Annotated in this window: 53 protein-coding genes and 7 pseudogenes (1 of these 60 only partly in view); 32 read left to right on the top strand and 28 right to left on the bottom strand. The window is 66.3% G+C overall.

Annotation, left to right across the window (positions count from 1 at the left end; translation table 11 throughout):
- Positions 1-774, top strand: partial view of a Na+/H+ antiporter NhaA gene (gene nhaA, locus JM664_RS08345; protein ID WP_227419942.1) — the 3' portion only. It extends 1,047 nt beyond the left edge of the window; the window shows 774 of its 1,821 coding nt (coding positions 1,048-1,821); its start codon lies off the left edge, out of view; its stop codon occupies positions 772-774.
- A 137-nt stretch (positions 775-911) separates the two neighbouring features.
- Here nhaA and JM664_RS08340 read toward each other — a convergent pair.
- Together JM664_RS08340 and JM664_RS08335 are read right to left on the bottom strand one after the other, a co-directional pair.
- Positions 912-1,732 (bottom strand): annotated as a pseudogene (locus JM664_RS08340) (alpha/beta hydrolase).
- 37 nt (positions 1,733-1,769) lie between these two features.
- On the bottom strand, positions 1,770-2,660 hold the full coding sequence (locus JM664_RS08335) for an alpha/beta fold hydrolase (protein WP_227419462.1): 891 nt from the start codon (positions 2,658-2,660) through the stop codon (positions 1,770-1,772).
- 88 nt (positions 2,661-2,748) lie between these two features.
- On the opposite strand from JM664_RS08335, the gene JM664_RS08330 reads away from it, so the two are divergent.
- Both JM664_RS08330 and JM664_RS08325 read left to right on the top strand, forming a co-directional pair.
- Positions 2,749-3,852: a GlxA family transcriptional regulator gene (locus JM664_RS08330; RefSeq protein WP_227419461.1), complete on the top strand. Its 1,104-nt coding sequence runs from the start codon at positions 2,749-2,751 to the stop codon at positions 3,850-3,852.
- A gap of 9 nt (positions 3,853-3,861) precedes the next feature.
- Positions 3,862-4,137 carry a UBP-type zinc finger domain-containing protein gene (locus tag JM664_RS08325; protein WP_227419460.1) on the top strand — a complete coding sequence of 92 codons (276 nt, stop codon included), beginning with the start codon at positions 3,862-3,864 and terminating at the stop codon, positions 4,135-4,137.
- A gap of 205 nt (positions 4,138-4,342) precedes the next feature.
- Here JM664_RS08325 and JM664_RS08320 read toward each other — a convergent pair whose 3' ends face one another.
- The 4 genes and pseudogenes from JM664_RS08320 to JM664_RS08305 form a co-directional block, all read right to left on the bottom strand.
- Positions 4,343-4,867, bottom strand: a complete 525-nt coding sequence (locus JM664_RS08320; RefSeq protein WP_227419459.1) for a sulfite oxidase-like oxidoreductase — start codon at positions 4,865-4,867, stop codon at positions 4,343-4,345.
- Positions 4,868-5,009: 142 nt separating this feature from the next.
- Positions 5,010-6,377, bottom strand: a complete 1,368-nt coding sequence (locus JM664_RS08315; RefSeq protein WP_227419458.1) for an FAD-containing oxidoreductase — start codon at positions 6,375-6,377, stop codon at positions 5,010-5,012.
- Positions 6,374-6,832: a DUF4126 family protein gene (locus JM664_RS08310; protein ID WP_227419457.1), complete on the bottom strand. Its 459-nt coding sequence runs from the start codon at positions 6,830-6,832 to the stop codon at positions 6,374-6,376. The genes JM664_RS08315 and JM664_RS08310 overlap by 4 nt, the downstream gene beginning before the upstream one ends.
- Before the next feature lie 167 nt (positions 6,833-6,999).
- Positions 7,000-7,230, bottom strand: a pseudogene (locus tag JM664_RS08305) (hypothetical protein); the annotation flags it as partial.
- A gap of 14 nt (positions 7,231-7,244) precedes the next feature.
- Between JM664_RS08305 and JM664_RS08300 the strand changes: the two are divergent.
- From JM664_RS08300 to JM664_RS08285, 4 genes and pseudogenes are all read left to right on the top strand, one after another.
- A pseudogene (locus JM664_RS08300) lies at positions 7,245-7,367 on the top strand (substrate-binding domain-containing protein); the annotation flags it as partial.
- A gap of 437 nt (positions 7,368-7,804) precedes the next feature.
- Positions 7,805-8,335, top strand: a complete 531-nt coding sequence (locus JM664_RS08295; RefSeq protein ID WP_227419976.1) for a hypothetical protein — start codon at positions 7,805-7,807, stop codon at positions 8,333-8,335.
- 501 nt (positions 8,336-8,836) lie between these two features.
- The gene (locus tag JM664_RS08290) at positions 8,837-9,208 is read left to right on the top strand and encodes a hypothetical protein (RefSeq protein ID WP_227419456.1); all 372 of its coding nucleotides are present in this window, start codon (positions 8,837-8,839) and stop codon (positions 9,206-9,208) included.
- Positions 9,209-9,284: 76 nt separating this feature from the next.
- A complete protein-coding gene (locus tag JM664_RS08285; protein ID WP_227419455.1) occupies positions 9,285-9,530 on the top strand; it encodes a hypothetical protein in 246 nt (81 codons plus the stop codon).
- Between the two features lie 394 nt (positions 9,531-9,924).
- Here the strand turns inward: JM664_RS08285 and JM664_RS08280 are convergent.
- A pseudogene (locus JM664_RS08280) lies at positions 9,925-11,181 on the bottom strand (IS3 family transposase).
- Positions 11,182-11,969: 788 nt separating this feature from the next.
- Between JM664_RS08280 and JM664_RS08275 the strand changes: the two are divergent.
- Both JM664_RS08275 and JM664_RS08270 read left to right on the top strand, forming a co-directional pair.
- Positions 11,970-12,380 (top strand): CopG family transcriptional regulator, encoded by a 411-nt coding sequence (locus tag JM664_RS08275; RefSeq protein WP_227419454.1) that lies wholly within the window; start codon positions 11,970-11,972, stop codon positions 12,378-12,380.
- Between the two features lie 55 nt (positions 12,381-12,435).
- Positions 12,436-13,668, top strand: coding sequence for an extracellular catalytic domain type 1 short-chain-length polyhydroxyalkanoate depolymerase (locus tag JM664_RS08270; protein ID WP_227419453.1), 1,233 nt, complete (start codon positions 12,436-12,438; stop codon positions 13,666-13,668).
- Positions 13,669-13,713: 45 nt separating this feature from the next.
- Here JM664_RS08270 and JM664_RS08265 read toward each other — a convergent pair whose 3' ends face one another.
- Complete coding sequence (locus tag JM664_RS08265) at positions 13,714-14,604, bottom strand: transglutaminase-like domain-containing protein (RefSeq protein WP_227419452.1); 891 nt, start codon at positions 14,602-14,604, stop codon at positions 13,714-13,716.
- Between the two features lie 91 nt (positions 14,605-14,695).
- Here JM664_RS08265 and JM664_RS18990 point away from each other — a divergent pair, with 91 nt between their 5' ends.
- The 13 genes and pseudogenes from JM664_RS18990 to JM664_RS08200 all read left to right on the top strand — a co-directional run bounded on the left by JM664_RS18990 (position 14,696) and on the right by JM664_RS08200 (position 22,571).
- Positions 14,696-14,863, top strand: a complete 168-nt coding sequence (locus JM664_RS18990; protein WP_227419451.1) for a transglutaminase N-terminal domain-containing protein — start codon at positions 14,696-14,698, stop codon at positions 14,861-14,863.
- Between the two features lie 195 nt (positions 14,864-15,058).
- Positions 15,059-15,619 carry a transglutaminase-like domain-containing protein gene (locus tag JM664_RS08255; protein ID WP_227419450.1) on the top strand — a complete coding sequence of 187 codons (561 nt, stop codon included), beginning with the start codon at positions 15,059-15,061 and terminating at the stop codon, positions 15,617-15,619.
- Positions 15,620-15,805: 186 nt separating this feature from the next.
- Positions 15,806-17,041, top strand: coding sequence for a sensor domain-containing phosphodiesterase (locus JM664_RS08250; RefSeq protein ID WP_227419449.1), 1,236 nt, complete (start codon positions 15,806-15,808; stop codon positions 17,039-17,041).
- Between the two features lie 65 nt (positions 17,042-17,106).
- Positions 17,107-17,487: a chromate resistance protein ChrB domain-containing protein gene (locus JM664_RS08245; RefSeq protein ID WP_406675778.1), complete on the top strand. Its 381-nt coding sequence runs from the start codon at positions 17,107-17,109 to the stop codon at positions 17,485-17,487.
- Entirely contained in the window at positions 17,487-18,398 is a 912-nt protein-coding gene (locus JM664_RS08240; RefSeq protein ID WP_227419448.1) for a chromate transporter, read from the top strand. Before JM664_RS08245 ends, JM664_RS08240 begins: the two co-directional genes overlap by 1 nt.
- Positions 18,371-18,853 carry a chromate transporter gene (locus JM664_RS19090; protein ID WP_264465587.1) on the top strand — a complete coding sequence of 161 codons (483 nt, stop codon included), beginning with the start codon at positions 18,371-18,373 and terminating at the stop codon, positions 18,851-18,853. The genes JM664_RS08240 and JM664_RS19090 overlap by 28 nt, the downstream gene beginning before the upstream one ends.
- A gap of 455 nt (positions 18,854-19,308) precedes the next feature.
- Positions 19,309-19,461 (top strand): annotated as a pseudogene (locus JM664_RS08230) (nucleotide-binding protein); the annotation flags it as partial.
- Positions 19,462-20,348: 887 nt separating this feature from the next.
- Positions 20,349-20,702 carry a hypothetical protein gene (locus JM664_RS08225; protein ID WP_227419446.1) on the top strand — a complete coding sequence of 118 codons (354 nt, stop codon included), beginning with the start codon at positions 20,349-20,351 and terminating at the stop codon, positions 20,700-20,702.
- A gap of 125 nt (positions 20,703-20,827) precedes the next feature.
- Positions 20,828-21,013, top strand: coding sequence for a hypothetical protein (locus JM664_RS08220; RefSeq protein WP_227419445.1), 186 nt, complete (start codon positions 20,828-20,830; stop codon positions 21,011-21,013).
- Between the two features lie 133 nt (positions 21,014-21,146).
- Positions 21,147-21,449: a hypothetical protein gene (locus JM664_RS08215; RefSeq protein WP_227419444.1), complete on the top strand. Its 303-nt coding sequence runs from the start codon at positions 21,147-21,149 to the stop codon at positions 21,447-21,449.
- Complete coding sequence (locus JM664_RS08210; protein WP_227419443.1) at positions 21,450-21,692, top strand: SDR family NAD(P)-dependent oxidoreductase; 243 nt, start codon at positions 21,450-21,452, stop codon at positions 21,690-21,692. It abuts the gene before it with no gap.
- 44 nt (positions 21,693-21,736) lie between these two features.
- A pseudogene (locus tag JM664_RS08205) lies at positions 21,737-21,928 on the top strand (IS5/IS1182 family transposase); the annotation flags it as partial.
- Between the two features lie 256 nt (positions 21,929-22,184).
- Complete coding sequence (locus JM664_RS08200) at positions 22,185-22,571, top strand: TRAP transporter large permease subunit (RefSeq protein ID WP_227419941.1); 387 nt, start codon at positions 22,185-22,187, stop codon at positions 22,569-22,571.
- 47 nt (positions 22,572-22,618) lie between these two features.
- On the opposite strand, the gene JM664_RS08195 is transcribed toward JM664_RS08200, so the two are convergent.
- The 7 genes from JM664_RS08195 to JM664_RS08165 form a co-directional block, all read right to left on the bottom strand.
- A complete protein-coding gene (locus JM664_RS08195) occupies positions 22,619-23,389 on the bottom strand; it encodes a DUF58 domain-containing protein (protein ID WP_227419442.1) in 771 nt (256 codons plus the stop codon).
- Positions 23,390-23,484: 95 nt separating this feature from the next.
- Positions 23,485-24,507, bottom strand: coding sequence for an AAA family ATPase (locus JM664_RS08190; protein WP_227419441.1), 1,023 nt, complete (start codon positions 24,505-24,507; stop codon positions 23,485-23,487).
- Positions 24,504-28,769 (bottom strand): VWA domain-containing protein, encoded by a 4,266-nt coding sequence (locus JM664_RS08185; RefSeq protein WP_227419439.1) that lies wholly within the window; start codon positions 28,767-28,769, stop codon positions 24,504-24,506. The genes JM664_RS08190 and JM664_RS08185 overlap by 4 nt, the downstream gene beginning before the upstream one ends.
- On the bottom strand, positions 28,766-30,292 hold the full coding sequence (locus JM664_RS08180) for a hypothetical protein (protein ID WP_227419438.1): 1,527 nt from the start codon (positions 30,290-30,292) through the stop codon (positions 28,766-28,768). The genes JM664_RS08185 and JM664_RS08180 overlap by 4 nt, the downstream gene beginning before the upstream one ends.
- A gap of 20 nt (positions 30,293-30,312) precedes the next feature.
- Positions 30,313-31,122 carry a type 2 periplasmic-binding domain-containing protein gene (locus JM664_RS08175; protein WP_227419437.1) on the bottom strand — a complete coding sequence of 270 codons (810 nt, stop codon included), beginning with the start codon at positions 31,120-31,122 and terminating at the stop codon, positions 30,313-30,315.
- Between the two features lie 212 nt (positions 31,123-31,334).
- Positions 31,335-33,044, bottom strand: coding sequence for a pyrroloquinoline quinone-dependent dehydrogenase (locus tag JM664_RS08170; RefSeq protein WP_227419436.1), 1,710 nt, complete (start codon positions 33,042-33,044; stop codon positions 31,335-31,337).
- A 408-nt stretch (positions 33,045-33,452) separates the two neighbouring features.
- Positions 33,453-33,866, bottom strand: coding sequence for a c-type cytochrome (locus JM664_RS08165; protein WP_227419940.1), 414 nt, complete (start codon positions 33,864-33,866; stop codon positions 33,453-33,455).
- A gap of 452 nt (positions 33,867-34,318) precedes the next feature.
- Here JM664_RS08165 and JM664_RS08160 point away from each other — a divergent pair, with 452 nt between their 5' ends.
- From JM664_RS08160 to JM664_RS08145, 4 genes are read left to right on the top strand one after another with little or no spacing between them, the layout of a single operon-like run.
- Entirely contained in the window at positions 34,319-35,257 is a 939-nt protein-coding gene (locus JM664_RS08160) for an ABC transporter ATP-binding protein (RefSeq protein ID WP_227419435.1), read from the top strand.
- Positions 35,254-36,075 carry an ABC transporter permease gene (locus tag JM664_RS08155; RefSeq protein ID WP_227419434.1) on the top strand — a complete coding sequence of 274 codons (822 nt, stop codon included), beginning with the start codon at positions 35,254-35,256 and terminating at the stop codon, positions 36,073-36,075. Before JM664_RS08160 ends, JM664_RS08155 begins: the two co-directional genes overlap by 4 nt.
- Before the next feature lie 4 nt (positions 36,076-36,079).
- A complete protein-coding gene (locus tag JM664_RS08150; RefSeq protein WP_227419433.1) occupies positions 36,080-36,901 on the top strand; it encodes a substrate-binding periplasmic protein in 822 nt (273 codons plus the stop codon).
- Between the two features lie 19 nt (positions 36,902-36,920).
- On the top strand, positions 36,921-37,550 hold the full coding sequence (locus JM664_RS08145) for a zinc metalloprotease (protein WP_227419975.1): 630 nt from the start codon (positions 36,921-36,923) through the stop codon (positions 37,548-37,550).
- A 166-nt stretch (positions 37,551-37,716) separates the two neighbouring features.
- On the opposite strand, the pseudogene JM664_RS18985 reads toward JM664_RS08145, so the two are convergent.
- A pseudogene (locus JM664_RS18985) lies at positions 37,717-38,103 on the bottom strand (IS66 family transposase); the annotation flags it as partial.
- Between JM664_RS18985 and JM664_RS08135 the strand changes: the two are divergent.
- Positions 38,084-38,383 carry a hypothetical protein gene (locus tag JM664_RS08135; protein WP_454824315.1) on the top strand — a complete coding sequence of 100 codons (300 nt, stop codon included), beginning with the start codon at positions 38,084-38,086 and terminating at the stop codon, positions 38,381-38,383. The pseudogene JM664_RS18985 and the gene JM664_RS08135 overlap by 20 nt on opposite strands.
- Before the next feature lie 194 nt (positions 38,384-38,577).
- On the opposite strand, the gene JM664_RS08130 is transcribed toward JM664_RS08135, so the two are convergent.
- From JM664_RS08130 to JM664_RS08115, 4 genes are read right to left on the bottom strand one after another with little or no spacing between them, the layout of a single operon-like run.
- Positions 38,578-40,026 carry a CoA transferase gene (locus tag JM664_RS08130; protein WP_227419431.1) on the bottom strand — a complete coding sequence of 483 codons (1,449 nt, stop codon included), beginning with the start codon at positions 40,024-40,026 and terminating at the stop codon, positions 38,578-38,580.
- Positions 40,023-41,627 (bottom strand): ABC transporter permease, encoded by a 1,605-nt coding sequence (locus tag JM664_RS08125; protein WP_227419430.1) that lies wholly within the window; start codon positions 41,625-41,627, stop codon positions 40,023-40,025. The genes JM664_RS08130 and JM664_RS08125 overlap by 4 nt, the downstream gene beginning before the upstream one ends.
- Complete coding sequence (locus JM664_RS08120; protein ID WP_227419429.1) at positions 41,611-42,414, bottom strand: ABC transporter ATP-binding protein; 804 nt, start codon at positions 42,412-42,414, stop codon at positions 41,611-41,613. Before JM664_RS08120 ends, JM664_RS08125 begins: the two co-directional genes overlap by 17 nt.
- A 23-nt stretch (positions 42,415-42,437) precedes the next feature.
- Entirely contained in the window at positions 42,438-43,454 is a 1,017-nt protein-coding gene (locus JM664_RS08115) for an ABC transporter substrate-binding protein (protein ID WP_227419428.1), read from the bottom strand.
- A gap of 505 nt (positions 43,455-43,959) precedes the next feature.
- Here JM664_RS08115 and JM664_RS08110 point away from each other — a divergent pair.
- A complete protein-coding gene (locus JM664_RS08110) occupies positions 43,960-46,071 on the top strand; it encodes a DEAD/DEAH box helicase (RefSeq protein WP_227419427.1) in 2,112 nt (703 codons plus the stop codon).
- A gap of 471 nt (positions 46,072-46,542) precedes the next feature.
- On the opposite strand, the gene JM664_RS08105 is transcribed toward JM664_RS08110, so the two are convergent.
- Positions 46,543-46,776, bottom strand: coding sequence for a hypothetical protein (locus tag JM664_RS08105; RefSeq protein WP_227419426.1), 234 nt, complete (start codon positions 46,774-46,776; stop codon positions 46,543-46,545).
- A 500-nt stretch (positions 46,777-47,276) separates the two neighbouring features.
- Between JM664_RS08105 and JM664_RS08100 the strand changes: the two genes are divergently transcribed.
- Complete coding sequence (locus JM664_RS08100; RefSeq protein WP_227419425.1) at positions 47,277-47,603, top strand: hypothetical protein; 327 nt, start codon at positions 47,277-47,279, stop codon at positions 47,601-47,603.
- A gap of 83 nt (positions 47,604-47,686) precedes the next feature.
- Here the strand turns inward: JM664_RS08100 and JM664_RS08095 are convergent, their stop codons facing one another.
- Positions 47,687-47,830 carry a hypothetical protein gene (locus JM664_RS08095; RefSeq protein WP_227419424.1) on the bottom strand — a complete coding sequence of 48 codons (144 nt, stop codon included), beginning with the start codon at positions 47,828-47,830 and terminating at the stop codon, positions 47,687-47,689.
- 14 nt (positions 47,831-47,844) lie between these two features.
- Here JM664_RS08095 and JM664_RS08090 point away from each other — a divergent pair, with 14 nt between their 5' ends.
- Positions 47,845-48,663, top strand: a complete 819-nt coding sequence (locus JM664_RS08090) for a DUF3800 domain-containing protein (RefSeq protein ID WP_227419423.1) — start codon at positions 47,845-47,847, stop codon at positions 48,661-48,663.
- A 120-nt stretch (positions 48,664-48,783) separates the two neighbouring features.
- On the opposite strand, the gene JM664_RS08085 is transcribed toward JM664_RS08090, so the two are convergent.
- From JM664_RS08085 to JM664_RS08065, 5 genes are all read right to left on the bottom strand, one after another.
- Positions 48,784-49,728 (bottom strand): IS1595 family transposase, encoded by a 945-nt coding sequence (locus JM664_RS08085; RefSeq protein WP_227419422.1) that lies wholly within the window; start codon positions 49,726-49,728, stop codon positions 48,784-48,786.
- Positions 49,729-49,909: 181 nt separating this feature from the next.
- Positions 49,910-50,092, bottom strand: coding sequence for a recombinase family protein (locus tag JM664_RS08080; RefSeq protein ID WP_227419421.1), 183 nt, complete (start codon positions 50,090-50,092; stop codon positions 49,910-49,912).
- A 109-nt stretch (positions 50,093-50,201) separates the two neighbouring features.
- Positions 50,202-50,678: a hypothetical protein gene (locus tag JM664_RS08075; protein WP_227419420.1), complete on the bottom strand. Its 477-nt coding sequence runs from the start codon at positions 50,676-50,678 to the stop codon at positions 50,202-50,204.
- Between the two features lie 49 nt (positions 50,679-50,727).
- Positions 50,728-51,645 (bottom strand): hypothetical protein, encoded by a 918-nt coding sequence (locus JM664_RS08070; protein WP_227419419.1) that lies wholly within the window; start codon positions 51,643-51,645, stop codon positions 50,728-50,730.
- Between the two features lie 12 nt (positions 51,646-51,657).
- Entirely contained in the window at positions 51,658-52,203 is a 546-nt protein-coding gene (locus JM664_RS08065) for a hypothetical protein (RefSeq protein ID WP_227419418.1), read from the bottom strand.
- Positions 52,204-52,640: 437 nt separating this feature from the next.
- Here JM664_RS08065 and JM664_RS08060 point away from each other — a divergent pair, with 437 nt between their 5' ends.
- Together JM664_RS08060 and JM664_RS08055 are read left to right on the top strand one after the other, a co-directional pair.
- A complete protein-coding gene (locus JM664_RS08060) occupies positions 52,641-54,020 on the top strand; it encodes a S8 family peptidase (protein WP_227419417.1) in 1,380 nt (459 codons plus the stop codon).
- A 19-nt stretch (positions 54,021-54,039) separates the two neighbouring features.
- Positions 54,040-55,326, top strand: coding sequence for a hypothetical protein (locus JM664_RS08055; RefSeq protein WP_227419416.1), 1,287 nt, complete (start codon positions 54,040-54,042; stop codon positions 55,324-55,326).
- Positions 55,327-55,803: 477 nt separating this feature from the next.
- Here the strand turns inward: JM664_RS08055 and JM664_RS08050 are convergent, their stop codons facing one another.
- A complete protein-coding gene (locus JM664_RS08050) occupies positions 55,804-56,160 on the bottom strand; it encodes an N-acetylmuramoyl-L-alanine amidase (RefSeq protein WP_227419939.1) in 357 nt (118 codons plus the stop codon).
- Positions 56,161-56,259: the final 99 nt, after the last annotated feature.

Below are 56,259 nucleotides of genomic sequence, written 5' to 3'. Positions count from 1 at the left end.
TCAGACGGGATCGTGATCGGGTATCTCGCCGCGGCGGCCGCGATTGTCGCGGCGCTGGGATGCCTCAGCCGCGCTCACGTCTACATTGTCCTCCCCTACGTGCTGGTCGGCGTCGCCCTCTGGGTGTGCGTCTTCGCCGGCGGGCTGCATGCCACGCTCGCCGGCGTCCTGCTGGCGCTCTTCATCCCGACGCGCCCGCCGCCGAACCTGCGCGCGCTCATGATGCAGGCCGACGCCATCCTGATCGAGGAGGCGAAGCACGGCGGCGAGGCGCTGCGCCACGGGCCGTCATTGCCGGCGCTGCACGCGCTCGATGCGATCCATGACCGCCTGGAGTCGCCGGCGGATCGCCTGCTCCGTCACGCCGGCGCGCGCTCGAGCTACGTTGTCCTGCCGATCTTCGCCCTGGCCAACGCGGGGGTGGTGCTGTCCGCAGACGTCCTCAGCGGCAACGGGGCGCTCGTCCTGGCGATCAGCGCAGGCCTGGTGCTCGGCAAGCCGCTGGGATTGCTTGCGGCATCGGCGCTCGCTGTGCGGATGGGCGTCGCTGAGAAGCCGGGCGCCTACAGCTGGCGTCAGCTCGCCGGCGCGGGGTCTCTCGCCGGCATCGGCTTCACCATGTCGCTCTTCATTGCGGGACAGGCGTTCCCGACCGAGACGGACTTCGCCGCCGCGAAGCTCGCGATCCTGTCGGCATCCGTGACGTCCGCGGTCATCGGCACGCTGCTTCTTTGGAGCGCGAAGGCGCCGGACGCGGACGAGAGCCCGGATTGACGCACGAGGCCGATGCCGCGGCGCCGCAAAGGCGAGCGCGCGGCTCGGGCAAGTCGAATGGTCTCACGTCGAAAGACTTTGCCCATGCGCGCGGGCCTGCTGCCGACGTAAGACCTTGCCGCTTTGCCGCCGGACCTTCAGGCGCCCAGTTTCGCGCCGTCGCTTTCGGAATGGGCGCTCGCCGGCAGGCGTGCCTCGATCCAGCCGACGATATCGGCCAGCACCTCCTCCTTGCCGATGTCGTTAAGGAGGTCGTGGTAGTGCCCCTCGTAGAGCTTGAGGGTCTTGTCCGCGGAGCCGGCGTGTTGGTGGAAGTACTCGCTGCCCCGGCAGACCGTGGCGCGGTCGTCGGTGCCGTGCAGGATCAGCACGGGCAGGGTGATCTGCCCGAAGCTGTCGTGCAGCCGCTCGTCGGCGCGGACCAGGGCGGCGACGGTCGCGGCCGGCTGCTTCTCGTCCTTCGTCAGGGCGTCGGCCTTCAGTGCCGCGACTGCCTCCGGGTCCCGGCTGAAGTCCTCCATCTTCAGCGCCAGCACGCCGAGCCTCGGCGCGACGTGGCTGAGCCCCTTGATCGCCGACAGGACGAAGCCCGGTGCCGGCACCTGGAAGGCGAAGCTCTCGCAGATCAGTCCGTCGATCTCCTCCCCGTGGTCGAGCGCGTAGGTGCAGGAGACGACGCCGCCGGCGCTGTGGCCGAGCAGGTAGACCGGCAGGCCCGGATGCCGCTCCTTCGCGATCCCGATCAGGCCGCGCACGTCGGCCACGTACTCGGCGATGTCCTCGACGTAGAACCGCTCGCCTCCGACTTGCCGCGCCCGCGCAGGTCGACAGCGAAGACCGCGAAGCCGCGCGAGACGAGCTGCTCGGCAGTCCAGGCATGCTGCCCGCCGTGCGAGTTCACGCCGTGGCAGATCACGACGACGGCCCGCGCCGCGCCCTGCGCCTCCCACGACCGCATGTGGATCCGGACGCCGCCGGCGCTGGCAAAATCTTCCTCACGCATGTTCCTCGCTCCTCTTTCCCTGTGCGCCGCTGACCGGCTCGCCCCGCACGAAGGCGAGGAGGTCGGCGTTGAACGCGTCCTGGTGGGTGGTGGGCAGGCCGTGGTCGCCGCCCTGATAGATCTTGAGGATCGCGCCCGGCACGATCCTCGAGCTCATCATCGCGGAGGCGCCGATCGGCACGATCTGGTCGTCGTCGCCGTGCACGATCAGGGTCGGCACGTCGATCCGCCTCAGGTCCTCGGTGTAGTCTACCTCCGAGAACTCGCGGATGCAGTCGAGCTGGCCCTTGAGCCCGCCCATCATGCCCTGCAGCCAGAACGACTCGCGCACGCCTTCGGAGATCTGCGCGCCGGCGCGGTTGTAGCCGTAGAAGGGCAGCGTCAGGTCGCGGAAGAACTGCGCCCGGTTGTCGTAGGTGCCCTTGCGGATGCCGTCGAAGACCTCGCGCGGCAGGCCGCCCGGATTGGCCTCCGTCTTGAGCATCAGCGGCGGGACGGCGCCGACCAGCACAATCTTGGCGACCCGTGCAGTGCCGTGGCCGCCAACGTAGTGCGTGACCTCGCCGCCGCCCGTCGAGTGGCCGACCAGCACAGCGTCGCGCAGATCGAGCGCGTCCATCAGCGCCGCAAGGTCGTCGGCGTAGGTATCCATGTCGTTGCCGTCCCAGGTCTGGTCGGAGCGGCCGTGGCTGCGCCGGTCATGGGCGATCACCCGGAAGCCCTGGCCGCCCATGAACACCATCTGCGCGTCCCAGGCGTCGGCGGTCAGCGGCCAGCCGTGGGAGAAGACGACCGGCTGCCCGGTGCCCCAGTCTTTGTAGAAAATTTGAGCTCCGTCCTTGGATTTCACCTTCGGCATGTGCGTGTTCTCCAGGAGGGACATCAGCGTCCCGCGGAAATGCTTGCCCCAACGGAAGCGCGATGCAGACTGCCGGAACCGACAAAGTCCGAGGCGAATCTGACAATGGCTGGTGGACCCGCCGGCCGAGATCGCCGTTCTGCACTATCCCGGCGCGCAGCTCTCGGCGCTGCACGGGCTGACCGACGTCTTCGGCATCGCCAGCGACCAGTCGCGCCTGACGAGCGGTACGACGGCCCCGATGCTGCGGGTGAGCCATTGGTGCCCCGAGACCGCAGCCGGACCTGTGGTCAAGACCTACGACACGCACCCCCAGCTCCCCAACCGCCCGACGGTGGCGATCGCCGGGCCAAGCCTTCGGGACCTGCCCGAAGACCCCGAGATGCTCGACACTCTCGCGGCATGGCTGAAGGAGCGCCACGTGGAGAGCTGCATCGTGTGCTCGGTCTGCTCGGGCGTCTACCTGCTCGCGCGCTCGGGCCTGCTCGACGGCCGCGCGGCAACGATGCATTGGTGCCATGCCGAGGATCTGGCCACGCGCTTCCCAGCCGTGCGGATCGAAGCCGAGAGCCTGGTCGTCGACGACGGCGACATCATCACCGCCGGTGCGGTGATGGCGTGGACCGACCTTGGCCTCAGGATCGTGAACCGGCTGCTCGGCCCGACGGTCACGGTAGCTACGGCGCGCTACATGCTGTTCGATCCTGCCGGTCGTGAGCAGCGCCACTACAGCGGCTTCGCGCCCCGCCTCGGCCACGGCGACGCCCCCGTACTCCGCGTGCAGCACTGGCTGCAGGCGATTGGTGCTCGCGACGTGACGGTCGCGGCGATGGCCGAGCGCGCGGGGCTCGAGCAGCGAACGTTCCTGCGGCGCTTCCATAGGGCGACGGGGCTCAGGCCGACGGAGTATTGCCAGCACCTCAGAATCGGCCGCGCCCGGGAGATGCTGGAGCTGTCGGGCCGCAGCGTGGCGCAGGTGGCGTGGGAGGTCGGTTACGGCGACGAAGCGGCCTTCCGCAGGGTCTTCCGAAAGGTCGTCGGATTGTCTCCAGGCGCCTACCGGCTCCGCTTCGGGCCGGAATGGGCGGACGCTTCGCTCGCTGTCGCATCAGCCGGCATCGTCGCGGCCGCCGCCGGTCCGGCCGGACCTGCCGTCTCGGACGGCGTAGAGCTTCGCGCGGACGAGGCACTCGCGGCGTCTCCAGCACCATCGTAGAGGGAGGCCATGGCCACACCGTGCTTCCACAAGGACATGATCCGCTTCGAAAGCCCGGCCGAGGCGGACAAGGCGGCAGGGTCCTGCGAGGACTGCGTGAAAATCGGAGCGCGCTGGGTCCACCTGCGCATGTGCCTGACCTGCGGTCATGTCGGCTGCTGCGATAGCAGCCCGAACCGCCACGCCCGCGCACACGCCATGTCGGAGCGCCACCCGCTCGTCACCTCCTACGAGCCGGGCGAGACCTGGCGCTACTGCTTCGTGGATGACGTCTACGTGAAGTAGGGTTCTCCCCGTTCCCGACCTGGCCGGGAGCCAGCCTCGCGTCCATGACGACCGCAGCGCGGCACGCCGGCGCATCCCCAGTGCCTCCGAGGGCCCCGACGGCGCGGTATCCGCTCCTGAAAAATCTTTCGCTTCGGCCAACGCGCGCGGATATACGCGCATCGTCAATGCGCTGCTCAACCTTGAGCATGCCCACGCGATGCTCTCAGCCGTACCGCTGCTCGGACCACGGATCGCCGTACATGTGGTAGCCGTTCCGCTCCCAGTATCCGGCGCGGTCGGTGCCGATGACCTCGATCCGCTTCAGCCACTTGGCGCTCTTCCAGAAGTAGAGGTGCGGCACCACGGCACGCAGCGGTCCGCCATGCTCCCGCTCCAGCGGCTCCCCCTGCCAGTGCGTAGCGAGGATCGAATCCGCGGTGACGAAATCGGCGATCGGCAGGTTCGTCGTGTAGCCGTCATGGCCGTGCAGGATGACATGGCCCGCCTCGGCCACCGGATCCGCCCGCGCCATGAGCTCGCGGGTCCGCACGCCCGTCCAGTCGTTGTCGTAGCGCGACCAGCTGGTGACGCAGTGGATGTCGCTGCGGAGCGTCGTCTGCCGCAGCGCCTGGAGCGCCTCCCAGTCGAGCGACAGCCGGTTCCGCACGAGGCCGTCGACATCGAGTCGGAAGCGCTCGAGAGGGACCGCCGGCACGATGCCGAGGTCCAGCACCGGCCAGTCCTTCACCAGATGCTGGCCAGGCGGCAGCCGCTCGTCCTCGGGCCGCGAGCGGCGGCCGACGAGGAACTTCCGCCTCGGCCCAAAGGCGCTTAGTGCGGGTGAGCTTGGTCTCCGGGGGCGTGTCGGGCTCGGACATCGGATGTCTACCTCAGTTCAGCTCGCGGATCAGGGTCGGCAGGAGTTCGGAGACGGTGGGATGGATCGGCACCGCCCGCGCCAGGCCCTCCGCCGGGACGCCGGCGGTCATCATGTCGAGGATGCCATGGACTGCCTCGTCGCCGCCGGGGCCGAGGATCGCCGCGCCGAGGATCGCGCCCGTCTCGGCATCGACCACGACCTTCATCAGCCCCTGTGTCTCGCCCTTCTCGACGGCGCGGCTCACGCGGGTCATCGGCCGGGAGGCGGTCCGCAACCGGTGCCCGCCGGCGCGCGCCTGCGTCTCGGTCAGGCCGGCGCGCCCGAGCGGCGGGTCGATGTAGAGCGCGTAGCCCGGCACCCGGTCGGAGACCTTGCGGTCGCCGCCGTCGAGGAGGTTCGCCGCGACGATCTCGTGGTCGTTCCAGCTGGTATGCGTGAACGCTCCACGACCGTTGCAGTCGCCGAGCGCCCAGATGCCTGGCACGGCGGTCTCCAGCCGCTCGTTCACTGGCACGAAGCCGCGCGTATCGGCGGCAAGACCCGCGGCGTCGAGGCCGAGGTCGTCGGTGTTCGGCGTCCGGCCGACTGCGAGCAGCACATCCGTCCCGTGCACCTCAGGCGCGCCCTCGGCGCAGTTGACGTGCACGCAGACGCCGTCAGGACCGGAGGAGAGCGCGATGCAATCGGCGCCGGTGCGGACGGCGATGCCCTCGGCTTCAAGGATGCCGCGAATCGCCACGGAGACCTCCGGTTCCTCGCGGGGGATGAGCGCGGGCGCCCGCTCGACCACCGTCACCTCGGCGCCGAAGCGGCGGTACATCTGCGCGAACTCGAGCCCGATGTAGCTGCCGCCGACGACCACCAGATGCCGCGGCACGCGGTCGAGCCCGAGAATCGTCGTGCTGGTGAGGTGCGGAACCTCGTCGATGCCGGGCATGTCCGGGCGCGAGGGACGGGCGCCGACATTGAGGAAGATGCGCGGCGCCGTCAGCGTCTCGCCCCCGACCTCGACCGCATCCGGCGCGGTGAACCGTGCCTGCCCGCGGACCAGCTTCAGGCCCTCCATCCCGCCGAGCGACGCCTCGAGTCCGGCTCGCGAGTCCTCGACGACGCGCCGCATCCGCGCCCGCACCCGACCCATGTCGACCTGCGGCGGCGCAGTGTCGATGCCGAACTCCGCCGCGCGCCGGACCACATGCGCCGCACGTGCCGATGCGACGAGGGTCTTCGTCGGCGTGCAGCCGGCGTTGACGCAGGTGCCGCCGACGAGCTTGCGCTCGATCAGGGCGACGGTCATCCCGGCCGCCGTCAGCCGACCGGCGAGGGGCGGACCCGCCTGACCGGCGCCGACGATGATGGCGTCGAAGGAGCGGCTCACAACGCCGCCGCCAAGGCGAGGCCGGCGACGATCGCCACGGCGTCCTCGATCAGCGCGGCCGGCCGAGGGCGACTGAGCGCCGCCGACATCCGAGCCCGCGCCGTCGCACCGCCGTAGGCGCCCGCGACCGCCCCGACGGCCCCCGCCACAAAACCCAGCAGAGGCGCGTCAACAGCGGCGCCGAGTGCCGCGCCGGAGAATGCGCCCGATGCCACTCGTCCGGCGAGCTGGACCGGCACCTTTCGGCTCGGCGTCGACGGCAGCTGGTCCGTGACGAACTCGCCGAGCGCCAGTGCCGACAGGATGCCGACGGCCCAGGGCGATGCGAGAAACGCCGCCCATGTGCCTGCGAGCTCCAGCCATCCAAGCCAGCCAGCCCACGCGATCGCGGCCGGCGCCGTCATCGTGCGGAGACCGGCGACCACACCGATCAGGAACGGGACAATGACCGCCATCGCTCAGCTCGTGATTCGGTGCGCGTCGCCTCGAAAGGATGCGTCGGAAAGAGCGTAGGGCCAATGGGCAGTCGCCTTTGCCTCCAGCCAGCGACATTCGCACCCCGGAGGCGCAAAGACTGTGCGGCGCGAGCGCGATCGAGTCGAAACGCCCGCCGCGGAGAGGGTCAGGCAGGCGCCGGCCGATGCGGGTCCGAGTGCGATGTGTCGCTCCACGGGCCGTGATGCATCCCATGTCTATCGAGCCGCACGAAGCCGTGCGCGCCGAAGAAGTCGCGCTGGCCCTGGATCAGGTTCGCCGTTGTCCGCGCGCTACGCATCGTGTCGAAGTAGGCGAGCGCCGAGGCCATGTCGTCGAGCATTGCTGAGCGGATGATGCAGCCGGACCGCCAGATCCTGCGGCAATGACCGCATGGCGATCGCCTTCTACGGACTGCTGCGTTCCCGTGGCCTGCGCATTCCTGACGACATCTCGGTCGCGGGCCATGACGATCACCGCCTGGTGTCGGAGACGCTTTACCCGGCGCTCACTACCGTCGAGCTGAACTATCGTGCCATCGGCCGGCGCGCCACCGAAATGCCGACCTCGCTTCTCGCCTGCACCGTCCGAGCCGACACGGCCAGCGCGCAAACGGAGATCAGCATGTGGTACCACGGTGCCAGGAACGAGATGGAAACCGCAGTCCTCCTACAACGACTCGATGGTCGCGGCGGCGCTGCCGAGCAACCTGCCCTGCCTCCTCGATGTCGACGGACCGATCATGCCGAACTGGGCCTGGTCAGGCCACATGCAGCCGCTCGCGATCGACGAGAGCGCGGACGGCCCACCCGGCACGCTCGGCTACTGGAAAGGCGAGCTCTATTCGTTGGATTTCGGCGACGCCGCGGTCGCGAGTTACGCGGCCAGTCGGACCTCGATGCTGGGGCCTGCGCACCCCGACGCTCGAGGAGCTGCGGACAGGCGAGGAGTTCATGGCGGCGCTCGACACGGCGAGGAAAAATGGGCAGTACGAGTACCCGCTCGACCTCGGAACGACCAAGGCGCGTGATATCCCTATGCTTTCCTGCCGTTCCTGCGGTCCCACGGCGGCAGCCTCGTCGACCGCGAAACCTACCGCCATCCCGTTCGGCAAGTGGGGGCATCGGCTCTTCGACGAGGGCTACGCCCCCGGAACCAGCGAGTTGCCCTCCGACCAGGAGCGCGGGTTCATAGACGGCCGCTTCGCGTTCCATTGGAGCGATAACTGGCGCGCCGTGGCCACCATGGAAGAAGGCGACGATCTGGTTTCTCTGCCTGCGCCAGACTTCGGCGAGGGCACCTATACCGGCGCCGGGACCGCTCCAGGCGTAAGGACATCCTACGGCCTCGAAACCCACGAAATCGAACTGGGCGGGGTGGGCCTCCGCAATTCCCGGCTCCGGGTTAGTAGCAGTCTTCATCGTGCTGCCGGGGCCCCGCGCCCACGTTTTCCCTACCAGGGTATCTTCATCATGCCGCACTGAACGGAGATAGCCGGGCGTTGCGTGCGTCCAGCTCGTCCGGTTCGGCCGGCGAGGACAATCTGCGCCTAGTTCAGGCGGGGTTCCGCAGGGTCAGTTCCGTACGGATCGGTCGCGGCATGATCTTCGCGCACTGATCCCGGCGAGGATTGTTTTCAACGTCAAGGTGAGGGGCGAGGCGTTGACTGCTGCCTTTGAGGCGCATCAACAAATGCAAAGTCGTGCCCTACACCAATCCTGCTGTTGATCCGAAAAATATCCGCAGTGCGCAGTCCTCTGCCTCCGACAGCGCGGCCCGGGAATGGCAACTTCGGCGCTTCGTCTCCACCTGAGGTGTTTCCGAACGCCTCAGCGAACGGCAGGCTCGGATGGCCACCTTGCAAGCGGAGACAAGCGCCGGAGCCAAGGCGGCGCCGAGGTGATGTTGCCCGGTTTACCCCATCGAATCGCTTGTGCAACCGGTGCAGGTTGATGCAAGCTCGGGTCATATATTTCGTTTGCGAGGTGAAAACCTTGTACAACATCCGCACGGTGCTCTCCGCAGTCATTGCCGGTATCGTGGGCGCTGTTGCCAACTCGCTCGTTGTATCCGTGGTGGCGGGAGCGCCGCTTCTGCCGCTGATCTTCAGCTTCGGGCGCGAAACAGTGGCGATACTCGTTGCGCTCCTGTTGCCGCTCGTGTTTCTCCGTCTCTCGGGCTGGCAGGCGTGGGTGACTGCTCTGATCCTCCTGACGCTGATACCCTCAATCCTCGCCAAGACCGTATTTGGCATTCCTGCGCCGGTGCCCCGAGTCCTGACCTTCAATTTCATTTATGCTCTCGCTGCGACGTTGGCCTACGTCACAATGGTCCGCAGCTCGGTCGCCCGCGCCTGATCCACCACCGGCGCCGGCTTGCCAACTGCGCCTGTGCTCCGGTCGCCCTCCGCGGCAACGGGGCACCGAGCCACGAGTGTGGAAGGTGCTGTCAGAGGTATCGGAACCAGTCTCTGTTCTCCGGATCGACGTTCACCTCAGGCAACACCAGATCCTAAGGGATGCGACCAGAACCGTCTTCGACTTTCTCCTGACCCTCGGCTCGATCCTCCGCATCTTCCTTCAAGCCTTGCTGTTGGACGGCGGCGCGCGGCTTCTATTGCAGCTCGGCAAGGACCGGGAAGTGATCGGGCCGATGCTCCGCACTGTTTCAGGCGCATGAATACGAACGAGGACTCGTGGAAAGAACGGTCGAGAGGCGAGCGCAGCATCGGGTAGCCGGCATGGAACGTGAAGTACATGCCTCGGCTGCGCTGTGGGTCGAGCATCCTGCCGATATGCTGGAACAACCGCTCGTGCGGGACCAGGCGAGGTCATGGAGGTCACCGGTGATAATCGACGGCATTCCATACGCGACGATAGGATCTCGGCGTCGCGCTCTTCTGTGCCCTGACGCGGATCAGGTGGCCTTGGATTAACGCCATAGAAGTTGATGACGTCACCTGAGCAAAGGCGCACGCCCGCCCTGACCGACGGTATCTCCTACTCGACGAGGAAACTCAGTTCCGGCGAAACGAGCTCAAGTCGGGACATCTTGCCCCCGTTTCGCCGGCCACTCAGGCGGTTGCAGTTTGAGCTGCGATGAACTCGCGCGGCGAGCGCATCTTCAGCCCTGAGTGCGGGTGGTTGTCGTTGTGATCCTCGATCCACCCGCCGACGAGATCGAGGACGGCCTGAGCGTCCGGCAGCGGCGTGACGCGCACGTAGTCGCGCTTGAGCGTGTTCACGAAGGGCTCCGAGATGCCATTGCGCTCCGGGCTCTTCACCGGCGTGAAGCAGGGCTTCAGGCCAAGCTGGTTGGCGAAGATGCGCGTGTCGCAGGCGGTGTAGGGCGAGCCGTTGTCGCTGAGCATCTCCACCGGATGCGGAGCACGATGTGCGCCGAACCGCTTCTCCACCGCCTCGAGCATCATGTCGCGCACGTCCGATCCGCTGATGCCGGCATTCGTCACGGCGCGCCAGGCGATGATCTCCCGGTCATGGGCGTCGATGATGAAGGCGCCCAGGACGACGTCGCCGTTCCAGCATGTGAACTCGAAGCCGTCGCTGCACCACCGGAGGTTCGAGCGCATGACGATGACCTTGCCGTCGTGGGTGCGCGCTGGCCGCTCGGTATGGCTCCGCGCGAGAAGCAGGTTGTTGACTTGCATGATCCGGTAGACGCGCTTGTGGTTCACCGGCGCCAGCCCCTGCGCCCGCAGCTGGCGGTTCAGGATCGCGTCGCCACCGGTTGCTCGAACCGGTGGCGCAACCGCTGGCAACTCCGCCGGTAGCCTTAGGTCGGCCGCGCCGCGACCAGCGTGGTGATCAACGGCAACACCGCCGCGTCTTGCGCCTTGTGATAGCGCCGCCGCGGCTTGGTCCTCCCGCTCAGCCGGTCATGCAGGTTCGAGCGCGACACCCCGAGCGTCTGGGCTACGGCCTTCATCGAGAACCGTCCTTTAGAGGGTGCGCAGCACGCGCGAGCAACTCCAGCGCCTCCTTGAGGATCTCCGCCTCGAGCGTCTTGCGCCCGAGCTGGCGCTCCAACTCCCGGATGCGGTCCTCCATCTGCCGAACGGCCCGTCTCGCAGGCTCGACCTGGTCACCTCGTCGTCGCCCGTCACCGCCACGCTCCCTCCTTCCAGCATCAGCCTGCGCCAACGATAGAGGAGGTTCGGAGCGACGCCATTGCGCCGCGCGACGACCGAGATGCTCTCCCGCTCGTCCAGGGTCTCTTCCACGATCCACAGCTTCTCGGCCGCGGACTAGCGGCGGCGACGGCCGCCATTCGTGATGATCTCAATCTCAGACATGAGCACGTGCTCAGGCATATGCCCAAGCCTCCATGGCTATGCCTGACTGTCCGGTCGAATCGGGGGCCAGTTCAGGCACACAGATGCATCCCGTAGTAGTCCTCGTGCGGCTGTGCCATGGAGCGTGGATAAGATTGGTCGAGGACCTCGAGTTTCGCGCCCCACCAACTGTTCGCCTCAATCACTAGCACGACATCTGGATTGGCCCTATCTATGAAGCGAAGCAAGTCGTGAACGCATCAGTTTTCCATCAGCAATGTTGAGATCAGGAGCTTGATGGCTCGAGGCAAAGCGACATGGGTTGTCATTAGCACCTGTTTTGGAGCACCGAGCATACACGGACTTATGCGGTCGAGCTGGTATCCCGGCGCAACTGCCATAGCGCCAAGGACAAGCGTCTCAAAATCCCAACGCACCCCGAAAAGCGGGATGTAAATGATCAGAGTCGCCGCGAGTCTCACAGCAATCTGCAGGCGAGAAAAGTCGGTGATCCTGGCCCACCACAGCGGACTTCGTATCCATGACATTAGTGTCGTGGCGACGAGCGCGACGCCGATTCTTGGATGACCTCGGGCGATGTCTTCAATTACCGAAAATAGCTTCTCGCCCTTCAGACGAGGATGGGCAACGCCCTGCCCTGCTACCAGCGCGGTTGCCCTGACAGGACCCGGTATCCAAGGCTGCCTGGCCGGCGCGCCGTTGGCCGCACCACAGGACGTGAAGAATCTTTGGCGATCTGAACCGCGTCTTGGCCTTGCGCGACAGCTATAACCATCCATATACCATCCATCGGGATGGAGGGCGCCGTGGCCGCAGACACTCAAAGCAGATCCAGCGACACCGAGAAGATCACGATCAACCTCGGCCATGTCGACCTGGGCCGGATCGACCTGCTGGTGCAGGAGGGCTTCTACTCGAACCGGACGGACTTCATCCGCACCGCGATCCGAAACCAGCTGACGTCGGAGGCCGAGGCAGTCGCAAAGTCGATCGAGCGCCACACGCTAGAACTCGGGCTTCGTGACATCACTCAGCATGAACTCGAGATGGCACGGCAGCGGAATGAGGTGCTCCACATTCGCGTCGTGGGCCTTGCCCGCATCGCCCGTGACGTCACCCCCGGTCTCGCGGATGCGACGATCGGTTCCATCAAAGTACTCGGCTCGCTGCAGGCGCCAGCCGAGGTGAAGGCGGTCCTCAAGGACCGTATCCGATAACACGACAATTCCGCATCAATAGGACAAGAGCATGAACAAGAACTTTGCGGCCGCCATGGGCCGGGCGCTCGATCGCGTGCGCGCAAGCGAGCCTCAAGAGGCGACCCGCCTCATCCAGGCCGCACTTGCGGCCGACCGTATGGGGAGCGGCGAGGATGCCCCAATCGCTACGTCGAACCGGGCGCGACCGGGCACGGAACTGATCGATCCCGAAGCCGAGGATGCAGTCATCGTGAATGCTCGAGACGAGGATGACGGCGTAACCAACGCCGAAGTCGGCCGTGTCCCGCAAGGCGTCAGAAGCGGGCGATCGCGTCGAAGCCTGCGCGACGTGATCGACGGGCTTTCTCGGGGTCGTCCGCAGGGAATCGCCTCGCAGTTGTCCGGTGGAATGCCATTCCCCGATAGGAGCTCCGCCGCGCCGACGGTGCCCGAGGGGGCGCTGTACGAATGGCGATCGCACGCAGGAGCCTGCGGCTCTCGCGACTACCGCCTTTACGTTCCTGCATCCCTTCCAGACGGTGCTCAGGGGCTCATCGTCATGCTGCATGGTTGCACGCAGAACCCGGACGACTTTGCGTCCGGCACATCGATGAACGGCTTGGCTGAGCAACACGGCCTGATCATCGCCTATCCCACGCAGACCCGGGCGCACAACGCGCAGGGTTGCTGGAACTGGTTCCGGGCGGGAGATCAGCGTCGCGGCGTCGGCGAGCCGGCGATCATCGCAGGGCTGGCCCGCAAGCTGATCAGCGAATTCGACATCGACAGTTCCCGGGTCTTCGTTGCCGGGCTGTCGGCCGGAGGTGCGATGGCCGCCATTCTGGGCGAGGCCTATCCCGACCTGTTCGTCGGGATCGGCGTCCACTCGGGACTTCCCGCGGGCTGTGCCAGCGACGTGGTCTCCGCCTTCGCCGCGATGCGTGGGGAAGCTGAGCGCGCATCGCGTGCCGTGGGAGGCGCCGCAGACAGCGTGCGAACGATCGTGTTCCACGGCGCGGCGGACGCGACGGTGCATCCCTCAAATGGAAACAGCATCATCACGAGAGCCCGACGCGGCGCAGCGAAGACGCAACAGGCGCGAGGCACTTCGCGAGGCGGCCGGAAGTATGCGACGACGGTTACGCATGGCCCTGCCGGGGTTCCCGCCACGGAGCACTGGCTGATAGAGGGCGCGGGGCACGCATGGTCGGGCGGGTCGGCGGCGGGTTCCTATACCGATCCGGCAGGTCCGGATGCCTCGGCTGAAATGGTCAGGTTCTTCCTCGCCGAGCCGGAGGCACGCTAGGCAAATTGACCGGCGATGTGCTCGGCAGCCATCGCCGCCTATCCTTCACGAGGTGCCGGCCATCGCCAGGGTCAGGGCGGGCGCGTGGGGGCGGCTCTCGAGGAGCGCTTCCAACTCACTTTCGGATGTTCCTCCGGCGACCTCTTCCGTCCAGACCCGGAAGTGCTTGAGGTGATAGCTGCCGAAAGAGGTGATCATCGCTCCGTCCGCGGCGTCTCGGCCGCGGACCATCAGCACCCGACCGATCCGGGGCGTGTTGAAGCGGGCGTCGAACGTGTACCAGCGACCCTCCAGAAACGCCTCGAACCAGGCGCAGAAGTCGCCTGGGCCAGATGGCGGGACACCGATGTCGCCCAGATAGCCGCTGGCGTAGCGCGCCGGGATGTTCATCGCCCGGCAGAACGCGATCGAGAGATGGGCGAAGTCGCGGCAGACGCCCGTGCCCTCCCGCAGTGCGTCCGCTGCCGTCTTGGTCGGACGACCGAACTTGTACCCGAAGGTGAGATGGCTGTGGACGAAGTTGCAGATCTCCTGCACGCGCGCCCATCCCGGCTGGGTCCCGCCGAACAGCTCCCAGGCGCGGTCGGAGAGCACGTCCGACTCGCAGTACCGGCTGGCCGTCAGGAACGGCAGCGTCTCCGGCGGAAGGTGCGACACCTCGTGCTGGCGCGCGTTCCAGTTGAAGACGTCCGGCTCGCCGTCGTCCTCCACCACGTTGTCCGACCAGATCCGAGACCCGCCCACCGGCGCCTCCAGGCGGACGCGGCGATTCTCGAACGGGTCGAGGAACTCCTCCATTTGCACTTCCGGATCGGTTCTGACCCGGTCGGCGCCGATGACGCGACCGCGAAACGACGAGTGCGGCGAAAGTGCCAAGAGCAACGGCAATTTCACCGTGTTTTCAATGGCAATTTCGAAGCCAAAGCGGATGAACATGGCGACTTCCTTGTTTGATCTGAACATGAAATAGTGTTCGACGGCGCAGATTGCGCGCCGCCCGATAAGATCGGATAAGACCTCGTGCAGAATGGAAACGCCGCATGACGACGTTCCGCGTCCGTCATCGTACCAGCTTAGATACGACAAACCCGTGAAATTCGGGGGCCATCGGCTCATGGTGCGGCCGCGCGACGGCCACGACATGCGGCTGCTCGAGTCGAGCCTCATCCTTGCGCCGGGAGCCGACGTGCGGTAGACCTTCGACACCTTCGGAAACTCGGTTGCGCTACTGACGTTCTCGGAAGCTTCAGACGAGCTCCTCATCGGCAGCGAGTTGACCCTGCGGCGCTATGGATACGACGTCCCAGTGGACCGGCTGGCGCGTCATACCGGCCCCTATCCCTTCTCATACGAGCCGGAGGAAAGCACGGACCTGGGACCCATGTTGCTGATGCAGCACCCCGAAGACCGCGCCACAGTGGCAGCATGGATGGCTCTGTCGCTCCCGCTCATCCCCACGGGGACGATCGAGATCCTGGACGAGCTTGGCGCAGCCATACACCGTGGCTTCACCTATGGCCGCCGAGAGGTGCGCGGCGTGCAGTCACCGGCACAAACGATCGCGCTCGGCACGGGAACTTGCCGCGACTTTGCCCTGCTCTTCATCGAGGCGGCGCGCTTGCTTGGCTTCGCTGCACGCTTCGTTACCGGCTATCTATACGACCCGGCAGCCAACGCAGAAGAAGATAGCGGCTTCAGTGGCGGAGGCTCGACCCATGCCTGGGCCGACGTGTTCGTGCCTGGTGCTGGATGGGTCGAGTTCGATCCAACCAACCGGATCATCGCCGGGCACAACCTGCTTCGCGTCGCCACGACGCGCACACCTGCAAAGGCCTTGCCGCTCAGCGGGACCTTCTGCGGAACTGGCGCAGTGTTTCTCGGAATGGAGGTTAGTGTCGCCGTGGAACGGCTCGACCGGTCCGCCTCCCCTGTCTCGCGACCTGCGGTCTGACGACGAGAGGAGCCGATCCAGTTTCGAGAAAACGGAACGAGAAAGGTCTACCTCAGCCCGCAACGTGCAGTGAGTTAACCGGACCACGACTCTCCTGCTTGCTAGTCCGGGCGTTGCGGGTGCGGTCATCCGGCCTGCTTCGACTTCTCGCCGCAGTGCCTCGCCAGGGCCCATCACAATCATAGGTTGCAGGCTGCTTTCCTTCAGACGAAACTCCATAAAGCAATGAGCGCACTGAGAGAAAATCCGGGTCTGCTTTCTGTCCTGCAGGCCGACCTCGCGTCGGAAGAGGCACTGCGGGAGATTATCTCCGCGCTCCGGATCCACATGCGGATGGAATCCGTGTTTCTCGCAGAGGTTGGCGAGGTTCACCGGGTGGTGTACCTGGCGGAGACTTCTGCCGCCAAAAGTCTGGCCGAGGGGCGCGCGGACCCGCGCGAACGCACCCTCTCGCACGCCATCCTGTCCGGCACCGTCGCCGAGGCCGTCGGCGACATTGACGCCAACCCGCAGATCAGAGGAATACCACTCTGCCGCGAGTTCGGCGTCCGGTCCTTCGTCGGCGTGCCGGTCCGGCTCGCGAGCGGTGAGATCTTCGGGGTCATGGGTTGCTTCGACTCCAGACCGCGATCCGATCTCGGGCAAAGCAGCGCCGACCTGATCCGGCTCACGGCCGATCTGGCAGGGCGACATCTCACGCGCCTCCGACAGGGGAACGAGGCTGCAAGCCGGTTTCGGCAACGTCTCGACCAGACGATCGCCACAGGCGCCATCCGCTTTGCCCGACAGCCGGTCGTCGAGATCGCGACGGGCCGTGTTGCTGGGATGGAGTATCTCGCGCGCTTCTCTCTCTTCAAGGGCATTCCGGTCAACATGGTCTTCGAGCAGGCTCACCTGCTCGCGGCGGACCGGGACCTTGAGGGCGAGGTGCTTCGCCGACTGTCGAAGACAGTCGCCAGGCAGACGGAGGAGTGTAAGGCGTTTGTGAACGTTTCACCCGAGGCGATCGCCAACGGGAAGTGCGCAGAAATCTTCGGGGCCCTGCTCGACGGGATGGTCCTTGAAGTCCTTGAGGAGCGACTGGAAGGGCTAGAAGACGATATTCGTGTGGCACTGGCCGCAAGCGAGTTGCCGTTCAGTCTGGCGGTGGATGATTTCGGTGTCGGGTATTCAAATCTCGCCAGGGTCGTCTCCGTGGCGCCGGAATTCGTGAAGGTGGACCGCTCGCTGGTCACTTCCATCGACGAGGACCCGGCTCGGCGGGCGCTGATGTCCGCCGTAGTCAGATTTGCAAGGGAGACGGGTGTCCAGGTGATAGCCGAAGGCGTCGAGCGAAGTGGCGAAGCGGCGGCGCTGTCACGTGCAGGCGTGCGGCTGGCGCAGGGATATTTCTTCGCCCGACCGACGCTTTGCGACGACTAATCCGATGTAGCCTGTCAAAACAGGCAACAAGCGGCAGGACAGCTAGGTCACGCAACCCCTGCGCAGTGATCCTGTTCGTGGCGCCCGCCGAGGTGACGGGCGTCGCCGAACGCTACGATGCTGCGCTTTTTGACGTCGAGAATGTATTCTGGAGCCACCGGGGCGAGCTCTGCACCTTCGACGTGATGCTGGCAGAGTTCGGACTGTCGCTCCCCGCCCTCGTTCGGCTCGCTGCAATCGTCCGCGGCGCCGACACCGCGCGTCTCGATCTCGCTCCCGAGGCGGCGGGGCTGCTGGCTGCCTCGCCTGGATTGTCGCGCATGTATGCCGACAACCTGGAGCAGATCGAGGCCGGGATGCTGCTCTACGGCGCCTTCTACCGCTGGGCGCGCGACGCGACCGACGAGACCCACGACTGGCCCCCGAACAAGCCGAAGGCCGACTGATGCAGACCCGTTCCTACCCGACTCTGGCAGAGGCCACCCGCGTCTGGGCCCGCATCGGGCTTCTGAGCTTCGGCGGGCCGGCCGGGCAGATCGCGCTCATGCACCGCATTCTCGTCGAGGAACAGCGCTGGCTGGGCGAGAAGCGGTTCCTTCACGCGCTCAACTACTGCATGCTCCTGCCTGGGCCCGAAGCGATGCAGCTCACCGTCTATATCGGCTGGCTGATGCACCGCACCCTTGGCGGGATTGTCGCGGGCGTCCTCTTCGTGCTGCCGGGTGTTGTTGCGATCATGGCGCTCAGCTGGGTCTATGCGCTCTACGGCGATGTCGGGCCGATCGAGGCGCTGTTTTTCGGGCTCAAGGCGGCGGTGCTGGCCATCGTCGTGCAGGCGGTCATCCGCATCGGGTCGCGCGCCCTGAAGAACACCGCGATGCTGGCGATCGCGGCGGCGTCGTTCGTAGCGATCTTTGGCTTCGCCGTCCCGTTTCCGCTCATCATCCTGACTGCGGGGCTAATCGGATTCCTGGGAGCCCGCGCCGGTCTGCCCGCCTTTCTGGGCGGCGGCGGGCACGGCAATGTCGGAAAGGTGCAGGTCGACGACTCCGACACCTTGCTGGGTGAGGAATCGCCTGAGCATACGCGCGTAAATCGCACTTGGGCGCTTCGCATCTCGGCCGTCTTCCTCGTGCTCTGGCTGGCGCCGATTGCGCTTCTCTTCGCCGTTCTCGGCTCGGCCAACGTCTTCGCGCAGATCGCAGGCTTCTTCAGCGTCATGGCAGTGGTGACCTTCGGCGGCGCCTATGCGGTGCTGGCCTACGTGGCGCAGGAAGCGGTGCAGAACTTCGGATGGCCGCGCCCGGCGAGATGCTCGACGGCTTGGGAATGGCCGAAACCACGCCCGGACCGCTGATCATGGTGACCCAGTTCGTGGGCTACATGGGCGCGTTCCGTGAAGCGGGAGGCCTCTCGCCGCTTCTCGCCGGGACGCTGGGCGGGCTGCTGACCACATGGGTCACCTTCACGCCCTGCTTCCTGTGGATCTTCTTCGGCGCCCCGTTCATCGAGCGCCTGCGCGACAACGATATGCTGACGGCCGCGCTGACAGCCATCACCGCTGCCGTGGTGGGCGTGATTCTGAACTTGGCGGTCTGGTTCGGCATGCATGTGATCTTCGACGAGATCAGGACCGTGACCAGTATGGGCGTCGACATCGAGATGCCGGTGCTGGATTCTGTCGACTTCTTGGCGCTGGTTCTGGTGCTGGCCACCATGGTTGCGGTGTTCCGCTTCAGGGCAGGCCCGGTCACTGTTCTCGTCGGCTGCGCGGCGGCCGGGGTTGCGTCGCGAGCCTTCGGCCTCTCATAGTCCCTGCCGACCTTGGTCCCTTGCGGCAAGACGAGTTGTCCGGAACGCAACGGTTCATGCTGCGAGTGCCAGAAACGCCCACGCCGAAGCAGTCGATCTCGACTGGAAACAGTCGCGCTGCGGCAACTTCAGCACGACCGCGACGCGAGGACGGCTGCGGCTTTCCAGCTGTTCGCTGCGGACGCTGCCACTACGGTACCAAACCGAAGGAAGAGAGAGTCATCAACCGTTGACGGTCTTTGCTGCTTTGCCGCCTTCGTCACTTGGGCGACCGGGAACAGGCCGGCGACGATCGCAAATGCCACCATATGAGCGTTCGCGGTCTGATTCAGCGCGCTGCGACACGAGCGGTTCGAAGTCGCTGATAACGCGCCGCCTTCCCCAACTTTGCGATCCGTCGTTCAATCAAGTAGGTTTTTTGGGAAGCACCTGGACCCCACTTTCCACCCGTTGGCGGGTCCAAGGCCAAGGAATACCTGCCCTACCGCCCCGAGGGGCTGCCGGCCAAGATCGTGACGGGAGCGAACTTCAAGGGCGGCGTCGGCAAGACGTCGACCTGCGCGCACCTCGCCATGTCGGCGGCGCTCGACGGTTACCGGGTGCTGGTCGCGTTAGATTTCTCTGCGGGACAAGTAGACCGAGCCGAAGAGGCCGACCGCATCTCCCATCTTCGGCCGACAGATCCCGCTCGGAAGGCGAGATCACCTTGGCGGGGAGAAATTTTGTCCCTCATGGTGCGACCAGCGACGCTGATATTGCCGGACAAGATCCATATCTCGGCGCACAGTATCACGCGCTTTAGCCGGGTTGCGTTTATCCTGGTGGATTACGCAGCAGAACTGGCGAGCAATCCAAGAAGTGACAGCAGAGGTCTGCACTGCAGGAACATACGCATGCGATATTCGCGATCCTCCACGCGGATCGGCGTGAGCAACGTAACGGCTTCTTGCGTTCGAACACCTGATCGACCTTACGCTCAGCAGAAATCGTGTTGATCAATCGTTCGCAGACCTTGTTCGAATACTGCGAAAACCTCTTCGGCGGGGGATTTGACCGCTGAGGCCGATAGCGCATCTGAACTACGCCACTCAGTGCTACACCGCCCTCAATGTGACAGCGCGTGAGGAGCTTCATTGGTTGTCCGGCACGCTCGCCGACCGGCCGCTTGTCGGGCTCGCCAACGCCGCGCCGATCCTGCTCGTTGTCACGGCCGCGGCGCGGCCTTGATACAGACGCTGGACGTGCTGCTGGCCGACGACGGACTAGCCGAGGCGCTGGGGAGGGTCCTTGCGCAGGGCCCGGCTGGCGGCGCTGGGCGGCGTGTCGCTTCTGGCTGGCGCATCAGTCGCGCTGGCCGGGCCTCCTTCGTTGCGGGCAGCCGTGTGCTTTCGGCGCTTCTGCTCGCGGCGAGCGCATGGGCCGGGATCATTTCTGAAACCTGCGCCTGCCGCGGGTCGTTCTGGCGCTTCCGGCCGGCGCGGCAGTCCGCGTCCTGGTGTTCCTCTTGGCGTTCTCCGACAAGCAGAACCTCCTGGAGGTTTGGCAGCCGCCTTCGCTGCCGCAGGGGCCGCGCTCCTTGTCGGGCGCGACCGGGCAACCCGATGCGCCTCATCCTCCAGGCGTAGCGCTCGCGACTCTCGCCGACGCGGTTATCGTCCTGATGATGATCGTGGGCCCGGTTTACCGGGTGCTGAGCAACCGCACCTACATCGGCAAAGCGACCCGCAAGGGCGAGAGCTATCTCGGCAAGCACGATGCGACAAGCAACTGCGACACGTGGAACAAATGTCATCCTATCCTGCAGGAGAACGCGCGGGCCGCACTCGGTCCAACGCACCTGCGCCACTGAAGGCGCTGTTCGGGCCGGCGTCGCCGCTATCTCGCCGACCCACGCCCGAGTGCGGCAAGCTCTAACGGTACCGTGGCAGTCAGTCGGTCCTGAAGCATGGTGCCGGCACGTGTCCTATTGGTCGCGTGCCCGCGGGCGAGATCGAAGCTGCGGTCATGCGCCATCTGCGTGCGAGGTTTCGCCGGCCAGAGATCAAAACGGGCACGTGGAAGGCGGCGCGGGCCAATGCCAAGAGCATCACCGAAGCCGACTCGGCCTTGCAGCAATTCGGCCCTCTACGGGATGAGTTCTATCCCGGCGAGCGGGCCTGAATCGTGGCGCTGCCGGTCGAGCGCTGGACACTAGCACGGACGAGCTAAACGTCCGGCTCCGCGTGGACGGCCTCAGCGGCTTCGCGCGTAAGACATCGGCCGGCAGCGTAGCGCGCGCCGCATGACCTGAATGATGCCGGTCCCCTCAACGCCGGACTATTCGCAGCCGCAGCATCTACGCGGAAAATGTCGCAGCCCGTTCTCGACCTTCTCCCGCCTCGGCGAGCGCGGAGATGCCGATTTTCTGGCGGCCATTTCATGCCCGCGCGGCGATGCTCCTCGAAGTCCAAGCCAAGTCGAGTGCTCCGACTTAAGTCGGGACAGGATCGACATCCTAGTCAACACCGCCGGCATCACTCAGCCGCTGAAGATCATGCACATCGTCGCCGAGAACGATGATGCAGTGCTCGACGTCAACTTGCGCGGCACGCTCTAAATGAGGCAGGCGGCGATACTCTGCATGCGTGAGCGACAGGCGGGCAGCATCGTCAACCTCAGCTCCGTCTCGTCCCAGCGAGGCGGCGGCATCTTCGGCGGGCAGCGCTACTCGGCGGCAAAGGCCGGGGTAGTAGGCCAAACCAAGGCAGTTTCCGACGAACTCACCCCCGACGACGTGCGCGTCAATGCGATCTGCCCGGGCTTCATCGCAACCAACATAACTGCGGGAAACCTGCCCTAGGACCAGCACAAGATAGTGCTGGCCGGCATTCCGATGGGGCGCGCGACGGCCGGCTGACGCGCAGCCCGCTCAAGGGCACCACCGGCGACGCCCTCTTCGCCGTCCTCTGCGCCTGCGGCCACAACCTCCGCAAGATCCTCGCCCACCTCAGGGCGCTCTTGGCTCTCCTGATCGCCGCCATCCTCGGCGCATTCAGGCCCGACAGCCCTCCCGAAATGGGCGCTGCCGGCGGCTGATCGGATTGTTCAGGCTGAATTGATTGGTTCGGGCCGGTTCGGCGTCTACGTCACCAACATAGCACGCCTCCTCGTCGGACACTTCAGGGGCGGGCTCGGCTAAGACTCGACCATCGGCTCGGTGATGTTCAGCGGCATTTCAAGCTCGGCGGTGGCCGACGCCTCTGCACTCGGCAACGCGCTGGATCCCCGTGCAGAAGGAGGAAAGCTATCCGGGTAGCTTCGCGGCGGCGATCAAACCGGCGTATTCGACGGTATTGGTGCTGATCCTACGTCGATCCCGCTGATCCTCTCCGGCGTCGTCTCCAATGTCTCAATCGTCGATTTCTTCGTCGCCGGCATCCAGCCGGGCCTCTTTCTTGGCCTCGGCATGTTCGCCGCCGTCTGGGTCGTGGCGCAGCGGCGCGACCTGCCGCGCTCGCCGCTCGCCGGCGGCTTCCGGGCGTTCCGCAGCCAGGTCGTCCCGCCGCTGCCGGCGTTGCTGTTGCCGGTCTTCGTCATCGGCGCGCTACGCTTCGGTGTCGCCACGCCGACCGAGGTCAGCGTCATGGCGGTGGGCTACGCGCTAGTCGTCAGCGGGCTGATCTACCGTGACCTGACGTTGCGCGGCCCTTACCCGCAGTGTTGTCTGACACTGCCCTGAGTGACAGGCGATCGCTTTCTGCGGATATGTGTGCTCGCTGCCATCCCTTACGTCAGCAATTCCAACTGACGCCAGCGGCGCAGAACCGTCTCTTCCAGTGAGGCGCCTTCGCCGAGCGTGAGGAACCGCCCGCCGGCGGCGGTCAACTTCTGTCGCAGATCCTCCTGCCAAGCCTGCAGGATGCGGCGAAACCGTTCCTGCACCACTGCGTCGAGCGTCAGCACCATTTCCTGCCCGCTCTCTGCGTCCATCAGGGCAGCCTCGCCTGCTCCGAGGAGCGATGGGTCCTCTTCCTCCCTCGACAGCACCTGAAGCGCCCAGACCTCGGCACCGAGTCGGGGCAATAGGGCCTCAAGGCGCGGTGGTGCATCCCACCAATCACTGATCACGATGGTCAGGCCGGTTGGGGAGACCTCCGGCAGCGCGGCCTCGAGGCAGCCGTCGAAGCGACCCCCGGTGCCATGCTGCCGCGAGAGCCATGCAATTGCATCGGCGGCGCGCGACGGCGTGGTGTAGACGGCGGACCACTCGATGCGGCGCTCGCGCCCCATGCCGAGCCGGAGTCGATCGCCCCCGGCGAGCGCGACGAACCCGAGCACGGCCGCTGCGGTTCGGACCAGCGCAAATCGCTTGCCGCCGTCCGCGCCCATCGAGGCGCTCGCGTCCACGAGGATCGTCACGGAGAGCTGGCGCTGCACCGCGTACTGGCGCACGAACGGCTGGCCGAAGCGCGCATAGAGCGCGGGGTCGATCCGGCGCACATCGTCGCCCGGCTGATAGGCCCGATGGTCAGCAAACTCCAGCCCGGCTCCCTTCATGCGCGACCGGCGCTCGCCGCTGCCGGCCGAAGCTTGCGCCCTCCGGGGCAAGAGGCGGCTCCGCGCGAGCCGGTCGAGGAGGGCAGCCGGCGGAATCACGTGACGCCTCGTTTGACCTCGGCGAACATCTGCGCCAGGAGCCCCAACGGTTCCACTCCTGCCGCCTCGCCCTCGTAGTTGAGCTGGAATCGGTGGCGGAGCACCGGCGCCAGCACGGCCTCGAGGTCGTCGAATGCCACGTTGTAGCGGCCTGCCACCAGCGCATGCGCCTTCGCCGACAGGACCATGGCCTGCGCACCGCGCGGGCTGAGGCCGAAGCGCAGGTAGCGGCGCACCGGCTCGGGGCTCGTCGGTATCTGCGGCTGGGTCGCCACCGAGAAGCGTGCCACGGCACGGCGCAGGTGCGAAGCCATCGGCACCATCCGCACCAGCCGCTGCGCGAGGAGCAGGTCTTCCTGCGTCAGCACCTGCCGCGGCACGCGCGGCTCGTACCCTGTGGTCAGGTCGAGGATCGCGTCGAGTTCTTCCTCTTGTGGATAGTTCACCTCGGCCTTCAGCAGGAAACGGTCGATCTGCGCCTCGGGCAGGCGGTAAGTGCCCTCCATCTCGATGGGGTTCTGCGTGGCAAGCACGAAGAAGGGCTCGGGCAGCGGCGTCGTATGGCCGCCGGCGGTGACTGTGCCCTCCTGCATCGCCTCGAGGAGCGCCGATTGGGTCTTGGGCGTTGCGCGGTTGATCTCGTCGGCGAGAAGGATCTGGGTGAAGATAGGGCCTTTCTGGAAGCCGAGTCTCGTGCGCCCGTCGGCGTCGGGCACCAGCGTCATGCCACCAGTGATGTCGGCGGGCATGAGATCGGGAGTGAACTGGACGCGGGCGAAGTCGAGCCCGGTGACCTGCCCGAGCGTGCGGACGATCAGCGTCTTGCCGACGCCGGGCGCGCCTTCGAGCAGGACGTGACCCCCGGCAATCAGCGCAAGAAGAAGCTGGTCCACAACCGCCCCTTGCCCGACGACGGCGGCGGCGATCTCGCTCCGTGCCCTCCGCAGGAGGTCGGTCAGGTGTTCGATCCGAGCCCGGTCCAGACTCGCGGGCTCCGCGGCGGCAAGCTGCTCGTTCATTCCGTTCCTCCTGTCGAGGAGGCGCTCGCCGCGCCCCCGCCTGAATGGTGCCTGCTGCCGAGGGCGACAGCCAGCGCACCGAGCGTCTCTGCTGCCCGCCAGAGCACTCCGCCAAGCGCGAGCGCCAACGCCAACGCGAGCCAAGGCCGCCATGCCGGCGCGAGGAAGAGCGTGATGTGGGGCGCCTCGAAGTCAGGCGGCCGTTCCCCCGCGCCTCCACCCGTGGCTTGGGCAAGCGCGGCGAGCACATGTGTCCCGTCACGCCCCGGGTCGAGTGCCGCCGGATAGCCGAGATGCAGCCGAGCTGTCGCCTCCCTGCCCGCGCCTTCGACGGTTACCGCATGGACGCCAGGTCCGTGGAGGGGAAGCCGGCCCTCGAAGTGGCCGGGTTCCGTCTCGCGGAGACGCACCCGGCTATCGCCCTCCGCGAGCCGCGCCGTCAGGGCGTCCCCTGTCATCGGCAGGCCGTGCGCGTCGACCCGTTCCGCCCGCACGAGCGCCGCGTCGCCCGACCGCGCAAGCGAAAGGTGCAGCCCCGCTCCGCCCCCGCCGCGCAGGAAGTGCCGAGCGATCTGCGCCCAGAGGAGCGGGAACTCCGGCAGCTCCATCCAGCCGGTCGTCCCCTGGCCCGTGCCGTCGCTCGCAAAAGCGAGCACGCGCCCGTTTCCCTGCCGCCAGGAAGCCATGAGAGGCACCGCTTCGCCGTCGGCCGACGTAAGCTGCAGATGTTCTTGTGCGCCCGGTTTCGCCGTGGTCGCAACGTGGCGTGAGATCGGCGGAAGTTCCTTCGGCAGGTTCGCGAGGAAAGGCTCGGCTCGGCCGGCTCGAAGCACCGCGGTCTCTTCCGATCGAACAGGCGAGGTCGTCGACACGATCGTTTCTTGGGAGAGGATGCTGGGCAGTGCTCGAAAGTCGCCTGTGGCATGGTAGGTGCCGCCGCCGGCATCGGCGATGATGGCGAGACGGTCGGTAACCGCGCTCGAGCCGAATGCGATGGTTGAGACGGTGATCTCCGAGGCGGCGGCGCGCTCCAGCGTGGGCCGGAAATCGACCTGCTCGATCAGGCCATCAGTCATCACGATGATATGGCGGATGTCGTAGGGCACGTCTTCCAGCGCCTCGACGGCCATTTCAAGGGCCGGGAGCAGAGTGGTGCCGCCGCCCGGCTGCAGCGGCGCGAGAAGATCGGCGAGCGCGTCGGGATCGGGCCGTGGACGGAGGCTCACTACCTCGTAGGCCTCCTGATCGAAGGCAACGATGCCGAGCGCGCTTTCCTCGTGCAGAAGCTCCGCCGCGTGAATCGCCGCCGCCTTGGCGATGTCGAGGCGCGTCACCTCGCCCACCTGGCCCTGCATGCTTCCGGAGCGGTCGATCACGAAGACCAGCGCCGCCTTCGGGGCGTCGTGCGGGATGCGCGCCGAGAGCGGAGAGAGATCCTCGAGCGGCGTCTGGTCGTAGCCGCCGGGGCCGAAGCTGTTCGGCCCGCCGAGTATCATCAGCCCCACGCCCTGCTCGCGCACGGCGCGGGCGAGAGAATTCAGCCCGTCGATCCCGATGTCGAGTGCCGGCACGTCGAGGAGGATCACGAGGTCTTCCTGGATCCAGTCCTCCACCCGGCGGGGCGCGCTGCGGGGCTCGACCGCGCGGACATCGATCTCCTGCACGGCCAGTGCCTCCGCGAAATCGCGCGCCCGCCGGGGATTTGACGAGACCAGAAGCGCCGCTGGCCGCGGCCCTATATCCACCAGCACGCCCTCGCGGTCGTTGCGCGCTTCAGGGTCACCCGTCGCGGCTACTTCCACTTCGATCAGCGCCTCGGCCGCCGCGCCGGCCACGAGCGGGGCCTCGACGCGCGAAATACCGGCCGGCAGCACCACCTCCTCCTCGGCAACCATCGAGCCGTCGGCGAGGAAGGAGATGCGAGTGGGGCCTCCTCCCTCACTCGCCACCAGCGCGGTAGCGGTGTAGCGGTCGCCCGAGCGCAAGCCGCTCGGCGCCGACACCTCGCGTACCAGCACGTCACCTGGCGCCGGTGCGGGAACGGCGTGATCGAGCCGGAGGCCGCGTGCTGCCAGCGCCGGCGCTAACAGCGCGGCTTCCTCGGCCGTCGCTCCTGCGGTACCTGCGAGGAGTATGCGCCCGGGTCGGTCAGGTGGCAGCAGGGCGAGCGCGAACTGTAGTTCGGCAGCGCCCGCCGCGCCATCCCCGCCGGGAAATCCATCGCCTCGCGCGCCGTGGTCGAGCAGGAGTTCCGGTGCGGCGCCCGCGCGCAGTACTGCCGCGTCGGGCGGAACGGCCGCTACGCCTGCACCTGCGGGACCGGGAGCACCGAAAATTGCGACAGCGGCGCGATCAGGCCCCGGTTCCGGGAAGGGCAGGAGGAAAAAGGACGCCACACCTGCCGCGACCGCGCTGGCTCGGGTGCCGACGAGCGCCAGGTCCCGCCTTCGCCGCTGGTGCGTGTCCGGTCCTGGGCGGCGCCGCAGCTCGCGCCACGCCAGCGCCGCTTCGACCGCGATGGCCGCCAGCAGCGCCGCGAGCAGCGCCTGCCACGGCTGGAGCGGGCGCGCATGCGTCGGCGAAGCACCGGGCGCCCGCAGATCGCCCTCTCCCGCGGTTGCATGTACCGGCACGACCCGCGACCCGCCTGACCTCTCGATCCGGTAAAGTCCCGTCCGGAGGGGCAGGAAGGCAGCACCCGGGACCGCCGCCACCTGCGTGCCTTTGGGCCCGATCACCCGAGCCGAACCCTCCAGCGCCTCGAGCGGGCACGAGCGGCCCGCTTCGCAGGTCTGTCCAACCCTTGCCGCCGGATCGACACCCAGCCAGCGCACCAGGTTCTGCATGAGGACTGGCAGTGCCGGCGCATCGCCCCAGCCCGGCGCAGATGGGTCGATGCGCAGCCGCACCTCCCTGCCCCAAGCCATCTCCCGCGCCTCAAGCAGCGGCCAGACACCGACGCGCGCCACCGCCTCGCCGCCCGCAGGCGTCGCAGGACGGAACGGGAGCGAGCCGAACGTCGCCCAGTCCAGGTTCGCCGAGAGCGGGTGATCGCTCCGCCACGTATCAGGCGCGCCCTCCCGCCAATCTGCAGGCGCTTGCTCCCCGGCGATGCGAGCGCCGCCCGAAAGCAGCAGGTTTGTCCGTGGGTGCGCGGCCAGCACCGCGTCATGCGCCACAACCAGGTCGTAGCGCGCGGCTTCCTCCGGCACGGCCTCCGCGCGGACGAGCCGCAGTCCTTCCTGCGTGTCGAGTGCTCGGAGAAGAGACTTTTCGTCCGGACCGACATAAAGAACGTCCAGCCCGCGCGGCATCTCGCGTAGCACGAAATCGAGGCGGTCGTCGTGCGGCGCGAGGTCGGGCCGGAGCGCCAAGGTCAAGCGCCCGTGTCCGGGGAACTGCGACTCGCCTACGAAAGGCAGAACAAGCGACCCGTCGTTGCCCGGGTCAGTGGGGCCGGCGTCCAGCTCCAGCTGTCCCCAATCCAGCTCGCCGCCGCCCGCGGCGGGCGCGAAGCTCAGCGCCACGCCTTCGGGCCTAGGGTGTGTGCCCCATAGCGTGACCGTGCCCTCGATCCGCCAGCGGCCGAGCGTGCCGGATATCGGCGTCACCTCCGCATTCAGCTCGGCGTTTCGCGTGCCAGAGCCGCCGAAGGAGATCTGTTCCACCTCGGCATCCTCGGGCAACGGTGCACCGTCACTGAAGGCGACGATCTCGATCCGCTCATCCGGAAGGCTGAGGCTCGGGATGTAAGCGATCGCCGCGGCCCAGTCGGCCGTCCCGTCCGTGGCCTCGACAGCAGCGAGAGTCTGTCGCGCCAGATGCGGCGGAAGGCGCGCAGCCACTGGCCGCGGCTCGGCGCCCACGACAATCACCGAGACACGGTCGATTCCCTCTGCCTCGGCGCGCTGGAGCCGCGCATCGAGCGCGTCGATCGCCCTGGTCAGCCTGCTTGGCGCGACATCGCCTGCGTTCATGCTCGCCGATACATCGACGAGGAACACCGCATGTTCAGGCGCAGGAGCGCCGATCCGGGGCTGGGCGAGCGCGAGGCCCGCGAGGAAGATGATTGCCAGCTGCAACAGGAGCCGGGCCGTCAGCGGCGGCAGCGCGAAGCGCGGCTTCGGCTTCCGGTCTGCTTCGATCAGAAGCCAGAGCCGCAGGCTGCCCACCTTGATCCGCCGCCGTCTTCGCGCCTGGGCAAGCAGGATCGGAAGCGCCAGTCCCCAGACAAGCAGCCAGAAGGGCGCGCCGAAGCTCATGGTATGGGCTCTTGATCACCGGTAAAATAGCGCGCCACCGCCCTGGCCTGCGCGGCGTCAAGGACTGGCCGCGCCACCTCGGATTCCTCCTGCCGACGCCAAGCTGAAGAGGGGCCAGCACTGCCGCCCTCCTCTATCGTGCGCGTTGCATCGGGTGCGGCATCGATGCGGATGCGACTGCCCTCGCCGGACAGCTCGCCAGGCGCTAGCGTGACCTCGCTGCCCTGCGCATAGGCGCCGGCATCAGGGGTGGTGCCGCCGCCGATCGCGGCGCTGCCGGTGCCAGCCTCGGTGCTCTCGCCCGAGTTCGAGCGCCCGGAGGCGCCGAGACGAAAGGCGTTCTGCAACGTGCTCGCGCCACCCTGGCCCGGCAGATTGCCGCCCTTCTGATCGTCTTGACGCTCCAGGATAACGCTTGGGGCGTCTGTGCCCTCGGTGATGATGAAGCAGTCGAGATCGCCGTCGTGGACGCATTCGCCGTCGTTGAAGGTCGCAGCTTCTCCCTCGCCGCCCGCGGGCGCGGCGGAGGGCTGAGACGCGGTGGCGACGGAAGAGCTCGCGCTGACCGGACCATCGCCGTTCGATTCGGCGATGCTCTCTCGAACCGCTTCATCCGCGGGAGGCAAGGGATCGGCCGCAGCGGGCGCGGGCGCAGTCGGCTCGTCTGCCGCCTCGGCTGCCGCCGCAAAGGTCATGGCCGCCTGCGCCAACTCCTCGGGGGCCGCGCCGGCGCGTCGCAGCCCAGCCTCGGCGTGGCTGCCGAGGCGCCGGAGCTCCCGGTTCAGTGCTGCCGCCGAAATCGGAGTGCCGCCTTGCAGTCGCTCCAGAAGCGTATCGAGCTCGCGCCCCACGGCGCCGAGGTAGGGATCCTCGCGCCGCACCGCCTCGGCCCGCACAAACTCCGCGACGCGTTGCACATCTTCCACCGCCGCTTCGCGGGCAGCAGGCAGAAGCGAGGCCTCGTCGGCGGCGAGTTGCGAGGGAGCCGGCGGAGCCTCCACGTACGGCGTAGGCACGGCGAGAGCGAGCACGAGAAGCCCGGTGGCCACGAGCCAGGCGACAGCCCAGCCAGGCGACACAGGCACCAGGCGCCGGGGTTGTGCCACGGGTGCCCTGGCGGCCGCGTCGGCTATGAGAGCGGCGGCGACGGGCGTCACCGAACCTCGATCCCGCTCAACTTCCAGTGCGGTGCTGAGCCTCTCCTGTGTTCCGAGCCGCGCGTCGGCACGGCTCACGAAGCGACCGAAGGGCAAAGTACCGGCGAGTGCCCAGAACACCGCGCCCGCAAGCGCCACTGCCGCCGCGGTCCCGGCAAGCGCAAGAGGGGGCATGCCTGGGGGCAGCCCCGCACGCTCAAGTTCCCGTCCCGCTATCAGCAATGAGGCACCGGCCAACGGTGCCGCCAACGCTCCCTGCGCCACCCGCAGGGCCAAGAGGCGCCGGTGCGAGGCGCGCAACTGCCGGATCAGCGGACGCAGATCGGCCGATCCGTCGTCCGCTGGAGGATCCGCCAGCGCTGCCATCACCTCTGCCGGCGGCCTAGTCAGACCCCGCCTGGAACGGCGGGTATGCTGCCGAAGCCGTGCGCCTCGAGAAGCGAACCTATCGTGCCGTCGGCAATCATGCTCTCGATGGCGCGGTCCACCTCGAGCCGCAGGAAGGAGCTCTTCGCGAGCATCAGCCCGCCAATATTGGCCGTGCTCTCCACCGCCTCATCTATCTGGATCGGGTGGAGACCCTGTGTCGCCTCCGGGTCCTCTTCGGAAATAGTTGCGAAGACCGGCCCGAAGATCAGCGCGGCCTCTATCGTGCCTTCGCCCAGCCCGCTCACGAGGTCGATTGCTCGACCGTAGGGCAGACGGTTCCAGCGGTTCTCGGGTGCGCGGGTGGCAATGTAGCGCGCCAGCGCCAGGTCGGCAGGCGAGGCCATCATTGTGCCGATCCGCGACTCGGAGGGTACGTCCTCGAGGCTCTGGTAGTCGGGATCCGCCGCGATCATCATGTGATCATAGGCGACATAGGGGCGTGTGACCGTGAACTCGGGCGCATACATGCCCGCACCGACATGGAAGCCAAGGACCACATCGCAATCGTTTATCAGGGCGCGGAAGAGGTCGGTCTCGAGCCCCTCCCCATCGATGCCGTAGCCGGCGCCGAGCATCACGAACTCGCTGTCCAGCAAGAGCCGCGCGGCAATCTCCTCGGCAACTGCACGGTCGAACTCGTTGGTCAGGTTCACGTCGAACTGGCAAAAGCCAATCTTGTTGCCATCGGCTCGACGCCAGCTTTCGAGCTGCGCACGGTCGACCTCACCGATGAGCTGCGCGTCGGCGGGACCGGCAAAGGTGCCCATGAGCAGGCCGAGTGCCGCAAGTGGCCCAGAAAGCCATGAACGGATGACCGCGGGACGGGGGGCCAGAACGGAGTGGACGGCTGCATGCATCGCGAGACCTCTGGCTCCAAGGTGAGGGAAGGGCGAACGTCCATCGATCGAAGCGGTCCGGGCCGTTCCCGGCCCGGACCCTTTAGGCATGGGTGGCCCGCCCAGAGGCGGCCCACCGGTGATCAGCCTTCGGACAGCTTGAACACGTAAAGCGCGTTCGCGCCGAGGGCGGGCATTTCCAGACCTGGCGTCAGCGACTGCTGAGCGTTGGAGGTGAGGCCGACCGGAAAGACGACGTATTGCTCGCCGTCCGCCTCGTAGGTCATCGGATAGCCGCCCGCCGGTGCGTGGAGCCGCGGGCTCGTCCAGAGCACGTCGCCTGTCTCGTCGTCCAGCGCATAGTAGCGCCGGTCGACGTCGCCGACGAAGACGAGACCGCCGCCAGTGGTGAGGACCGAGCTGTTGTAGCGACGGTCATGCTGGATCTCGAAGGCTTTCGAGCCGTCGGCCGCGTTCAAGGCGTGGAAGGCGCCGATGTTCTCGGCGCCCGGAGCCAACGAGGTGCCGAAGCTTTGGAACATGCCCATCGACTCGCCCACGGCGGGCATTGCGCCGAGGCTCATCTCGCGCGGGGCACTGGTTTGGCAGGTGTTCGCGCCGTGCATGTAGAAGATGCCGGTGCGGTCACTGTAGGCCGAAGCCATCCAGAGACGCCCGCCGTTGATGGCCGGGCAGAAGGTCTGCTGCTGTCCGAACTCCGTGAAGTACAGCTCATCGTTCGTCTGGACGCGCCCAGTCTCCTCGTCGATGCCAGTGATCGAGTTGGTGTAGAAGGTCGTCTCGCCCCATTGGAACTCGCCGGTCTCGGCGTCGAGGCCAAAGACGACGCCGTTCTTACCGGCGGCGGTGACGATCATCTTCCGGGTCTCGCCGTCCACCTCGGCCTCGATGATCAGGCGCTCGAACGGCGAGTCGAGGTCCCAGTTGTCGTTCGGCAGATGCTGGTAGAGCCACACGAGCTCTCCCGTGTCGGCTTTCAGCGCCATGGTAGAGTTCGTCCCTCGCGCGTCATCCTCGGCGGACATGCCGCGGGAGATGTGCGCGTAGGGGATCGGCATGCCGCTGCCGTAGAAGATCATGTCGAGCTCGGGGTCGTAGGCACCCGTCGCCCACGGCGTTGCGCCCCAGCGGTTCTGCGGCGGCACGCCGCCCCAGCTCGCCTCGAAGAGCTGGTCGCCCGGCTGGTCGAGCGTGTTGTAGCGCCACAGCTCCTCACCGGTGTCCGCGTCATGTGCGGTGATCCAACAGGCGCCCACCGTGCCAACCATGGAGCAGCCCGAGGTGCCGGTGAAGATCTTGCCGTCGGCAACCAGAGGGCCTGCAGTGTAGCTGTAGCCCCGCTCCCAGTCATTGACCTGCACTTCCCACACGACCTGGCCAGTGAGCGCGTCCAGCGCCATCAGCTTGGCGTCCACGGTGGTCGTGATCACCTTGTCGTTCCAGAGGGCGATCGAGTTCTTCTGCCGCATCGCCTGGTTTTCATGGTAGCCGCCCGAGAACTCGGGGCGCTCGTGCATGTAGCGCCAGATCAGGTCGCCGGTGACGGCGTCGAGCGCCTCGATGTGGTTGTTGTTGGTCGCGACGAAGACGATCCCGTCGTGGTAGAGCGGCGCACTTTCCTGCCGGCCAAGTTCGGGCAACGCCCAGGACCAGACGAGCTCGAGATTCTGCACGTTGTCCTGATTGATCTGGTCGAGCGGGCTGTGAGCCTTGTTGTCGACAGTGCGCCGCGCCTGAAGCCAGTCGCCCGGCGCCGGATCGAGGATCATCTCGGCGGTCACGGGCGTGTAGGTCCGGCCACCCGCTTCCGCGGCTCCGGTTTCTTCAGCCAACTCAGTCTGCAACCCCGGTTGCTGAGCTTCCAGTTCCGTTTCCTGAGATCGCAGCACCTCTTCCGGAACTTGCGGTTCCTGAGCTGCCTGCGCCTCCTGTGCTCCCGTCGCTGGAGCTTCCTGCGCGAAGCCTTGAGTGGCCAACACGATCGCTAGAGCCGATGTCGCCGAGGCTAGTGTCATAATTCTCATCAAACTTCCTCCCATTACCTTCTGTCGTTCGAACGTTTCATTCTGCAAACGTTGCGCATCCACCGGACCCTGCGACTCCAGACGAGGAACCGTAATCTCTCGCGCATTCAGGGACTGCCGCCCGCACCGAAGGACATGGCCAATCCCCTGAATGGTAGTGCGAATGCGACGGACCCGCCGATCGCACAGCTGCGACGGAGGACTCGCCGCGGCCTGTCATTGCGGGATCTTGATCTCCGAGAGGGCAGGAGATCCTGCCAAGACTTCCTCGCCCTCCGGCAGCCCCCCGCGATTCATGAAGTATGCCACGAGGTCCACATATTCCTGCGCCGGAAGTCCGCCCGGCCGGTTAGCTGGCATGTCGAAGCTGATTATCATTCCAATCAGATCCTGGGCCGAGTAGGGCCAAGTCTCGAAGTTCTCCGCCTTCTCCTCACCATGACATTCGGCGCACCGGCGCTCGTACAGGTCGGCGCCGCGAACCACCTGCTCCGGGCTGAACCAGCCGTGGGCATCCGCGCTCTGCGCGGTGGCCGGAGCGGCGAAGGCGATTGCGAGAATGGCGCCGCCGACGGCGGCTGATGGGATCGGCGCACGCAACCAGGCTCGTACGAATGCACTCAAACGCATAGAACTCACTCTCGGATTTCCTCCTTCGGGGCGTATAGGTCAAAAGCGCTGCAGCGGGTGAGGTGTACCGAGAGCTGCTTTATCTGCGGCGACTTTTGGTTCCCCTAGGCGGCTTGTCAAGCCACTGATTCTGAAAACCGTCGCGCAACATTCGAACCCTTAGCTACAGGCGCGGCAGCAGGATGTGCCTTCACCTGCCGCCTGTCCCGCCAGGACCACGCGTTCGAGCTTTCTGCTGCAGCAAGAACCCCTTGCCATTTCCGTCCCGCCGGGGATCTTATAGCCACGACCGGCACAGGCTTGCGGCAATGCTGCTCCGACACGTGCGCGGTGTACGCAATCCGCGCGAGCTACGACTGGATCGGTAGGAGACGCACGAAGGCATGCCGCTGGCCGCCAAAGTCACAAAGCCTGTGGCGCATGATCCCGATCCGGATCTGGCGGAAAAGGGCATGGCCGTGACAATCTCGAAGATCAGCAAACGGTTCGGCAGCACGATCGCGCTCGACCAGCTGGATCTCTCGATCCGAGAGAACGAGATGTTCGCGCTGCTGGGGCCGAATGGCGCTGGAAAGACAACACTCATCCATATTCTGGCCACGCTGATGCGGCCGGACTCCGGAACAGCCGAGATCTGCGGGATAGACGTGGTCCGTCAGCCCAGGCGCGCGCGTGCTGCGCTGGGCGTCGTCTTTCAGGAGCCTAGCCTCGACGGCAAGCTCACGGTCGAGGAAAATCTCGATTTCCACGCGCGCATGTACCGAATGCCGGCCCCGCTGCGCCGCGAGCGTATAGGAGAGATGCTGGAACTCGTTGAACTCGCAACGCTCCGGCGCCGACTCGTCCGATCGCTCTCGCCGGGCATGAAACGGCGGCTCGAGATCGCGCGTGCCCTGGTCCACGACAGCCGTGTGTTGATACTCGATGAGCCGACCGTAGGACTCGACGCGCAATCTCGCGGGCGGATCTGGGAATACCTCGCTCGCATCCGCGCGCGGCGCACGGTGACGGTTGTGGTGACGACCCACTACATCGAGGAGGTCGAGGGTTGCGACCGGGTCTGCGTCATCGACGACGGCCGCGTCCTCGCCCTTGACAGGCCGGACACGCTGCGCTCGCGCCACGGGCGCCATGTGCTGCGCGTGCAGGCCCTCGACGCATCCACCGCGGCCGAGATCGCGGCGCTCCACCCCGATGCCGTGCCGGATGGCGACGGTGGCCTCGCTATCGTCGGCGGCCGCACCATCCTCGAAGATCTGCTCCGCCGCTTCGGACCGCGTATCGATCAGGTCTCGCTCGAGCGGCCGAGCCTCGGCACGGTCTTCCTCGGCCTCACCGGGCGCCACCTGCGCGAGGAGGGCGCCGCTCAGCAAGGCGCCGGAAAGCGATGATCCAGGCGGTGGAGGGCTTCGGCTACCTCGGCGCGCTCCACGCCATCTGGCTGCGCGAGATCAAGCGAGCGCTACGCGACCGCGGCCAGCTGGTAGGCGGCGTCAGCCGTCCGCTCCTCTGGGTTCTCATCCTTGGCGTCGGGCTCAACCCCTACTTCCGGGGCGAGATCTATGGCGAGGCGCGGTTCGCCATCCCTTTCACCTATCTGCAGTTCATCTTTCCCGCGGTCATCGTGCTAAACATCATGTACACGGCAGTGCTCTCGGCGGTGTCGCTGATCGCTGACCGCGAGTTCGGCTTCCTGCGGGAGGTGCTGGTCACGCCTGTGCCGCGGAGCGTCGTGCTACTTGGCAAGATTCTCGGCGGCGCGACCGTGGCCTTCGCGCATGGCTGCCTCGTGCTCCTTCTCGCGCAGTTCGCGGACGTGCCACTTCTGCTTTCGGGCGTGGGCGAGGCACTCCTGCTGATGTTCGGCCTCGCCTTCGGGCTCACCAGCCTTGGCATCGTCATCGCGCATCGGATCCGCAGCTTCGAGGGCTTTGGCGTGTTCTCGAACGCGGTGATCCTGCCTCTCTATTTCACCTCAAGCTCGATCTTCCCGCTCGACCCGGCGCTCACGGGGGCGCAGATGCGGGTTGTTTACCCCGAGTGGCTCGTGTTCCTCGTCGAGGTGAATCCGATCACCTATGCCGTGGATGCTCTGCGCGGTGCGCTCATCGGGTTCAATCAATTCGACGCTTGGCTCGGCCCAATCGTCATACTCGCTATTGCGGCGGTGTTCTTCCTCCTCGCCCTACGCGACTTCAACCGGTCCTGAAGGCGTGCGGGACGAGCCGAACCTCCGGGCTGACATCGGGGGCATCCTTGCGGTCGTCGCGCTCTTCGCGTGCGTCGCCTTCCTGCCACCCGACACTTCGCTATCCGAGATGCGGAAGGACGGAACGCTGAAGGCCTGCCTGCCCTCGAACTACCCGCCTCTCGTCATTTCCGGCGCCGAGCGTCCGGGCTTCGATGTAGAGCTGCTTGCCAAGGTGGCCGATCGCCTCGGAGTACGCTTGTCGCTCAACCGGAACGACGCAATTGGACGCGACTTCAATCCACGGAGCTGGGGCCTCAATCGGGCGCAGTGCCAGGTCGTGGCAGGCGGCGTCGCGGTTACCGACACGACGCGCACCTTTCTTGACACGACCGAGCCGCATCTTGCGACAGGCTGGATCCTGATCGGTCGGGAAGCCGTGCCAGCCTCGCTCGACGGCCTCACGGTCGGCGTCTTTCCCGGCGTTGCCGGGCGCGACCGCGTTGCTCTTACCTCGGGGCTGCGGCAGGAGGGCGCCCGCATCGCGCCGGCACACTCCATTGAGGATCTTGCCACTCGACTGGCCGCAGGCGAACTGGACGCGGGCGTCACCGAAGCTCTCGCCGGCGGCAGCCTCGCCGCCGAACGGGGCTGGAGCACAGCGTGGCTTCTTGGTTCCGACGAGGCAGATCCCATCGCTTTCGGCCTCTGGAAAGGCGACCTGACGCTGAAGCGTGCCGTGGGCCGCGCGCTGGAGGGCATCCGCGAGGACGGCGAGATCGAGGCGCTGCGCCGGATCTACAGCCTGCCGTCCATCAGCGCGGTCTATGCCGGAGCAGGCGCATGAAACGGCCCGCGCCAACACGATGATCGACTGGTCGGCTGTCTTCGCCACGAACGGGCAGGCAATGCTGTTCCGCCTCGCGGCGGTGGCGTTGATCCTGGCGGTCCACGGCTACAGCCTTGCGCTGTTGGCGAGGCTTCTGGGCGATCGCGTCTCGGCTGACCAGGGGCGGCAGAGTCTCAACCCCTTCGACCATGCAGAGCCGTTCGGAGCGCTCCTGCCGCTCTTTTTCCGGTTTGGCTGGATACGCCCGATCTATCCCGATCCGCGCCGCCTCCACGGCGGCTTCCTCGGCCTCATCGGCATCTGGGGGGCAAGCCTCGCGCTCCTTCTCCTACTTTCGTCGCTCCTCTGGCAAGTGCGGCCGTTTGTGATGGACGTCGTGCCGCGCGACACAGGAGGCACGCTTGTGGGCCTCATCCAGGTAGCGGCCGACATGAGTCTCCACTTTGCCGCACTGAATGCTCTGCCCCTGCCCCCACTCACGGGCGGGATGCTGCTCGCTGGCGTTGTCCCCGCACTCCGGCGGCGAATGGAAGGCTGGGTGCTCCTGGCTTGCGCGATGGCGATGAGCCTTGCCGTTGCGTCCGGCAAGGCCGCCGCGCTCCTCGGGCCGGTTGTCGGCCTTCTCCGGACAGCGCTGCATCCCTGAATCCGAGGAACGTGCCATCCTGCCCAGGATCACCGCGGAAGGTGCTGTCAGACGAAATCGCACCAGTCTCGGAATGGACAGGTCGGCTGCGTTCGGAGTTGAAGTGATTGCAGACGGAGGGTAAGCGTCCGGTCTGGACGGACCGCTCAAAATTCGAGCAGGCCAGGCGCTGCCGCAGGATCCGGTTCACGATGAACCGACCCGGGACGTATTCCAGCTCCTCGGTGATGTCCTCGCCAAGCCGGCAGAGCGTGCCGCGGCAACCAAGGCAGCTCTCCTCGCCGGTGGTGAGCTCGACCTCCATGCGAGGCACGTGATCAGGGATCGGCCGCCGCTTCGGCTCGCCCTCCTCCTTGACGTCGGAGAGCCGCAGCCGGCCCGTCATCGCCGCGGCGGCGATCTCGCTGCTCTCCAGCGCGAGCTGTAACTGCTCCACCATCTCCGAGGACGCACCGAACCGGTGGGCACGATGACCGGCGAGCTTGTGGCGGAGCTTCTCGATCAGTATGGCCTGCGCCTTTACCTCGGCCAGAATGGGCGAGCGGCTTGGCAACGAAGGCAAGTCGCCGCTCTACGCGGCCGTCGACGGGCGGCTGGCGGCAATCCTCGCCGTCGCCGATCAAGGAGACAACGCCGGACGCGATCCGCGCTCTGCATTCGCAGGTCTGAAGGTCGCGATGATCACCGATGACAATGCCCGCACCGCACGCGCCATCGCCGACCGGCTCGGCATCGACGAGGTGGTGGCCGAGGTGCTGCCTGGCGGCAGGGTCGACGCGATCAAGGCGCTGCGGGAGGGCTGCATTCGTGCCGCCTTCGTCGCGCGCCGATGAAGGATGATTTCGTCATCAGCATGCCTAAAACGGCTGGCTGATCGGACAGGCCCTCACCGAGCAAAACGGTGACCATCAGCGCCAGCTACACCACTTCGCGGGACAACATCTGTGCGGTCGGACCGACAAACCGATCGCGTCTCAATGGCTTGCATCTGCCGGAAGCGCTTCCCGTTCAAACTGGACGCGTCCCGCTACCAGATCGGGTTGCTGCTGCCAGGCGTGGGTGGTGGGCCATCCCATCGAGGCGGCGTGACTTCCATCTGGAGCGCTGGCGGCAAGTGCCGGAGGCGGCCGAGGTCCGTCTCGCGCGCGACCAGAAGATCGTCGAAGAGATCAGGCGCTGCGGGCGCGGTCTCCTCGTCGACGGTGCCCATCCGGGTGATCCACGTGCCCGTCTGGCAAAGGGAGGCGCGGACATGCCAGCTGCCGCCCTCTTCGGCGCGACGGAGCAGTGCCTCCATCACCCCCCGCGCCGCCAGATAGCCGGTAAGGTAGTCGCAGACGGAGCAAGGCGCGAGGCGGGGCGGGCGGCCATCCATCCGCGGGACCGTGAGGCCCGTCGCCGCCTGACCCAGACCTTCCCATCCTCGCCGTCGGGACCAGGGGCCGGTATGGCCGTAGCAGTTGATCGATACGTAGACGATGCCGGGCCGTAGAGCCGCCAGCCGATCCGCGTCGAAACCGAGCTTCGCCAGCGCTCCCTTCCGGTAGCCCTGGCAGAAAACGTCGGCCGCGCGCGCCAGCGCCTCGAGCCGGGCGCGCCCGTTCTCGCGCTTCAGGTCCAGCATGGTGGACCGCTTGCCGTGGCCCGTCTCGAGCTCGAAGGGCTGTCGATCAAGCCGCCCCGGCGCGATGACCTGCAGCACGTCGGCGCCATGCTCGGCCAGCGTTCGGGCGCAGATTGGCCCGGCCAGCGCCAGGCTGAGGTCGAGCGCGCGGAGCCCGGAGAGCGGCCTGTCGCCGGGGGGCAGCGGCTCGGGGGGTGCGTCGCCTATCCGGATGACCTCGACGACCGGGTGCCCAGCGATGGCGCGGCCCTGCGGGTGCCGGCGCCACTCCTCGGCGCTGCGGACGACCGCGGCGCATGTCCCAGCCTCCGCCAGCGCGTCCTCGAGAGGCTTCGCGTCCCAGTCCGCGACCGCCGCCGGAATGCCCGAAGCGTCGGTGCCGAGCACCTCCATGATGCGCGTGGCGAGGTGGGGCAAACCGCCATGAACGTGGATCCAGCGCCCGTCCCGCGTGCGATAGATGCCGACCGCCGCATTGCTGGCGTTCTCGCCGCGCAGCAGCGACCGCGCGCCCCAGGCGCGCCAGCCCCCCGGCTCCGGCTCCCAATCCGCGGGTCGCGCTCCCTCGTTAGGGTCGAGCAGCAGGTAGGCGTAGCCTGCGAGCGCCGCCGCGGCCTCGCGCACGGCGACGCTGGGGCGCTGACGCTGTCGGGTGCGCCGGCGCCAGATCTCGGCCGCGGCGTCGCCGCAGAGCGCGATCGCGGTCGCTGCCGCCTCTCCGATCGGGCGCGGGAAGCGAAGGACGGGATCGCGTCCGACGATGTCGGGCGGGTCGCCGAGAAAGGCGAGGCCGCCGAGCCCGGCCATGTCGAGCGCCCGTTGCGGTAGATCCCGCGCGAGCGAGGCCGTCACGCCAGCTGCTCCGGCGCGTAGCGGCGCAGGACGGCGCGCTCCGCCACGCTGACAAGGCCGTAGGTCGCCATCGCGATCAGTGTCAGGATGGCAGCGACCGCCCAGAGCACCGCGTAGTCGGCATTGTAGACGCCTGCGAGGATGGCGTTGCCCATGCCGACACCGGTCACCAGCCACTCGATGATGACGGCGCCGAGGATCGAGGCCGGCACCGCGATGCGCGCCGAGGCCATGAGCGCGGGCAGGGCCGACGGCAGCTCGGCGCGCCAGAGGATGGTCAGGCGGCTGGCGTTCATGACGTGCAGCACCTCGACGATCTGCCGCCGCGTCAGGCGCATCGCCGTCACCATGTTGATCATGGTCGGGAAGAACGAGAGGATCGCGACGATCACCGTCGTCGCGGCCAGAGTCCGCCCCAGGAGCAGGATCACGAGCGGAGTCGTGGCGAGGATCGGGATCGACCTGAGCGTGATCGCGATCGGCATCACCCCGCGCTCGACCGACGGGCGCAAAACGAACACGATCGCGGCGAGCGTGCCGCCTGCCATGCCCGCGACGAAGCCGAGCCCCGCATTGCCGAGCGTGACCAGCAGTCCGCCGAAGACGAGGGCACGGTTCGCTGCGGCGTCAGGCTCGGTGAAGAGGAACGCCCAGACATCCCCCGGACCCTTGGCGAAGAAGGCGTTGAGGCCGGCAAGGCGGATGAAGAGGGCCCAGCCGCCGAACACCACGACGAGGCTGATCGCGATCGTCGCCCCCGTCCGCAGGAGGCCAGGTCCCGCGCCCGCGCCGCCGCGCGTCGCTGCTTGCGAAATCTCGAGCCCGTGCACCCACGGCGTGAGCCATGCACCGATCCAGCCCACCAGCACGTAGCCACCGCCGGACAGCGCCGTCGCCAGAACGGCGACGCTCCAGACCCGCGTCGTCTCGAGGCTGGCGAGGGCGCCGGTGATGAGGACGCCGAGGCCGCGCTCGGCCCCCATGAACTCGCCGACCGTGGCGCCCAGCACTGACGCGGGCGCGGCGATCTTGAGGCCGGCGAAGAGGCTCGGCAGCGCCGACTGCAGCCGGACCCGGATGAGCTTGTCCCGGCCGGACCCGCCCAGCACGTGCACCACCTCGAGCGCCGCCGGGTCAGCGGAGCGTAGCCCCAGCACCGCCGCCACCATCGTCGTGAAGATTACCGCGAGCGCACTCAGCGCCACCATCGCGTCGGGCCGGTCGAGCAGCACCATCAGGATCGGCGCCAGCGCGATGATCGGCAGCGAATAGATGGCGAGCGCCGCGCTGAAGACCGGCCGCTCAAGCGCCGGCCATTGCACTATCAGCACTGCCGCCACAACCGCGACCGCATTGCCGATCGCGAAGCCCTTGAGCGCGGTCCAGAGCGTGACCTGCACGTTCGTCGCGTAGAGCGGCCAGTTCTGCGCGAGCTGCGCCGCGACCTGTGTTGGCGCTGCGAGCGCGAAGGAGCCTGCGAGCAGGGTCCGCGCCAGCACCTCCCACCCGACGAGGACCGCGACCAGGATTGCCACCGTCTCCGCCCGTTCGGGCAGGCGCGAGAACCCCCGGCCTGCATCGGCTTCACCCGCGATCGTCATCGCCGCCACCCGCCAAGAGCTCGGATAGCCGGTCCGTCAGCGCATGGAAGCTGGGCGTCCGCAAGAGCGCCTCCTTTCGTGGCCGCGGGAAGTCGACCTCCACCTCGGCAAGGATTCGTCCGGGCCGCGGGCTCATCACCACGACCGTATCCGAGAGGAACGCCGCCTCCTCGATCGAATGGGTGACGAGCAGGGTCGTCGCCGCCTGCTCGCTCCAGATGCGCAGGAGCTCGAGGTTGAGCCGCCGCCGCGTCATCTCGTCGAGGGCGCCGAACGGCTCGTCCAGCAGCAGGACCTCGGGCGACGTGACCAGCGCGCGGGCGATGGCGACGCGCTGGCGCATGCCGCCCGAGAGCTCCGCCGGCCGCGTTCGCTCGAAGCCATCGAGCCCGACAAGCGCGATGAGGTCGTCGCAGGTGCGCGCCGGGACGGCGAGCCCCGTCACCTGGACGGCCAGTTCGATGTTCGACCGGACCGTGCGCCACGGCAGCAGCGCCGGCTCCTGGAAGACGATGCCGAGCTTGCTCGCGCGCCGCAGCTCCCGCGGCGTTTTCCCATGGGCGGTGACCGTGCCAAACGTCGGCGCATCGAGGTCCGCGAGCATCCGCAGGATCGTCGACTTGCCGCACCCGGAAGGTCCGATGATCGAAGTGAAGGCGCCCCGCCTCGTCGCAATCGACACGTCCTCGAGCGCCAATAGGGGCGCCCCCCGCCCCTCAAAAATCTTGCGCAAGCGGGCAAGGCGGATGCCCTCGTCGGCGGGCGCCCCGGCCGTGGCCGCGTCCACGGTCGCGGGCGGGCGCTGGCGCACTAGATGCGGATCCTGCCCTGATAGATCTCCTCGAGGATCTCCCTAGAGAACAGGCTCTCGTCCGCCTCGATGCCGAGCAACGCCATCGTCTCCAGATTTGCCCGGATCTTGTCGTCGCTCATCCAGAAGAGGCCGTTCGCGGCGGTCTCGGGCGTCACCAGTAAGTCGAGCTGCGCCTGGGCCTGCAGCTTCTGCTGCTCGGGGTTCAGACCCTGATCAGCGGCATACTTCTCGACCGTCAGACGCGTGGCGTATTCGATGTCGTCGAGGAAATCCTGCCAGCCCCTGATCTCGGCGCGGAGCAGCCGCACGATCTCGTCCCGCCGGTTCTCCAGCGCGTCGCCCGTCACGATGTAGATGCCCGAGAAGATGTCGTAGCCGTAGTCCGACAGCAGGAAGCTGTGGGTCTCGATGCCCTGCAGCTCGAGGTCGATCGGGCCCGTCGTGAAGAGCGTCAGGAAGCAGTCGACCTCGCCGCTGGCGAGCGGCGCGGGGTTGCCCTGCGTCGTCACCACCTCGATCCTCGACGCGTCGAGGTCGTTCAGGGTCACGATCGCGTCGAGCACCGGCTGGTTGATCGTCGCGAGCCCCAGCCGCGGTCCGCCCTCAAGGTCCGCGGGCGTCCGCACCGGATTGTCGGCGCGCGAGGTGATGCAGAACGCGTGACGCTGGTTCTTGGCGCCGAGCACCGTGTAGCCGGCGCCGTTGGCATTGGCACGGGCCGCGAAGTCGGTGGCAGACACTCCCACCAGAGCCTGTCCAGAGATCACAACCGGGTCCACCGGCGCATTCGGCCCGCCCGACAGCAGCGTGACTTCGAGGTCCTCGTCGGCATAGTAGCCGCGCTCTTCCGCGATGAAGCTGCCACCGTACTGCACGCTCTTCAGCCAGCCGAGCTGCAGCGCGACGCTGTCGGCGGCGTGGGCCGCGCGCGGCAACATGAGCGGCGAGGCAGCAAGGCCCGCTCCTCCGACCGACGCCAACCGCAGAAGGTTGCGACGAGAGATACGGCTCATGTTGTGATCCTCTTCTCCAGAACCGGCTTCCGACAAATGTGGCGCGGATGCTGCCGCTCGGCAACGCCCCACGGCGAAGTGCAGCGTGCCCGCGTACTTGGTCGGTCCGCTCCGCCAGGAGTTGGTCCGTCGTGCATCGCCTTCTTGCTCTGGTGGACGCCGACAGTTCCGGCCCGCCAGATCCGAAGAGAAGACCGCGTCGACGACTGCCTGATCCAGTGCTGCCCCAGTTGCCTCGGCGCCATGTCGCCGATGTCAGGAAGCATCCGGCGTCGTCGACGGGCCTCTGCCGATTGACCATAGGGGGCACCGGGAAAGCCAACGCTATGCGATAAGCATCCGGAGACGCAGGTACGGCTTGCACCGCCGAGCCGTTGTAGTGGCGCCATGTTCGCTGGTAGGGCCAGTGTACATCGAACGCGTTGCGCGCTAAGGGGTCGTGCTTGTGCTCCCCGCCGGCAGACGCGACGGGTTGTCCCACCTGATTAGAGCTGATCGATTCCCGATGATCCAGACCCTTGCCAACGCGCTCGCCGAGCGCGGCTACAACACCCTGACGGCCGTGCAGGAGGCCGTCACCAAGGCCGAGCTTCAGGAGGCCGACCTGCTCGTGTCGGCGCAGACCGGGTCGGGCAAGACAGTGGGCTTCGGCCTCGCAATCGGCCCAACGCTGCTCGGTGAGGCCGAGACGCTCGGTCCCGCGGGTGCGCCGCTTGCCCTAGTGGTCGCTCCGACGCGCGAGCTGGCCTTCCAGGTGATGCGCGAGCTCGGCTGGCTCTATGCCGGGGCCGGGGCACGCGTCGCCTCGTGTGTCGGCGGCATGGACATGCGCGACGAGCGCCGGGCGCTCGAGCGGGGCGCGCACATCGTCGTGGGTACGCCGGGCCGGCTGCGCGACCACATCCAGCGCGGTTCACTTGATCTGAGCGGCATCCGCGCGGTCGTGCTGGACGAGGCGGACGAGATGCTCGACCTGGGGTTCCGCGAGGACCTCGAGTTCATGCTGGGCGAAGCGCCAGAGGACCGGCGCACATTGATGTTCTCGGCCACGGTGCCACCGCAGATCGCGAAGCTGGCGGAGCAGTTCCAGCGCGACGCGGTGCGCGTGACGACGCTGTCAGGGACCAGCCAGCATGCCGACATCGCCTACCAGGCGCTGCGGGTTGCGCAAATCGACGCCGAGAACGCGATCATCAACGTGCTGCGCTACCACGACGCCGAGAACGCCCTCGTCTTCGCCAACACGCGGGCGACGGTGAACCGCCTCACCGCCCGGTTCTCCAATCGCGGTTTTGCGGTGGTCGCCCTCTCCGGCGAGCTGAGCCAGACGGAGCGGACCCATGCGCTCCAGGCGATGCGCGACGGTCGGGCGCAGGTCTGCGTGGCGACCGACGTGGCCGCGCGCGGCATCGACCTGCCGAACCTCGACCTGGTTATCCACGCCGAGCTGCCTTCGAACGACGAGGGGCTGCTGCACCGCTCCGGCCGGACCGGCCGGGCGGGGCGCAAGGGCACCTCCGTGCTGATCGTTACGCCCAAGATCGCCAGGAAAGCGGAGCGCCTTCTGAGCTCGGCCGGGGTCGAGGCGGAGTGGACAACGGCGCCCACGGCCGACGAGATCCTGCGGCGCGACGAGGAGCGGCTTCTGGCGGATCCGGCCTGGGCGGAGGAAACCAACGAGGAGCAGGAGGCCTTTGCCGCGAAGCTGCTGGCGAGACACGCGCCCGAACGGATCGCTGCGGCCTACCTGCGTCTCTATCGCTCGCGGCAGTCGGCGCCGGAGGAGCTGAGCCCGCCGGATGCGCGGCCGGCACAAAAGGCGCGCCGGAGCTTCGAGCCCGGCGCCTGGTTTGCCCTCTCGGTCGGTCGAGATGACCGAGCGGAGCCGCGCTGGCTGCTGCCGCTGATCTGCCGCGCCGGCGATGTGGACAAGGACGCGATCGGCGCGATCCGCGTGCAGCAGGCGGAAACCCTGGTCGAGATCTCCGCCGAGAACCTCTCGCGGTTTCTCGCCGCGCTCGACGACAAGGTGGAGATCGAGAAGGGCATCAGGATCCGCCGGCTCGAGGGGGAACCGGACGTCTCTACCGCGCCGCCGGCTGCCGAACCGACCGTGACGCCGATGCCGCCGCTCCAGCCCGATCGGCCTGCCGTCGCGGCGCCGGAGCCCAAGCCCAAGCCTCGCTCGGCGCCCCCCAAAGCGCCTCCGTCGCCATCGGCCGAAGTCTCGAAGGATCGTGGAGCACCGGCTGCGCGACGCAGTAAGCCACGCCATAAGACTCCGGTCGGGGACAGAAACTCCGACAGGCCCGGGACCGGCCCGGGCCGCGCCGGCGCGCGTCCAGGCGGCGCTAGTGCCGAATCCGGCGGCAAGAGAACAGGCGCATCGGCCGGCAAGAAGACGGATTCCGGCCGCGAGCGACCCGACAAGAGCAAATTCGTCAGACGACGGGCGGCTGGGAAGCCCGCGGCGGGATCATCGGACGCGTCCGACACGTCGCAGCGCTTCACGCCGCCCGGCAAGGCTGGGACCCGGAACGGCAGTAGCAAGGCGCGGACTCAAAAGCCCAGCCGCAGCAACGACGGCAGCGGACCGCCCAGGCGCGGAAAGCGCTAGCGCGGAGCAGGTCCTCGACGTTCCTGAGCGACAGCGGGAACCGGACATACTGACGGGGCGGCGCTTGATCATCGACTGACGCTGGGCGACCGCCACGCACCACTCAAGCCGCGTTGCTCAAACGGAACCCACTGCGACCCTCGAGAACCTCAAGAGCGGCCAAACCCCAGCGCAGCCTCGACGGTCTCCTCCCCTGGAACTGCACGCCCGCGTCAATCTGATCTCGGCAGTGTGTCCCGGCGACGATTACACAGCAACGCGCAGTTCTCTGTTGCTCAGGCATTGAGGACGGATGGCAGGAAGGTTCCGAGTGGCGACGCCGAAGCCGTCTTCGAATTGCTCGGTCGTTCTCAACCGCTTTCGGGTGCATCGCAAATTTCCAAACCCGATTCCGGCGGCAGAGTGTAATCGGAGGCCGTTCGTGAACGGCGGCGCACTTGTATGACGCCGCCTGCAAGTCGGTTGCCTGATCTATTTCGGGTTCAGCCGATCTTCCTTTGAGCCGAGATGTGCGGCGGGCGCATCGACCGAAGGTGACGGCGATCGGGCTGCTAGGATTGCGGCGCGAAGCGCCTTTCGATCCTCGTGCTTGCCGCAGAAGTAGCCTTGGTCTTGGTCGAGATGAAGCTCGCCATTGCCGATTGCTGTGCAGAGCGCGCATTCGATCTGTCTCGCACGCTCATGGCGTTGGGCAAGGTCGAGCATGACGCGGGCGAAGGTGTCGGCGTCAAGTCGAGCCCACCTCCATGGATCCCCGTTCGACCACGGCACACTCGGCTTTTCCCAGCGCGCCGAGCCTATCGACCGTCAGCACAGTGCCCGCGATTACTATCAGCATCGCAAGCTGTGCGCCCGCGGCCGATGGCTTGGATCTTCATCAAGCATGGGGGGAACCTCTCAAGTAGATGCTCTCACTACGACATAGGCCGTGCAACGGGATGCGCGGCACAGCATCTCGTAGCTAGCCGCTAGGGGCTCCGCGCGCCTGCCTTGACTTACCCACAGATCGATTCAAGACTGCCGGGGACAGCCAGACATGAACGCGCCGCCAAGGCTGCAACCAAGGCGGCGCTGAAGTCTCTGGCTCATCCGCAACCCTTCAGACGGGGCCGTCGCGGATAGTCGGTTCTACGCTTGGAATCCTACGATTCTGAGCCTCGACAAGTCAAGGCGGTCCCGTCGCTCATAAGCGAAAGGACGCCGCCATGGCGACCCACATCATCTCATTCCGCATCGAAAACAACTCCGGCTACGCCGAGCGTTGGGCATCCACAGTTGCCGCAATCCGTCGCGAAGCGGACGGGTCTGCGTGGGACGAGACTACTTCGTTCTTCTTGATCCGGTCTGCGAAAACGGCAGACGCCTTGGCAACGTCGATCTACGTCGGGTCGAAGTTCAATTCGACTTGCGACACTCTATTGGTGGTGAACGCCGCCAACGCCACCTACGCCACGCGCGGGGTAATCAAGTACCCGGCCACCTTGGCCTCGTTCTTCCAGCGGAACGCGCTCGACGGCCTGCTCGCCGGATAAGAACTCCTGATGTGGGCAGACCGGCACACGCAAGACACGGGCTGCCCGCATCACCAGTCCAAGACGAAGTTTCTGCGAGGGTGTCATCGCCTCTCCTTCGGCGGCTTCCGATCCTTCGGCCGCAGGTGTCTCAGCTTCTCGTCAAACGCGGCCTCATCCTCGTTCGCCTCTACCTCGCGGGCGAGGTCTTTGAACTTGTCGGATTGACTCTTCTTCTCAACGCCCATTCCATTAATCTCCCATGAGGTTTCACCCGACCGGCTTGTGCACCGTCTACGCCGACGAATCCGACGACAAGCAGCGGTTCGTCTTGGCGTTCGTTTCAATTCCAACACTCGCGATGCAGTCAGGTCCGGCCGCCAGCGCCCTAGCGGACAAGTGGAAGAACTATTTCCGAGCCGCGAAGGGCTGGCGCGCCGAACTGAAGCGAACGCATAACATCCCCGTCTCGAAGGAACTGAAAGGCTCAAAGCTCGCCACCGGCCGAAATCGGTACGATGGCGGGACAGCCCCTCTGTACGGCAGGCGTGCGATCGCAGCATACTCCTATGCCCTATCGCAACTAAACTTCCTTCCGCCGCAGAGCGTGTTCTCTGTCTACGCAACGCGGGACTACAACATGTATGGCCATCGCAAGCTTGAGGCGTCACTGTACGCCGCTTTTCAGCGTATCCAGAGCCAAAACTCTGCGACGGGCCAGCACGCGCTGATCATCTTCGATGAAGGGCATGGTGAATATCGCACCCTTTACCGGAAGGCGTGCGTTCATCTACCCACCGGATCGTCTCAAGGCGGATGGGTGGGTCAACGCTCAAAGAACATTCCCCTCACGACGACAATTAAGGACGCCAACTTCAAGGACTCGAAAACTTCGCACTTCATCCAGATTGCCGATCTGGTTGCGTATGCAACGCTGGTTAAGGCACGCGCTGAGCTAGGTGCGCTTAGCGACCGAGAGAAGAACCTGTCAGTCGCCAGCCTGCACGACTCTATTCCCCGGCGCGTACTAAACACGAAGGTCAAAACGGGCGGCACAGACGGCATTGATCGCCTCAGATAGGCACGGCCCCCGCAGGGGCCGCCCATTTTGAGCAGGTGCACTCCAACCCATTCAGGCGGTCGCAACCTGCATAATACACATAGCACCCGACCACGATTCGGTCAATGGAATCAGCGACCTTTAGGCTGTTTTTGAGTCAGGTCCTTGATACTTCAAGCGTTTGCCGCGCGCGCCCCGCAGCGCCCGATCAGCGCGCTCAACGTCCTCAACACCGTTGGCCGAGCGGTTGTCGTACCGGAAGCCGAACTCAGCCATGTAGCGGTGCAGGTGGCGCTTGCCGCAGTGCTGGTAGACGCCCTTCATGCCCCTCTTGAACACCGAGAAGTAGCCTTCAATCGTGTTGGTGTGGACCTCGCCGCGACCGTACTCGCCAGCGCCGTGGCGTACGAAGTCATGGCCTGCGAAGCCCGCCGCCAATTTGCGGTACTGGCCCGCCTCGTCGGTGTAGATCGTCGCTTCCTTGGCGATGTTCTCACGCAGGATCGGCACCAGCGTAGCGGCCTTGAGGTCGTCCACCACGAAGTTGCGGGCGCGGCCGGTGGTGCGATCCACCAGCGACAGAACCTTGTGCTTGTGAGCGTAGCCGCGGCCCTTCTTCGTGTGCTTCGGCTTGATGCTGCGGTCGTTGCCGATGAACGTCTCGTCCACTTCAACAACGCCACCGTCAGCGCCGAACGGGGCCAGATCGCCCGAGCGCATGGCCTCGCGGATGCGGTGCGTCATGAACCACGCGGTCTTGTACGTGACCTCAAGTGCGCGGTACAGTTGGTGGCTGCTCACGCCCTTCTTGCTGGACGTCATCAGGTAGACCGCTTGCAGCCACTTGTGCAGCGGAACCTTGCTGTCCTCGAACACGGTGCCGACCTTGACGGTGAACTGCTTCTTGCAGTCGCCGCACTTGTGCAGGCCCAGGCGGACGCGCTTCTCCGGGTTCGCCTTGATCTTGCTGATCCGGCCGACACAACCGCAGTGCGGGCACTCGGGACCGCTCGGCCACATGACGCTCTCGACGTGGGCGAAGGCGGCTTCTTCGTTGTGGAAGTACGGGCGGCTCAGGATCGACATGACAGGGTTCCTCTCTACCCCATCAATATGGCCTCATCGGGCTGGGTTTGCAAGGTATATAATCACCAATTAGAAACCACCAGAAACGGCCTGTTCTCTACCGAAATCAACAGCATGCGCGTTGTTCAGGCCGAACGAATTAGCTGCCCGTGCCGTTTCTAGGACTGCGTAACCCACGGTGCTACGTCGCATCAAGTCGCCTCAGCAGGTTCATCACCGTCGAGACGTGCCATCGCCCGCCACGGCGGGTGAGGATGGAGCGAGCGTTCACCTCGGCGGCAATTGCGCGCAGGCTGACCGCGCCACCTGCGCAGACGTCCTGAACGACCACCCGCAAATACCAGACCGTTGGCAGTCGAAGCAATGGGGCCTGCTCTACACTAGCAGCTTTAGGCGGCCAAAAATTCATTTCGTCTGCTCCAGACCTTGGCGACGCCTGACGATCCTGGTGCAGGGGCTCGAAGCGGCCCAATCTATCCGGCTGCCGGCACGCTCGTTTGAGGGGTGCGCTGCCACTGTCGTAATCGGTGCCGCATCAGCCACCACAGCACGCGCGGCGCCATGAGTGTCAGCAAGACAAGGACGAGCGTAAGGATGTGCGGCAGCCAAGAGGACAGGCTCGTAGACCCGGCGGAGAAGCCGCGCACGACTTCCGTAATGCCGCCGGTCGCCGTGGCCAGGGATCCGGTGGTCCCGCGCAGCAGCGCCACGACTTCCCGCGCCTGGGTCATCGGGCGAAGGCGCTGCTCGACATCGCGGAAGTGTGCTTCAAGCGCTGCGTCCAGCTGGTCCTCACCCTCAAGTCTGCCGTAGACGCATACCTGCACGTCACCGTCGGCTTGCAAGGTCGTCGAGAGACCGCCCCCGCCTACGACGACGCCACCGGACGCAAATTCCTTGGCCAGCGCGAGTATCTGAGCTCCGGTCCTGGCGGTGCGGAGCGGATGCATCAATACTCGCGAATGCAGCTCCAGCCCCGCGGCTAGTCGCGACAGAAGGTCATCCGCCAGCGTCGTCCGTCCTCTCGAAAATCCGCCCGCCGCGACCGCTCAGCAGGCCCACGACAAGATCGAAGAGACCCTGCCAGTGCCCGAGCGCGGTGTTCGTCGCGCGCTCGTGCGCCTTCGAGAACACCTGGTTCGCGGACGTCAAGGCATCGCGCCTCGTCCGAAAGATGACGTCGCCGTCCAGCTGCACCAGAGTCTGGAGAACGATCCGGTCGGTGCCGATGTCCCAGATCTTGCGAATTTGCGTCAGGATGTCTGCAGGCGCTCGGGGGATCTGCCGGCCCTCGTCCTGCATCTTCTGAAGTTCGGCACGGGTCTTGCCGACGAATTCCGGCGCAAGCCTTTTAAGACGGAGCGTCAGCGACTTCAGTTGATCAGAGTTGCGCTTGATCCGGATCAAGATCGTCCGAGTCGCCGGGTCGGCATGCGCCGCGCCGCCGCCAGGCGCGGCGTTCGCGGCGTTGCCGCGCAGGTCCACCGCCTCGATGATGTTGTGCGCCGCCCACCTCAACAGGTCGAATGCCCTCTCGCCGTTGTCGAACTGAAAGCTGTAGTGCTTGCTGCTCGGATTGAAGCAGGGCGCAAGGTCCCGGAGCGATCCTGCCGGACGTGCTTCGTCGTCCGGGTCCCCCGGATCCTCCGGAAGCGTCGCCGCATCGCCGTCCCCGCCCCCGTCGAGAGCCTCGACCGACATCACCGCCTCGTAGTCCTCTCGGAAACGGTCCAGGTCCAGCTGCACCCCCGGTCCGGTCAGGAAATCCGCGAACTTCTGGGCGACGTCGATCAGCGCGTGCGGCCAGACCGGCATCTTGCGACCGGTCATACCGCTCGCCTCGATGGTGTTGATCTCGATGACCGTCAGATCGCTGGCGATTCCCTTGAGCTGCGCGACCCAGTCGTCGTCTGCCATTTCGGCCGCCCGCTATTCTTCCGGCGCGTTGCGGCGCCGTGCAAAACGCTCGACTGTATCGGCTACGAACCTGATGTTGTCGGTGAAGATCTTCTGGCCGAGCTTCACGTGCTCCAGATGCGTCTCGCTCAGGGCCGCCTCGTCTTCCGGCGACAGACCGGGGCTGCGGCCGTGCGAGATGTCGCCCTGCAGCATGTCGATCTTGGTCACCAGCCCCTTCGCATTCGTGCCGGTGGCGAGCTGGACGTCCGTCACCCGTTCGCGTCCGTCCGAGTCCTTCTGGGTGACCACCTCGAACTCCGAGATCATCGTCCGTACCTTGATCGTACGGAATTCGTCGATCGCCTCCGCAAACTTCTTCAGCTTGCTCTGGACGACGGCCCAGGCATCGTCGATCTCTGCCAATTCCCTCTCCATCGGCAGCGAAATCTTTGATAGATTGCACCCGCTTTCGTCCGACGGCAACCTTGATCTCGCGCATCCGGTTCTCGTCGGACAGTCCCTTAGGAAGGTTGGTGTCTCGTCGGCTTGCAGCACAAACTGCAGCCGCTCCGCCATTGACGGGACTGCGGACAAAGCGCAGCGCCTCTCATGCAGGTCTGCCGGCTCTGGGCAGCAGTCGGCCGCGCGAAAGCGCGCGGCGGGCTTTGATTGCGGGCACCGCGCTCTGACGAATGATGATCCTGGCGGCGAACGCGATCGGCGTGACAGGTTACCGGCTGCCGTGGTAAGCTATTTACCAATCCGCCGGGTCGACTATAGGATCGACTAACATCGCGGCCGTCACCTAATGTTTTTTCGTGGCCATGCGCGCGGAAACGAACGGAACACGGAAGTCAATCCACATGCCAGGCCGCCGGAAGCCGCCCTCGGGAAGACCATCGTCATCAGACGAGAGGCCGAACGCCGCCCCGAGCCCGGACGAGAAGCTTGCCCGCTACGTCCTGTCGCCCCAGATCGAGGCGCTGTTCAAGACGCCGGAATCCCGGGTCCGGATGATCATCGAGATCAATGTCGATCCTGTGGAGCACATTGATGAGGGAAAGCGCCATGTGGAGCGGCTTCTCCTGTCGGTTGATGTCCCGAAGCACCACATCCAGCCTCTCGGACGCAGCTACCAGTATGTGTTCGCGAGCCTAACGCGGCGGGAGGCGCGGGCGCTCGTGCGCGCGGACTATGAGCAGGCGGGTGGTCAGCCGAGCAAGCGCGCTGTGCGGCGTATTTGGCCGGACGAGCCGCTCACGCCCTATATCAATCGCTCGATTCGGACAGTGAAGGCGGATGCCTGCCGCGTCGCCTTCGGCGCTGAGGGCGAGGGTATTGTCTGGGCGGTGATCGACAGCGGCATCGAGCAGGAGCACCCGCACTTTGAAGTTTATGAGAACCTCCAGAAGCTGCCGGAGGGGCTCGCACATCGAAATTTCCTCGACAATGGCGACGACGCCGAGGCTCTCGCCGACGCTTACGGACACGGCACCCATGTGGCGGGGGTGCTTGCGGGCGAGACATGCCCAATGAAGGGGCGTCCCATGTACCGAATGAGCAAGCAACGAGACGCAGAGAACACGGTGCGCACTTCGATAGATCCGCTCGAGGTTCCGCTGCGGGGCGTGGCACCGAAGTGCAAGATTCTGAGCCTCAAGGTCATTGATGACAGCGGTAATGGGTATGCGAGCGCGCTCATCGCGGCGCTCGAATATGTCGCGCGCTTGAACGGAGACGGACGCTACCTCCGCGTGCACGGGGTGAACCTCAGCCTCGGCTATCCGTTCGACGCCGAGTGGTACGCCGCGGGCCACAGCCCAGTCTGCACAGTCGTGAACCGGCTCAGCAAGGACGGCGTCGTTGTGGTCGCGGCCTCGGGTAACGACGGCTCGGCCTTCCTGCAGACCGAGGGCCGCATTAACACCCGCCGCGTCGGCGTGGACCAGTCGATCAACGACCCGGGCAACGCCGACGAGGCGATCACCGTCGGAGCAACGCATGCCGAATCTCCGCACACCTACGGAGTCTCGTTCTTCTCGTCTCGCGGTCCCACTGCAGACGGTCGCGCCAAGCCGGATCTCGTTGCGCCGGGCGAGCGCATCCTGTCCTGCGCCGCAACGAAGACCGAGAGCTTCAAAGAGGCTTTGCAGGACGCGGAGCACGCATTCGATACGAAGGCCGCCTATTTCCGCGAGGACAGCGGCACCAGCATGGCTGCGCCTCATGTTTCGGGCGCGGCGGCGGCGCTGATGTCGGTGAAGCCCGAGACGCGTGGCAATCCGGCGATGGTCAAGGACATCCTCGTGCGGTCCTGCACCGACTTAAAGCGCAAAGCCGATTTTCAAGGCGCCGGGCTGCTCGATCTGATGCGAGCGATCCAATTGACGTGAAGCAGGAGGAGGGAGGATCGTGGACAGCATCGCAGGGCTTCCTTTCGTCCGACTGAAGTTCGACAAGAACGGCGCGCGCATGGAGCCGGATGCGCCGGTGCGGCCCTCGGACATCGAAAACCTCATCGTGATCTCTCACGGCTGGAAGAATAACGAGGCGGCGGCTGACGGGCTCTATCGCCAGCTTATCGAGAACATGCGCAACCTGCCGGATGGAGAGCGGACCCTCGATGACGGGCGCTTCGGCGTCACCGGCGTCTACTGGCCCGCCTTTGTATTCAAGCCCGACCTGACGCTGCTGGAGGACGAGGCACCAACTGCGGGGGGCGGCGCTGCGAGCGCAGGCGGCAGCGACCTTCCGTCGTCGGAACTCGAGACCTTCGCCGAGGAGGTCGCTGCCTTCGTCGAAATCGATGACGTCACGTCGTTCAAGGAGCAGGTGAAGCGTGCCACCGGCGGCGGCGGCGCTGCCGACCGCCTGGCGGAGCGGCTTCGCGACGAGGTGCCGACGGAGGGCGCCGACGCGGAGGCCATCTTCGAGCAGGAGGGCCGCGACAAGCGCGGCAGCGAGCTCTTCGACTTTCTGAGGACTCCGCCGGCATTACCGCAAGCCGCGGGCGATCAGGGCGCGGCGGTCGGCTTCGGCGGGAGCGCGCCGGGGCGCCTGCGCTTCCTCGCCGGACCCCGCGCGGCGGTCGCGAGGCTGCTGAACCAGTTCACCTATTTCGAGATGAAGAAGCGTGCAGGTCTCGTCGGCGCCGCCCTCGCAAGGACGCTCGAAGCGGACGGGCTCGACACCGTGGGACTGCATCTCATCGGCCACAGCTTTGGTGCGCGGCTCGTGACCTCCGCAGTCTCACACCTTGAAAGGATCCAGCCACGGAGCATGACGCTCCTGCAGGCGGCCTACTCTCACAACGCGCTCGGGATCGGCAAGGGACGCGTACCGCAGGGCATGTTTCGCAACGTGGTCGCAAGCCAGCGTGTCACCGGTCCCATCGCGATCACCCATACGCATAACGACCGCGCCGTCGGCATCGCCTACGTGGTAGCCTCGCGCGCATCCGGCGTCGTGGCCGCCCGGTTTGGCGGACCGACCGACCCGTTCGGCGGCATGGGTGCAAATGGCGCCCAGCTTCTTCAGGACGGCGAAGCCGTAATGGCAACCTTGACGGCCGGCCAAACGCAAATGCTGAAACCGAAGTTGATCAATAACCTGCTGGCCGATGCAGTGATCGCGGACCACAACGATGTCACCAACACTGAGGTGGCGCGCGTGGCACTGCAGGCGATCCGGCATAGATAGGAAAGAAGTGACGCTCCGCATCGAGCAAGCGTCTAAACGGTGGAGTTTCGCTCGCAACCAGAGCACAGAGGGAGAGTTCATGTCGCGCACATCGTCGCCGACACTCGCCATGACCTGCTCCCCTTCGAGGTCTACGGGCACCGCGTTCGTTAAATTGAATTCGACATGCGGCTCGCCGCATAAGGATGACGTGGCGGGCTTACTGCTTTGCCAAGTCTATCTGCACGATGCTTTTCTAAGAAAAAACGAGTGAACCTTGCCGACACAATCGGGATGCGGCCCCGCCGGTTCGTCGTCTGCCATTTCAACCAGAGCTTCGCTGCCGAGTGGAAGGGGGCCTTCGCGGGGCGTTCGGAGGATTAAATTTCATACCATCAGGCTCGAGGTCGAATACGAACTCGGTCGAGCCGCCATATAGCACTAGGTCCGAGGTTTCGGCTCCAAAGGAAGCGAAGCAGGCCGCCGGCAGCATCCATCTCACGCGAGCACAGCTCCCTCTTCATGCTCGTCCATGCAGCAGGTTACTCTAGCCGCCTCACCTCTGGTACCTCCCGCCATTGCGACTAATTCCGGCACCGGTACATCCTGTCCTTCTAGGACGAGCTGCTTGAATCGATCCCACGGGAAGTGCAATTCGGGGTCGCGTCGCCGCTGCGGGTCCAGCATAGCATGGCTCACAACGTGCTTCAGATTGGGGTATTTCGCCCACGCATAGCGCACGATGCCGGCCGTTGCCTCCACCTGCCAGTTAGAGAACGTATCGGCACGGATCTGCGCGTTCACGACTGCAATGCCGAGCGAGTACCGATTGACGTCGGTCTTGCCGCCATTGATCTAGAGAAGGCTCTTGTCCTTGCGTAAGCGCGACGCCGTTCACCTCCTGCCGCTGGTGATCTGACCGGGGCATTCTCCGTGCGCATGGGGCGTGGAGGT

The organism is Roseitranquillus sediminis, assembly GCF_016918935.1.
Classification (GTDB): Bacteria; Pseudomonadota; Alphaproteobacteria; order Rhodobacterales; family Rhodobacteraceae; genus Roseitranquillus; species Roseitranquillus sediminis.
Note: the sequence above shows the minus strand (reverse complement) of the source record. Positions and strands in the feature narration are given on the sequence as shown.

Excerpts from the sequence above, each read along its gene's own strand:
- JM664_RS08105 (WP_227419426.1), bottom strand. The coding sequence starts at position 46,776 with ATGCTCGACCTTGCCCAACGCCATGAGCGTGCGAGACAGATCGAATGC.
- JM664_RS08115 (WP_227419428.1), bottom strand. The coding sequence starts at position 43,454 with ATGAGCCGTATCTCTCGTCGCAACCTTCTGCGGTTGGCGTCGGTCGGA.
- JM664_RS08175 (WP_227419437.1), bottom strand. The coding sequence starts at position 31,122 with ATGGGCACCTTTGCCGGTCCCGCCGACGCGCAGCTCATCGGTGAGGTC.
- JM664_RS18990 (WP_227419451.1), top strand. The coding sequence starts at position 14,696 with ATGGAAACGCCGCATGACGACGTTCCGCGTCCGTCATCGTACCAGCTT.
- JM664_RS08265 (WP_227419452.1), bottom strand. The coding sequence starts at position 14,604 with ATGTTCATCCGCTTTGGCTTCGAAATTGCCATTGAAAACACGGTGAAA.
- JM664_RS08270 (WP_227419453.1), top strand. The coding sequence starts at position 12,436 with ATGGGCCGGGCGCTCGATCGCGTGCGCGCAAGCGAGCCTCAAGAGGCG.
- JM664_RS08145 (WP_227419975.1), top strand. The coding sequence starts at position 36,921 with ATGATCGACTGGTCGGCTGTCTTCGCCACGAACGGGCAGGCAATGCTG.
- JM664_RS08060 (WP_227419417.1), top strand. The coding sequence starts at position 52,641 with ATGATCATCGAGATCAATGTCGATCCTGTGGAGCACATTGATGAGGGA.
- JM664_RS08165 (WP_227419940.1), bottom strand. The coding sequence starts at position 33,866 with ATGCGTTTGAGTGCATTCGTACGAGCCTGGTTGCGTGCGCCGATCCCA.
- JM664_RS19090 (WP_264465587.1), top strand. The coding sequence starts at position 18,371 with ATGGCCGAAACCACGCCCGGACCGCTGATCATGGTGACCCAGTTCGTG.
- JM664_RS08160 (WP_227419435.1), top strand. The coding sequence starts at position 34,319 with ATGGCCGTGACAATCTCGAAGATCAGCAAACGGTTCGGCAGCACGATC.
- JM664_RS08185 (WP_227419439.1), bottom strand. The coding sequence starts at position 28,769 with ATGAGCTTCGGCGCGCCCTTCTGGCTGCTTGTCTGGGGACTGGCGCTT.
- JM664_RS08215 (WP_227419444.1), top strand. The coding sequence starts at position 21,147 with ATGCCGGTCCCCTCAACGCCGGACTATTCGCAGCCGCAGCATCTACGC.
- JM664_RS08085 (WP_227419422.1), bottom strand. The coding sequence starts at position 49,728 with ATGTCGATCCTGAGCCGCCCGTACTTCCACAACGAAGAAGCCGCCTTC.
- JM664_RS08335 (WP_227419462.1), bottom strand. The coding sequence starts at position 2,660 with ATGTCCCTCCTGGAGAACACGCACATGCCGAAGGTGAAATCCAAGGAC.
- JM664_RS08325 (WP_227419460.1), top strand. The coding sequence starts at position 3,862 with ATGGCCACACCGTGCTTCCACAAGGACATGATCCGCTTCGAAAGCCCG.
- JM664_RS08195 (WP_227419442.1), bottom strand. The coding sequence starts at position 23,389 with ATGAAGGGAGCCGGGCTGGAGTTTGCTGACCATCGGGCCTATCAGCCG.
- JM664_RS08210 (WP_227419443.1), top strand. The coding sequence starts at position 21,450 with ATGAGGCAGGCGGCGATACTCTGCATGCGTGAGCGACAGGCGGGCAGC.
- JM664_RS08090 (WP_227419423.1), top strand. The coding sequence starts at position 47,845 with ATGAGGTTTCACCCGACCGGCTTGTGCACCGTCTACGCCGACGAATCC.
- JM664_RS08190 (WP_227419441.1), bottom strand. The coding sequence starts at position 24,507 with ATGAACGAGCAGCTTGCCGCCGCGGAGCCCGCGAGTCTGGACCGGGCT.
- JM664_RS08310 (WP_227419457.1), bottom strand. The coding sequence starts at position 6,832 with ATGGCGGTCATTGTCCCGTTCCTGATCGGTGTGGTCGCCGGTCTCCGC.
- JM664_RS08110 (WP_227419427.1), top strand. The coding sequence starts at position 43,960 with ATGATCCAGACCCTTGCCAACGCGCTCGCCGAGCGCGGCTACAACACC.
- JM664_RS08070 (WP_227419419.1), bottom strand. The coding sequence starts at position 51,645 with ATGGCAGACGACGACTGGGTCGCGCAGCTCAAGGGAATCGCCAGCGAT.
- JM664_RS08155 (WP_227419434.1), top strand. The coding sequence starts at position 35,254 with ATGATCCAGGCGGTGGAGGGCTTCGGCTACCTCGGCGCGCTCCACGCC.
- JM664_RS08065 (WP_227419418.1), bottom strand. The coding sequence starts at position 52,203 with ATGGCGGAGCGGCTGCAGTTTGTGCTGCAAGCCGACGAGACACCAACC.
- JM664_RS08255 (WP_227419450.1), top strand. The coding sequence starts at position 15,059 with ATGCAGCACCCCGAAGACCGCGCCACAGTGGCAGCATGGATGGCTCTG.
- JM664_RS08135 (WP_454824315.1), top strand. The coding sequence starts at position 38,084 with ATGGGCGAGCGGCTTGGCAACGAAGGCAAGTCGCCGCTCTACGCGGCC.
- JM664_RS08295 (WP_227419976.1), top strand. The coding sequence starts at position 7,805 with ATGGCGGCGCTCGACACGGCGAGGAAAAATGGGCAGTACGAGTACCCG.
- JM664_RS08095 (WP_227419424.1), bottom strand. The coding sequence starts at position 47,830 with ATGGGCGTTGAGAAGAAGAGTCAATCCGACAAGTTCAAAGACCTCGCC.
- JM664_RS08240 (WP_227419448.1), top strand. The coding sequence starts at position 17,487 with ATGCAGACCCGTTCCTACCCGACTCTGGCAGAGGCCACCCGCGTCTGG.
- JM664_RS08100 (WP_227419425.1), top strand. The coding sequence starts at position 47,277 with ATGGCGACCCACATCATCTCATTCCGCATCGAAAACAACTCCGGCTAC.
- JM664_RS08075 (WP_227419420.1), bottom strand. The coding sequence starts at position 50,678 with ATGCATCCGCTCCGCACCGCCAGGACCGGAGCTCAGATACTCGCGCTG.
- JM664_RS08125 (WP_227419430.1), bottom strand. The coding sequence starts at position 41,627 with ATGACGATCGCGGGTGAAGCCGATGCAGGCCGGGGGTTCTCGCGCCTG.
- JM664_RS08180 (WP_227419438.1), bottom strand. The coding sequence starts at position 30,292 with ATGGCAGCGCTGGCGGATCCTCCAGCGGACGACGGATCGGCCGATCTG.